The organism is Rhodococcus sp. MTM3W5.2 (genome assembly GCF_001984015.1).
Taxonomy (GTDB): Bacteria; Actinomycetota; Actinomycetes; order Mycobacteriales; family Mycobacteriaceae; genus Rhodococcus_G; species Rhodococcus_G oryzae.
On the sequence record NZ_CP019572.1, the window covers coordinates 4943358 to 5001028 of the forward strand.

The following is a 57671-nucleotide window of genomic DNA, read 5'->3' on the forward strand; positions in this document are numbered from 1 at the left end:
TCCTGGGTCAGCGCCACCAGCGGCGCGTCGGATGGCGTCAGGACGCCGGGCCCGTCGTGGCGCGAGGCGGTCTCGACGAGCTCGCGCACCGCCTGGGCCCAGCCCTGACTCAGCGCCTCACCGTCGGATTCGGTCAGCCCCAGGTCGGAGCGGCCGAACACCGCGGTCAGTACGGGGCCCTCGGCGGTGTCCTCGCAGATCGCGTTGACGATCAGCTGGTAGGGGCCGCCCATGTCGGCATCGGGATCGGTTGACAGCGCATCGGTCTCGGGCGCCGGGGCCCACGGGACCGCGATGCCGAGATCGGCCGACGGCATCCGGCCCAGGTAGTTGAACAGGACCTGCGACTCCGCGCGGGCGGCGAGCAGGCCGGCGGTGCGGGCGTTCGAGTACCGCAGCATGCCGAAGCCGATGCCGCCGTCGGGCGCGTCCCGCAGCCGCTCCTTCACGTCCTTGAGCACGTCCAGCGGTCGCTCGCCCGCCCGCAGTCGGACCGGACTGATGCTGGTGAACCAGCCGACGGTACGGGACAGGTCAACACCCGACGTCAGCTCCTCGCGGCCGTGTCGCTCCAGGTCGACCAGCAGGTCCGAGGCGGCGCGGCCGGTGTCACGGTGCCAGCGGCTCACGGCGATCCGCAGCGCGCTGAGCAGCACGTCGGTCACGTCGGCATTCGCCAGCGCGGGCACTGTCGTCAGCGCGGCAGCGGTCTCGTCCACGGACAGCGAAACCCGGTGCTGGGAGCCGGTTCCGATGGTCGCGTGACCGCTGACCTCCGGCACCAGCGCCGCTCCTGGTGCCGTGACGGCGGTCCAGTGGGACAGCTCGGCGAGACGCTCGGCGCCCTGGGCCTGCTCGGCGACGATCCGGCCGAACCCACGCAACGAGGTGCCGACGGGGTCGAGCGCCGCATCCTGACCGGATGCCGACGCCACGTTCGCCATCGCGAGGTCCTCGAGCAGGATCCGCCAGGACACCCCGTCCACCACGAGGTGGTGCGCGACCATCAACAGGCGGCCGATGGTCTCCGGTCCTGCGTCGAACCACACCGCCTGCACCATCACGCCCGACTCGGGGTCGAGACGCTCGGTCGCCGCCTCGGAGTGCTCGGTGACGATGTCGCGCAGGGACTCCGGATCCCGGACGTCGACGGTGGTGAAGAGGGCCTCGGCGCTCACCGAACCGGGTTCGGTGGTCACCGTCGACCACACGCCTGGCGCGTGCCGGGTCAGGCGGGCACGCAGGCCGTCGTGGTGATCGAGCAGTGCCTGCAGCGCCGCCATCAGGCCGCGCGCGTCGGCGCCCGCCGGGGTGTGCAGCAGCACGGCCTGGTTGAAACGGTCGGTGCCGCCGGACCATTCGGAGAGCCGGTGCACGACCGGCAGCGGGATGACCTCGCCGATGCCGTCGGCCACGGGTGCGTCGGGCGTGGCGGCCTCAGCGACCGGGTCCGCCTCGCCGACCAACCGCGCGATCGCGGCCGGGGTGCGCTGCTCGAAGATCTGGCGAGGGGTGAGCGTGACACCGTCGCGGCGGGCCAGGTTCACCAGCCGGATCGCCAGGATGCTGTCGCCGCCGAGGGTGAAGAAGTCGTCGCCCGGTCCCACCCGGTCCAGGCCGAGCACCTCGGCGAACTGGGCGGCGATGCGCCCCTCGGTGCCCGTGCTCGAGGCGGGTGCCGACACCGCGGCGGAGAAGTCCGGCGCGGGCAGTGCCTTGCGGTCCAGCTTGCCGCTCGGGCTCAGCGGCAAGGCATCGAGCTCCACGAAGGCGCTGGGCACCATATGCGCTGGCAAAAAGACCGCCAGCGCCTGTGCGTACTTCTGGTCCCCCTGGACACCGGAAGTACGCACGGGCCCGGAGGGCACCACGTAGGCGACCAGACGCTGCTGGCCGGGGCGGTCCTCGCGCACCAGGACGGCGGCCTGGGCCACCGACGGATCGGCCAGCAGCGCGGCCTCGACCTCGCCGAGCTCGATCCGGAAGCCGCGCAGCTTCACCTGGTCGTCGGCGCGGCCGACGTAGTCCAGTTCGCCGTCGACTGACCGCACCAGGTCACCGGTCCGGTACATCCGGGTGCCTGCGACGAACGGGTCGGCCACGAACCGGTCCGCGGTCAGCGCGGCGCGGCCCAGGTAGCCGCGGGCCAGCTGCGGCCCGGACAGGTACAGCTCACCCTCGGTGCCCGGCGGCACCGGGTTCAGGTACTGATCGAGCACGTACAGGCGGGTGTTCGCGACCGGCGCGCCGATCGGCACGCTGAGCGCCGCCGACGAAACCTCCTGCGCCCCGAAGAAGTAGCTCACCTCGACCGCGGCCTCGGTGGGTCCGTAGAGGTTGTCCAGCCGCACACCCGGCAGCACCTCGGCGAAGCGCCGGGCCGACGCGGCGGACAGCGCCTCACCCGAGCAGCCGACCACCCGCAGCTCGGTGCAGGCGGTGGCGCCCGGCTCGGCCAGGAACAGGTCCAGCATGGACGGCACGAAATGCGCACGGCTGATGCCGCGTTCGGCGATCAGGCCGGCGAGGTACGCCGGATCCTTGTGCCCTCCGGGACGGGCCAACACCACGGTGGCCCCGGCGATCAACGGCCCGAAGAACTCCGGCACCGAGACGTCGAAGCTCGACGGCGTCTTCTGCAGCACCCGCTCCCCGACCGCAAGCGGGTGCTCGGACTGCATCCAGAGCAGCCGGTTGACGATGGCCTCGTGCGGCACCAGCACGCCCTTGGGCCTGCCGGTCGAACCCGAGGTGTAGATGACGTACGCGGGATTGCCTGCCGTGGCCCTGGCGACCGTCGGCAACACACCCGAATCCCCCAGCGGCTCGGACAGATCCACCGTCAGCACCGGCAGCACGGTGTCGAACGGTCCGCCGTCGGTGAGCACGCACACGGGCTCGGCGTCGGCCAGCATGTACGACAACCGGTCGGCCGGGTAGTCGAGGTCGAGCGGCAGGTACGCGCCGCCCGCCTTGCCGATCGCCAGCAGCGCGACCACCAGTTCGAGCGAACGTCCGAGCGCGACGCCGACGAGCGACTCCGGTCCCACCCCGCGGTCGACGAGGTCTCGCGCCAGCCGGTTCGCCCGCGCATGCAGTTCGGCATAGGTCAGCGACCGTCCCTCGAACTCGACGGCGACCGCCTCCGGGGTCCGGGCGGCCTGCTCGTCGAGCAGGTCGGTGAGGGTGCGGTCCTCGGCGGATCCGAGGGACGCGGCCCAGCTCGCCTCCAGCTCGTCCCGCTCGGCCGCGGTCACCAGCGCCAGTGCGGAAATCGGCTGGTCGCCGTCGCGCACCAGCTCGCCGAGGAAGGACACCATGCCATCGGCCAACCGGTTCGCCGTTGCCGAGTCGACCACCGCGGCCTGGTATTTGACCTCGAGCCGCAGCTCGTCGCCGGGCGCGACGATCAGCGTCACCGGGTACGGCGGGTTCTCCTCGAAGGTGATGCCGGTGATCTCCAGCCGACCGGTGGGGTCGGCGACGGCGCCCTCGCCGATCGGGTAGTTCTCGAACACCACCAAGGTGTCGAAGAGCTCCTGCAGACCGGTCAGCCTGCGCAGCTCGCTCAGGCCGATGTACTGGTGCTCGAGCAGCCTCGACTGCTCGTCCTGCCAACGCGTCAGCGCCTCCGCGGCGAATTCCTCGGCGCGGTACCGCAATCGAGCGGGCACCGTGTTGATGAACAACCCGACCATCGTCTCGATACCGCGCAGGTCGCCGCCGCGTCCGGACACCGTCGAGCCGAACAGCACGTCGCGGCGCTTGGTGAGCCGGCCCAGCAGCAGGCCCCATGCGCCGTGCACCAGGGTGCTCAGCGTCAATCCGCGGGCGCGACCGAACGCGATGAGGTCCGCCGTCTGCGCCGCCGACAGGTTGACCTTGACCTCGCGGACGCCGACCTCGGTGCCGCGTTCGGCCTTGCTGAGCCCGGTCGGCTCGTCGACACCGTCGAGCGCGGCGCGCCACACCTCGATCGATGCCTCCCGATCACGGGAGCCCAACCAGCCCAGGTAGTTCCGGTACGGCTCCGGGGCGGGCAGCGCCACCGGTGCCGAACCCGCGGGCGCGTACAGCGCCATCAGCTCGCGCAGCATCACCGGCACCGACCAGCCGTCGGCGACGATGTGGTGGATCGACTGCAGCAACAGGTGCTCATCCGGTCCGACGAGCACCAGCACGTACCGCAGCAGGGGCGCCTGCTCGAGGTCGAACCCGCGCACCCGCTCGTCGGCGAGGATCTGCCGGACCCGGGACGAGACCTCGTCGGCACCCAGCCCACGCAGGTCCACCGCATCCATCGGGACCCGGGCCTCGCCGGAGACCACCTGCACCACGCGGCCGTCGGACACCGCCCGCAGCCCGGTGCGCAGCGCCGCGTGCCGGTCCACGACCGTCTGCAGCGCGGTGTGCAGCGCCTGCGGGTCCACCGGACCGGTCAGCTCGATTATCTGCTGCACCACATAGGGATCGGAGTGCTCGGTCTCGAACGCGCTGTGGAAATAGATGCCCTCCTGCAGCGGGGTCATCGGCAGCACGTCGACCAGGTCGGCGGCCGCGACCTCGAGCTGGTCCACGTCCGCCTGGCCCAGCCGCGCGTGCGGGAAGTCCGAGGGGTGTGGCCGCCGAACGGGGCGCTCGCCGCGAGCACACGCAGCACCGCGGTCCAGGCCTCGGACAGGGCGGCGATCCGAGCCGCGGGGAACAACCCCGGCGCCCAGGTGATGGTGGTGCGCAGGGTCGGCCCATCGGGCCCGTCCTCCGCGATCGCGTTGAACTCGATGGCGTGGCCCATCGGCGCATCGGGGTCGTTGGCGCCGTCCATCGCGATCGGCAGCCAGTCCGCGCCCTGGGACGCGGAAACCCTGCCCAGGTAGTTGAACAGCACCTGCGGGGTGACGCCGCCTGCCAGCTCGGCGCCCGAGGGGCTCAGGTATCGCAGCGCGCCGTAGCCGATGCCGTTGCCGGGCACCGCCCGCAGCTGCTCCTTGACCGTCTTCACCGCCGCGCCGAGCACGGCCGGGTCGAGGCCGTCCGCGAGCGCACCCGCGTCGATCCGGACCGGGTACAGGCTGGTGAACCAGCCGACCGTGCAGCCCAGGTCGACCGGCCTGCCCGCGGCGTCCTCCTCGCGGCCGTGGCCCTCGAGGTCGATGACCACCTGGCTGTCATATGAACCAGCGCCGGAACCGGCCCCACCGCGCCAGTTCGCCAGCACGGCGGCGAGTCCGGTGAGCAGCACGTCGCCGACCTGACCGCCGAACGCGGCGGGCACGGCCCCGAGCAGCGGCCCTGTGAACTCGGGCGCCAGACTCACGGTGATCGACTCGGCTGCGCCGCAACGGTCGAGCGCCGGGTCGAGCGCGCGGGAGCCGAGCGTGGGGTCCGGCGTCCGCGACACCGAGAGCCAGTGGTCGAGTTCGCCGTCGAACGCACCGGATTCGGCCCGCTCCGACAGCAGCTGGGACCACCGGCGCAGCGAGGTGCCCACCGGGGCCAGGTCGACGGGAATGCCCGCCGTCGCCGCCGATCCCGCCCTGGCCAGGTCCTCGAGCAGGATCCGCCAGGACACGCCGTCCACCACCAGGTGGTGCACCACCAGCAACAGCCGGCCCGGGCGGTCCGCCCCGCCGTCGAACCAGACCGCCGCCACCATCACGCCCGCGTCGGGGTCGAGTCGCGCTGCGGCGTCGATTGTTTCGCGTGAAACCACGGCGTCCAGCTCGGCCGCGGACAGGCGCTCCGCGTCGACCACGCGCAGGTCCGTCGCGGCCGCGGCCTCGGGCACCGACAGCGCCCAGCGCTCACCGCGGACCAGCGCGGCGCGCAGCGCATCGTGGCGCTCGATCACCGCGGCCAGCGCCGCGCGCGCCGCGTCCGCGTGGAACCCGATCGGCGTCTGCACGAGCACCGACTGGTGGAACCGGGCGATGGCCTCGCCGGATTCGCTGGTGTGCGCGATGATCGGCGTCGCGGGGACCTCGCCGAGGGGCTCGTCGAGCCGGTCAACCAACGCCTCCGCGCGGCCCTCGATCTCGCGGGCGAGGGCCTCCGCGGTGCGCAACTGGAAGACCTCGCGGGCACTGAAGCTCATGCCGGCACCGCGAGCGTGGTTCACCAGCTGGATGGCGACGATGCTGTCACCGCCGAGCGCGAAGAAGTCGTCGGTGACGCCGACACTGTCGACGCCGAGCACCCCGGCGATGATGGCGCACAGCTGCCGCTCGCGCTCGGTGCGCGGAGCCAGCCCTGGCAGCGCGGCGCGCAGGTCCGGTTCCGGTAGCGCCCGCCGGTCCAGCTTGCCGTTCGCGGTCAACGGGAACTGGTCGAGGACCAGCACGGCGGTGGGCACCATGTACTCGGGCAGCTTGGCCGCCGCCCAGGCCCGCACCTCGTCGGACGTCAGCGCCGGGTGGTCCGCATGCGAGACCACGTAGCCCGCAAGGTACTTGGATCCGTTGTTCTCGCGCACCAGCACCGCGCAGTCACGAACGCCCGGGTGCGACGCGAGGGCGGCCTCGACGTCCTCGAGCTCGAGGCGCATGCCGCGGATCTTGACCTGGTTGTCGGCGCGACCGATGAAGTCGAGGCTGCCGTCCTCCGCCCACCGCGCGAGGTCGCCGGTGCGGTAGAGCCGGGACCCGTCCTCGGCGAAGGGATTGGCGATGAACCGGGAGGCCGTCAGGGCGGCGGCGCCGACGTAGCCGCGGCCGAGCAGGTAGCCGCCTGCATACAGTTCGCCGCCGACTCCTGGCGGCACCGGCCGCAGCTGCGAATCCAGCACGTACAGCTGGGTGTTGGGGTTCGGCCTTCCGATCGAGGACGCGATCCGCTCGGCCCGGTCGCGGTAGATCACATGGGAGACACCGATGGTCGCCTCGGCGGGGCCGTAGCCGTGGTAGAGGGTGGTGCTGAGCCTGCGCCGGAAGCGGTCGAACAGTTCCGGGGTGAGCACCTCGCCGCCGCACCAGACGTGCCGGAGGCCGTCGAGCGAACGACCGCCCTCGGCCAGGTCCAGCAGCACGCTGAGCATCGAGGAGACCAGGTACACGAAGGTGACCCGCTCGCGTTCGATGAGATCGAGCAGGTAATGCGGGTCGCGCTCGCCGCCCGCCTCGGCGACCACCAGCCGGCCACCTGAGACCAGCGGCAGCAGGATCTCGTTGACCGAGATGTCAAAGGAGAGCGGCGCCTTGAACAGTGAGGCATCGTCGACACCGAACCCGAGCACCTCCTCGACCTGCCACTGCAACCGGGCACAGATCGCCTCGTGGCGGATCATCGCGCCCTTGGGCCTGCCGGTGGAACCGGAGGTGAAGATGACGTAGGCCAGCGACCTGCCCTCGATCTCGGTGCCGAGAGGATCCGCAGACTGCCCCGCGTGCGCCCAGTCGGCCAGGTCCACTGCGACCGCGGCGTCCGGTGAGGCCTGCACCCCGCCCGGTCCGGTGAGCACCAGTCGAGCGCCCGCGTCGGCGAGCACCTGGTCGCGGCGGTCCTGCGGCCAGGCCGGGTCGAGGGGCACGAAGGCGCCGCCCGCGGCCATCACCGCGAGCAGTCCCACGACCATCTCGGCCGAGCGCGGAACACCGACCGCGACAACTTCTTCCGGCGCAAGTCCACGCTCGGCCAGGTGTCGGGCGAGCTGGTTCACCCGCGCCCCGAGGTCCCGGTAGCTGAGCCGGACGTCGCCCGCGATCAGCGCTTCCCGGTCGGGGGTCGCCGCGACCTGAGCGGCGAACAGTTCGGGCACGGTGTGGCTGGGCTGCGGCCGGGCGGTGTCGTTGAAGTCCACCAGCACCTGGCGCCGCTGCGCATCCGACAGCACGTCGAACCGCGAGACCGGGGCCTCGGGCGCGGCCGCGAGCTGGCCGAGGAATTCGGTGAACTGCACACGGTGCCGCTCGAGTTCGTCCTCGAGGCCCGCACCGACGCGCAGGTCGATCCTGATCGACTGGCCCTCCTGGCCGCCCTGCACGGTGAAGTCCAACTCGCCGATCGCGCCGGTGACCATGTTCTGCGCGGACGCCGGGCTGCCGCCGAAGGTCATGGGATGCTCGAACATCACGATGTTCACGCCGGGGCCGAACACGCGCCGGGACGGGTCGAGCGCACGCATCTCCCTGGCGAGGTCCTCACCGCGGTAGCGGCCGTGCCGGAGCAGCCCGACCAGCCCCTTGTCGATGTGTGCCGCCAGTGCCGCCAGCGTGCTGTCGCCGTCCACCCGCAGTCGCATCGGCAGGATGGTCGAGGCCATCGACGGCAGGCTCCGCAGCGCCCGCCCGGTGCGGCCGGTTAGCGGCACCGACAGCATCAGGTCGGTCTGCCCGCTGACTCGGTGCAGATAGGCGGCGATCATCGCGAACGGGATCCGGGTGCGCCGGATGTCCTGGGCGTCGGCGAACCGGAACAGCCCGGCAACGGTCTCCGGGTCGAGTTCGACGGTCGCCTTGATCGGCGGCGCGGTGGGGTCCGGCGAAGGCGGCAGCAGCACAGGGGGTTCGGGGGCGTCGGCCAGCGACTCGAGCCAGTGTTCACGATCCGCCGCGTACCGCCCTGACTCGCGGTACTCGACATCCGCGTCGATCGCGGTCTGCAGCGACCAGTCCTGCTCGTCGAACAGCAGCTCCGGGTGTTCCTGCCTGCCGACGACCTCGGCGACCAGCAGCACGATGCCGTACCCGTCGATGATGCTGTGGTGGTACCGCTGGTGCCACCAGGTGAGCTCGTCGTCGATCCGCAGGATCGCCTGGGTGAACAGCGGCTCGTCGCTCTCGAGCTCGGCGACGGTCTGCATGTCGTTCTCGACCCACGCGCGCGCGGCGGCGAGGGGATCCGGCCGGCCGCGCAGATCGACGATCCGCAGGGTCCACCCCTCCGGATCGAGCCGCTGCTGCCGCAGCACCTCGTCCGCCCCGACCGCGAACCGCACGTGCAGCGCCTCGGCGCGCCGGATGGTCATGTACACGGACTCGACCGCGCGGGCGATGTCGAGCGGTCCGTTCACCTCGACGGTGAGGGCGATGTTGTAGGCCGGGCTGGCTGGGGTGAGCTGCTGCGCGACCCACACCTCGGACTGGGCGGCGGTGACGGGAAGCCACTGGCCGGTGGCGTGCGGGAGAGCCGTCGAGTCCGAGGGAGAAGACATACAGGTCCGATCTTCGTCGCGCGGCGCCGGTCGTCGCCGTGATTTCGGACCTTAGGATAGGCTATCTACCCTTAGGGTAGACAAACTACCCGGTCCTCGCAGGGTTTCTCGGTTCGGGGCTTGACCTTGCCCCTGGGGCAAGGTCAGACGATGAATCCATGACCAACACCGCACTGCACACCGTCGAAGCCCGGATCCGCGAGCAGGCCGCCGCCTACTGCGAGTCGAACAACGTCCCCGGTTTCGTCGCCGGTGTCTACCACGCCGGCGAGCAGATCGTCGTCGCACACGGCACCGCGAACATCGCCACCGGCGCACTGATGCTCGAGGACACCGGATTCCTCTTCGGCTCCGTCACCAAGGTCCTGACCACCACGCTGGTCCTCCAACAGGTCGAGCGAGGACTCCTCGAACTGGACCTGCCGGTGGTGACCTACCTGCCCGACTTCGCCCTGACCGCACCGGGCGAGGCGGACAAGATCCTGGTCCGGCACCTGATCTCGCACACCAACGGCATCGACGCGGACCTGTTCTTCCCCGACGCCAAGGGGCGCGACGCCCTGAAGACCTACGCCGACGGCCTCGCGAGCAGCTGCGGCACCCTGTTCGAACCCGGCGAGCAGCTCAGCTACTCCAACGGCGGCATGATCGTTGCGGGGCGCCTACTGGAAGTGGTGACCGGCCGGACCTTCCCCGACCTGCTCGAGCGCGATATCTACGCACCGGTCGGCATGCAGTACTCCAGCACCTCGGCCGAGCAGGCCATCCTGCGCAGCACCGCGGTCGGCCACTTCAATGACCTCGAGACGATGGCGGCCGAGCCCACCGCCATGTTCACACTGCCCGACACCTGGGGGCCTGCAGGCGGCACGCCGATCGGGACCATCGCCGACCTGCTCGCCTTCGGACGCACCCACCTCGCGGGTGGGGTGTCCCCCACCGGCACACGGGTTCTCGGGCGGAGTCGACCGCGCTGATGCAGCAGGTCGCCCACGACATGGCCAGCCCGAACGTCCCGCCGATCGGCCTGGGTTGGGTGCTGTACCCGTTCGGCGACACGACCGTCCTCGCCATGTCGGGCGCGTCGCCGGGCGGCGTGTCCATCCTGTGCGTCGTGCCCGAACGCGACCTGGTCTTCACCGCTTTCGGCAACACGCCTGGGGCGATCATGCTGCAGGACCAGATCCTGCAGTGGCTCCTGAGCGAGCATCTCGGCGTCCAGATCCCCACGCTGATCACCGAATTGGAGCAGGACGTCGACCTCACCCCGTACGTGGGGACCTATCGCTCCGATCAGCTCCGCGTCGACGTCAGCATCGTCGACGGCCAGCTGGAGGAGCGGGTGACCTACGAACCGGCGGACGAGTCGCAGGAGCGGATCTTCACCGAGTTCGCCGGCGGCATGACCTCCGCCCCGCCGCAGCGCTACGTGCCGATCCGGCCCGGCCTTTTCGCACCCGCCGGATACCCACTCGAGGCGTTCGACGGATACCTGCGACTGCTGCTCGTCTCCTACCACGACGTCCGCAACGGCCAGGCGCGCTTCCGCAACGGCGGCGGCCGCCTGACCCGACGGGCCTGACCGTCCGCAACCGACGAACCGAAGGCCCAATGTCACATTCCTGCCGCCCCGTCTGTCAGTGATGTGTAGACGCCAACCGAAAGAGAGCAGCAACCATGACGAACACCACCTCCATCTCGCGGATGCCCAACCCCGGCGAGTTCGTGCCGGAGCTGAAGGACATCAGCGCCGCCCTGTTCCGTGCCACGGGCAACCAGTCGGTCCCCCGCGCCACGATGAGCCTGGTCCACCTGCGCGCCGGACAGATCGTCGGCAACACCTACCTGACCATCCTGAACACCGGTTTCCTCCGTAAGGCCGGCGAGTCCGAGGAGCGCATCACGGCCGTGTCGTCCTGGCAGGACGCCCCGTACTTCACCGAGGCCGAGCGAGCAGCGCTTGCCCTGGTGGAGGCGGTCCTCCAGCCCGCCCCGAACGGCAAGGAGCGCGTCAGTGACGAGCTGTACACGGAGGCGGCCCGGCACTACGACGAGAAGGCGCTGGCCACCCTCACCATCGCGATCGGCCAGATCAACTTCTTCATCGCCCTTGCCCTGATCGGCAAGCCCCAGCCGGTCGCCTCGCTGGCGGACGAGCAGTGGGACTGACCGTTCCCGCGTCGTGAGCACCGAGTGGAAGGATGACCGGCATGATCACGATCGGCCAGCTCGCGGACTACGCCGGGGTGACCACCAAAGCCATTCGCCACTATCACGAGCGGGGTCTGATCGCAGAGCCCGATCGCGACTCGTCCGGCTACCGGCGCTACACCGCCCAAGACGCCATCGACCTCGTCAAGATCAGGACGCTGGCCGATGCGGGCGTGCCACTGGCCCGCATCAAGGATCTCCTCGACGGCGGCTCGGATGCGCTCACCGCAGCCATTGCCGAGGTCGATCGCAACCTCCGAGACCGCATCGCGCAGCTGCGGCGAACCCGCGATCAACTCGCCCAGTTGCGCGGCGGCGACCGGCTTTTCGTCTCTCCTGAAGTCGCCGACTATCTCGGCGATCTGCGTGAACTCGGCGTCAGCGAACGCCAGTTGCGCCTGGAACGCGACGGCTGGATCCTCATGCAGACAGCCTCACCCGAGGACGCCGCCGTGTGGCTCGCCGAAAAGCGCGAGCTCATCACCGATCCCGCTTTCCGCGTCGTCTACCTCGAACACGACGCCGCGTACGACTGGTCGCCGAACGATCCCCGCCTGCCCGCCCTCGCGGACCGTACCCGGGACTGGTTCGCCAACCACGACAGCCGATCCGAGACCCGCCCCGTCCACAACCCGACCATCGCCCGGTTGGCGGCACTGTCCCAGCCAGGAGCCTCGTCCCCAGCGTGGGATCGCCTGGCCCAACTCGTGAGAGCTAGCCGGTGAGGAAGTCCAGGATCGCGGAGTTCACCGCGTCCGGGCGCTCGAGATAGCCGTAGTGGCCGCAGTCGGGCAGCTCCACGTAGTTCGCCCCCGGGATGGCCTTGGCCACCTCGGCGGCCAGGTGCGGCGGCACCAACCGGTCGTCGGCGAACCCGATCGCAAGGCAGGGCCGGGTGATCCGGCGGTAGGCCGCGAGGCGGTCGCCGAAGTCGTCCAGGTTCTGCTGGGCGCGCACGCCGCGGCTGGTCTCGGCCTTGGAGAAGGCGAAGATGTCCAGCCAGTCCTGGGCCGCCATCTGATCCACAAGCGAGGCGGGCGAGAGGTTGAGCACCGCGGTGATCGCGGCCCGGTAGCTCGCAGGCAACGTGATGCCCTGCGCGTCGAGTTCCCGCTCTCCCTCGGACAACGCCTTCTGCAGCGCGACCCGGCGACCGTGCGCGGCGAGGAAGACGGCCTTGCGCACCAGCTCGGGGCGAGAGAGGGCGAGCTCCTGCGCGACACGGGCGCCGAGCGAGGTACCGATCACGTGGGCCGGGCCCCCGAGGTGCTCGATCAGCGCCGCGGTGTCCGCGACCATGTCCTCGATGGCGATGCCGTCCGCGCACTCGTCGGTCGGGGCGATGCCGCGGTTGTCGAAGGTGCACACGCGATATCCCGCGGCCAGCAGCGCGGGGACCTGATGCAGGTCCCACACCCGACCGGGGCTGCCGGTCCCCATGATCAGGACGACCAGGTCTCCTGAGCCTTTGACCTGGTAATTCAGCTGAATCCCATTGATCGTGGCGAGGGGCATCGACGAGCCTTTCTGGCGAGAACCGGGACACGGCCCGGTGCCGGCGCTATGGATAGCCTAAGCTAGCCCCGCGTCGATTACATCGACGGCAATTGTCGCGCTCGTCCAGGAGGAACCCGTTGAGAGTCGCCACGCTCGGATACCAGACCTGGGGTCACCGTACCCTGCAGGCGCTGCTGGATTCCAAACATGAGGTGGTGCTTGCGATCACCCACCCCAAGAGCGACCACGCGTACGAGCGGATGTGGGCCGATTCGGTCGCCGATCTCGCCGCCGAGCACGGGGTGCCGGTGCACATCGCTAACAAGCCCGACGAGGATTTCAAGGCCGCACTGAAGCAGGCCGACCCCGACATCATCGTGGCGAACAACTGGCGCACCTGGCTGCCGCAGGACGTCTTCGATGCCCCCCGCTACGGCACCCTCAACATCCACGACTCGCTGCTGCCGAAGTACACCGGGTTCTCCCCGCTGATCTGGGCCCTGATCAACGGCGAACCCGAGGTCGGCCTCACCGCACACCTGATGGACGAGGAACTCGACGCGGGCGACATCATCCTGCAGCGCAGCACCCCCGTCGGCCCGAAGGACACGGTCACCGACCTGTTCCACCGGACCGTCGACATGATCGGCCCGATCACCGTCGACGCCCTCGACCTCATCGAGTCCGGCCGCACGGACTGGACGCCCCAGGACCGGTCGCAGGCCACCTTCTTCCACAAGCGCGCCGCGGAGGACAGCCGGATCGACTGGACCTGGCCCGCCGAGGTCATCGAGCGACTCGTCCGCGCGCAGTCCGACCCGTACCCGAACGCGTTCACCCACTTCAAGGGCCAGCGCATCCGCGTCATCGAGTCCTCGGTGTCCAAGGGCTGTTACGGCGGCACCCCAGGCCGGGTCTTCATCCACGAGGGCGACGGCATGGTCATCGTCGCCGGGCCCGACGCGTGGAGCGGCCGCAACCGGGGCCTGTCGATCGAGCGCGTGCGCCTCGAAGACGGCACCGAGATGACCGGCAAGGAGTTCTTCCCGCACGGCGGCGGCTACCTGAGCTGACGGCCCCGCTCGGTGACCCCCGTCACCGAGCGGCATCGAGTGTGGGCAACCACACCAATTTTGCAGACCTCTGCAACCTTGCAGAGGTCTGCAAAGTCCGTACCGTCGATGGAGTGATCCACGAACTGCCCCTGCGCGACCGCAAAAAGGCCGCCACCCGACGGGCACTGAGCGACGCCGCGGTCCGGCTCGCCAGGACCCTCGGCATCGACTGCGTGACGGCGGACGCCATCGCGTCCGACGCGGGCGTCTCCACGCGCACCTTTCACAACTACTTCCCGTCCAAGGAAGAGGCCATCCTCTACCGCTTCGAGACCGAAGTGACCGAGTGGGTGCAGCAACTCCGCGAACGCCCGGCCGAGGAACCCATCTGGGACTCGCTCGAGACACTGGTCGTCGGCATCGTGATGGATCCCGAGCGCGATCTCACCGACACCTTCGCCGTGATGGCCCTCGTCGAGGACAGCCCCGCGCTGCTCGCCCGCAGGCTCGAGCTGCACGGGCGCGTATCCCGCATCTTCGGCGAGGCGATCGCCGAACGCACCGGCACCGACATCGAGCGCGACCTGTACCCGAACCTGCTGCAGATGGCCTCGGGGGCCGCTTGTAAGGCGGCGATCGACCTCTGGATACAGGGCACCTCCGACTACGCGAACCCTGGCGAGCTCGTCACCGAGGCGTTCCGCCAACTCCGCGCAGGCATCCCGCAGCCACCCCTCCCCACGCAGCACTGACCGACCCGTACCACCTCGAACGAAGGGTCCTCCATGGCCACCTATCTCTATCGGATCGGCAAGTTCGCCTATCGGCGAAAGGGCACGGTCCTGTCCATCTGGCTCACCCTTCTCGTCCTGATGGGCGTCGGCGCCGCAACCCTCTCCGGGCCGACCAACGACTCGTTCTCGATCCCAGGGACGCCCGCGCAGCAGGCGCAGGACCTGATGGCCGAGCGCTTCCCTGAGGCCGCGGGCAGCGACCCCTTCAACTCGCTCAGCGCACGCTTCGTCTTCGCCGCGCCGAACGGCCAGACGCTGACGGACCCGGCGAACGAGGCCGCGATGGACGCCGTGCTGGACAAGGTGCGCGGCATCGAGCAGGTCGAGCCCGCCGCGAAGGCCGACCCCGCCACCCCGCCCGCCGCAGGGGAACGCAGCGCGGCCCTGGTCAACCCCGTCGTCGCCCATGACGGCCTGATCGAGATGGTCACCGAGCAGGCGCAGGAGTCCGGCAAGCCGCTCAACCGCGCGCTCGCCGACGCGCAGGCGCTGTCCTCGCTCAGCGCGGACGCGACCGTCGGCTATGTCGACGTGCCGTTCAGCGGCGAGGTCACCGACGTCACCGACGACCTGATCGCGGAGATCGACGCCGCCGCCAAGGTCGGCCGCGACGCCGGGCTGAACGTTCAGCTCAGCGGCAGCGCCGCGCAGGTCCAGGAGGCTCCAGGGGGCACCACCGAGCTGATCGGCATGGCCGTGGCCGCGGTCGTCCTGATGATCACCTTCGGTTCGCTCGTCGCCGCCGGTCTGCCGCTGATCTCCGCGATAATCGGCGTCGGCATCGGCAGCCTCGGCATCACCATCGCGACCGGATTCACCGAACTCGGATCGATGACGCCGACCCTGGCGATCATGATCGGCCTGGCCGTCGCGATCGACTACTCGCTGTTCATCGTCTCGCGCTTCCGGCACGAACTGACCGTCACCGACAACCGCGAGGAAGCGGCAGGACGCGCCGTGGGCACCGCCGGATCGGCCGTGGTCTTCGCGGGGCTGACCGTGATCATCGCGCTCGTCGCGCTGCGGGTGGTCGGCATCAAGTTCCTCACCGACATGGGCATGGCCGCCGGCTTCTCCGTGTTCATCGCGGTGCTGATCGCGCTGACCTTCCTGCCCGCGATGCTCGGGCTGTTCGGCAGCAAGGTGTTCGCGGGCCGGATCCCGTTCGTCAAGGCCAAGGATCCCGAGTCCGGCTCGATGCAGCCGGGGTCGGCCATGCGCTACGCCCGCTGGGTCGCGCGCGTCCCGCTGATCCCCTCATCGGCGGTGTGCTGCTGCTCGCCGTGCTCGCGGTGCCCGCGACCGGCCTCAAGCTGGCGCTGCCCAGCCAGGCCACCGGCGACCCCGCCACCAGCGCCCGTCAGGCCTACGACCTGATCGACGAGGGCTTCGGCCCCGGCCGCAACGGCCCGCTGCTGGTGGTCGTCGATGCCCGCGACGCCACCGTCCCGGCGATGCAGGCGTTCGGCGATGTCGCCGCGACGATCTCCGAGCAGACCGATGTCGCCAACGCGCAGGTGATCGGCGTCAACCAGGCGGGCGATACCGCGCAGATCCTGGTCACCCCTGCCAGTGGACCGACCGACCCGAAGACCGTCGACCTGATGCAGTCCATCCGGGACAGCGAGACCGGGATGCACGAGCAGATCGGCGTCAACTACGGCGTCACCGGTCAGACCGCGCTCGAGACCGACATCTCCGACCGCCTGCAGGACGCCCTGATCCCCTACCTGCTGGTGGTGGTCGGGCTGGCATTCATCCTGCTGACGCTGGTGTTCCGGTCGCTGCTCGTGCCGCTGACCGCCACCCTTGGCTTCCTGCTCAGCGTCGCGGCCACCTTCGGTGCCACGGTCGCGATCTTCCAGAACGGCTGGGGCGGTCTGGTCGGGAACCCGCAGCCGCTGGTCAGCTTCATGCCGATCTTCCTGATCGGCGTGGTCTTCGGCCTGGCGATGGACTACCAGGTATTCCTGGTGACCCGGATGCGTGAGGAATACGTGCACGGCGCCTCCGCCAAGGACGCGATGACGATCGGGTTCACCCACGGGTCGCGGGTGGTCACCGCCGCCGCGCTGATCATGATGTCGGTGTTCGCGGCCTTCATCGCGGAGCCGAACTCGTTCATCAAGTCGATCGGCTTCGCCCTGGCGGCGGCGGTCTTCTTCGACGCCTTCGTGGTCCGCATGGTGATCATCCCCGCGGTTATGGCCCTGCTCGGCGACAAGGCGTGGTGGCTCCCGGCGTGGCTGGACCGGATCCTGCCGAACGTCGACATCGAGGGCGAGAAGCTGCAGCGCGAGCTGCCGGCTCACGCGCTCGAGGGCGAGGAGACGGTGGCCGCCCGCTAGCGGCGGCGGCCCTGGATCGAATCGAGGAGGCCGGCAGCGCGATGCGCTGCCGGCCTCCGTCGTCGCTGCTAGTTTCGAGCGGATCCTGCCGGCAACATGAGCACCCGACTGTTGCCGAGGTCGGCGACATACACGTCCCCATCGCCGTTGACGGCAAGCCCGACGGGTCCGTCGAGGCCGGTGAACGGCAGGACCGTCTGCTCGTCGGATCCGGCGGGCAACGCCAGAACCCGGTTGTGGAGGCCGTCCGCGACGAATACATCCCCAGATTCGCTCACCGCGACGGCGTCGGCGCCGCTGACGTCCTTGAACGGGAGCACCGTCATGGTGCCCGACATGGCGCTCAGGTTCAGAACAGCGTTGTTGGCGGTCGAGACATACACGTCGCCGCGATCGTTCACGGCGACGCCGTACGGACCGATGAGCCCGGGGAACGGGAGCACCGTAGCCGTGCTCGACGCAGCGGGGAGCACGAGAACCCGGTTGTTCATCGTGTCCGCTACGTAGACGTCGCCGAAACCACCCACGGCCACCGCGAGGGGCGCTTTCAGGTCAGTGAACGGCAGCACGGTCTGCGAGTCGGAACCGGGTCTGAGCATCACGACTCTGTTGTTTGCCGAGTCGGCTACATAGACATCGCCGCGGTCGCTGACCGCAATGCCCGATGGGAGGGACAATCCAGTGAACGGAAGGACGGTTTGGCTGTCGACGCCGGTCCTTTTCATGATCACCCGATTGTTGTTCTGATCGGTGACGTATACATCGCCGTCGCCGCTGGTCGCCACGCCGAAGGGCTCGCCGAGGCCTTCCAGGGGCAGTACGACCTGCTCCGACGCGGGCCGCGATTCGGGCCAGACGATGAACACTGCGGCCGCACCAACGATCAGCGCGACGAGCGCGGCGACGCCGATTGCTAATCGTCTTCGCCACCAAGGCATTTGGGGAAATGATGCGGGAGGTGGCGCCTTCGCGAATTCGGTTCGATCCGGCATTGGCGACGGCGCGGTCGGACCGGCGAATTGGTCTGGGCGCACCGTTTCGGGAGCATGCTCGATTGTCTCGGTTGCCGACGGAGCGACGACATGCGGCGACGGTCGAGTCGCCGATTCATGTGCGCTCAGCAACGCGGCACGGGCGGCGTCGACGAGCTCTCGGCACGTGGAGAAGCGGTCGTCGCGGTTCTTGGCCATCGCTCGCGCGATGGCGATGTCGAATCCTCCTGGCAATTCCGGGCGTAGCACGCTCGGTCTCGGGATCGGCGCGTTCAGATGGGCGTTCATGACAGCGGCGGCCGAGCTGCCCGCAAAGGGTGGCTGACCGGTGATCAGGTGAAAGAACGTGCAACCCAACGCATAGATGTCGACGCGGTGGTCGAGATCGCCGCCCTGGATCTGCTCGGGTGCGGCGTAGAGGAGAGTCGCGACCAGCATTCCGGTCTGGGTCAGGTGAAGCGTCTCACGCGTCGCGGTACCCAAATCGGTGAGCAGCACGCGTTCGGGTTCACCGGGTGCGAGCAGAATGTTCGCGGGTTTCACATCGCGGTGCAGCACCCCGGCGCCGTGCGCGTAGTCGAGGGCCTTGGCGGTTTCCGAGATGATGTGCACAGCGCGCTCGACGTCCAGCGGGCCTGACTCGAGCGCCTGCTTGGCGTCGACTCCGGGAACGTACTGCATCGCAATCCACAACAGATCGCCCTCCCTGCCGCGGTCGTGGACGGTGACGATGTTGGGGTGCTCGAGCCGAGCGGCGTGATCGGCCTCCGATTCGAAGCGCGAACGGACGTAGTCGTCGCGGGTCCACGACGCATGCAACACCTTGAGGGCAACCTGGCGGGGCAGATTCGGATGATCGGCCAGGTACACATCGCCCATCCCGCCTCGACCCAACACCCGTTCGATCCGGTAGCCCGCGAGAATCGTGCCGGGCTCGAATTCCCCGCCCACATCGACCACCGCCTTCGATTCCCCCATTGAACCGGCAGAGCGACCCTGCCCGGAATTCTATGACGATCGGGTTCACCCACGGCAGTGCGATGCGCTGCCGGCCTCCGTCGTTGCTGCGACAATCGGCACACGGATATCCGCGGACGAGGGGTTACCACTGTGACATCGCTGAGGCGAGGTTCGACCGACCGTCCGACGCACGTGGTGCGCACGCCCCGATTCTGGTTGGCGCCGCTCGTCGTGGTGTCCCTGCTGATGTCCCTGCTCGCGGCGCTGTACCTGGGCGGGATCCTCGACGCGAAGGGCAACCTGCACGACTTCCCCCTCGCGATCGTCAACCAGGACGAGGGCGACACGGTGTCCACCCCGAGGGCGACAAGCCGGAGAACTTCGGCAACCAGATCACCGAGGGACTGGTGGCGAACGTCCCCGCGGACAAGGTCGACCTGCAGCAGATCGGGATCGCGCAGGCCCAGTCCCGGCTGGACACCGGCGAGATCTACGGCGCGATCGTCATCCCGAGCGATTTCACCAAGCGACTGCTGATCCTGGCCAAGGCGGGTGTCATCCCCGGGGACGTCGAGAAGCCGATCATCACCGTCTACACCAATCCCCGCGCCGGGACGTTCGGCGTCGGGCTGGTCACGGGCATCGCCTGGCCCGCCCTCAACGCGGTCAACGACAAGGTCGGCGCGCAGCTGACCGAGCAGGTCAACGCCCAGCTCGCCGCGATCGCGGACGCCCCGGCGCTCTCGGGCGCCGCGCGGCTGAGCCTGGCCGAACCGATCAAGGTGCTCACCACCGCACACAATCCACTGCCCGACGGGACCGGCAACGGCCTGTCCGCGTTCTACTACGCGCTCCTGCTGGTGCTCGCCGGGTTCACCGGCGGCATGATCGTGAACTCGCTGGCCGACGGGATGCTGGGTTTCGCGCCCACCGAGTTCGGTCCGCGGTACGTGCACAACCCAGCGGTCGAGATCTCACGGTTCCGGACACTGCTGTCGAAGTGGGCCGTGATGGTGGTGCTCGCCCCGGTCGTCTCGGGGCTGTACGTGGCCGTCGGCCGCGCCCTCGGCATGCCGATCCCCAACCAGCTCGCGTTGTGGATGTACGGCACCTTCGCCATCGCCGCGGTCGGCATCACCGCGCTGTCGGTGCTCGCGGTGTTCGGCACCGTCGGACTGCTGGTCAACCTCATCCTGTTCGTCGTCCTCGGATTGCCGTCCTCGGGCGGCACCATCCCGATCGAGGCGACCCCACCGATCTACGGCTGGCTGGCGAACTTCGAGCCCATGCACCAGGTATTCCTCGGCGCCCGCGCCCTGCTCTATTTCTCCAGCGGCGGTGCGGGCGACCTCACGCACGCCGTGATGATGACGCTGATAGGCCTGCTGGTCGGGCTGGCGCTCGGCGCCAGCGTGACCCTGCTCTACGACCGGAAGGGCTTCCACCGCGGCGCGGCCCGCCCGCGCACGATCAGCCGTTGTGACGCTGGTGGTAGCGGGCGACCCGAACGCGGTTGCCACACAGCGCGGGTGAGCACCAGCGTCGGCGTGGGTGTGCAGGCAGGAAGAGCTGGGTGCAGTGCGGGCCCTCACACCCACGCACCTTGACGACGTCGGGGTCGGTCAGCAACTCAACGGCAGCCTCGGCCAGCCCGGCGAGCAACCGGTCCCGTTCGTCGCCGTCTCGGCGCACCTCGGCGACAAGCCTCTCGCCGTCCCATGTCGCGACCGTGTACCGCGGCGCCGACCGGACGGACAGATTCAGTGCCTCCACCGTTTCCGGCGAGGGCCGAGCGCCCTGCCGCGCCTGCTCGACCGCTTCGGCCACGTACTCACGCAGCTGACGGACCGCGGCGCGGTCGGCATCGGATGGCACCGCCGACAGTGGGGTGAGCCGGTCGGCCTGTGCCTCGAGCCAGAACTGGAAGTCCTCGCCCGTGTCCAGTGCGTCGATCTCACCGTTCGGGGTGTGTGCGCGCGTGTTGAGCAGATCCAGCGCCAGCGGCTCGCCCGTCAAGAACCTCATGCAAGTAATGCTACATGAAGCGCTTGACACATTAGATGGGCGATACTATAACTAATGCAACATCAACCGAAAGAGGCATGTGGCATGACGATCCAGATCCCCCGCATCAGCCACGGATATGTCGACGCCGACGGCGTCCGGGTCTTCTACCGGGAGACCGGGCCCGAGGATGGAATCCCGCTCCTTCTGCTACACGGCTTCCCGACGGCCTCGCACCAGTTCAGTCGACTCATGGACGCGCTCGGCTCGCGCTACCGGCTGATCGCGCCCGACTACCCGGGGTTCGGCCACACCGAGACGCCCGACGACTTCGTCTATTCCTTCGACCGGTTGGCGGACGTGATGGAGGGCTTCGTCACCGCGAAGGGGCTGAAACGCTTCGCCATGTACCTCTTCGACTTCGGCGGCCCGGTCGGCCTTCGGTTGGCGACCCGGCATCCGGAGTGGATCTCCGGCCTGATCGTGCAGAACGCCAACGCATACGAAGAAGGACTGTCCGGCCTGGCACTGGACACCATCGCCGCGCCCGCCGACGCGCTCGACGGCCTGTTCACCCTGCCCGTGACCCGCAGCCAGTACGAGGGCGGCACCACAAGGCCCGAGCTGATCGCCCCCGACGGATGGACCCTCGACCAGCATTTCCTCGACCTGCCCGGACGCAAGGACGCCCAGCGCGCGCTGGCCTTGGACTACACGAGCAACGTCGCCCTCTACCCGCAGTGGCAGGCGTGGCTCCGAGAGCACCGGCCGCCCACGCTGATCCTGTGGGGTCGCGGCGACGCCTTCTTCACCGAGCCGGGGGCACACGCATACCTGCGCGACCTGCCGGACGCCGAGCTGCACGTCTTCGACACCGGCCACTTCGCGCTGGAAGAGAACCTCCCCGAGATCGCGCCCCTCATCGGACAATTCCTCGAAAGGCAGGCACACATGAAGGTCGCAATCATCGGCGCCACCGGCAACCTCGGCGGCGCCGTGGCACGGGAGGCCACCGCCCGCGGCCATCACGTCACCTCGCTTGGCAGCAGCGATGTCGACGTCACCGATCTGGCCTCCATCGCGGCCGCCGTCGCGGGCCACGATGCCGTGGTCGTGTCGGTGAAGGGCCCCGAGCGGCTGGTGCCGCGCGGCGCGCGGGCCCTCCTCGAGGCTCTCCCGGTGGCAGGCGTGAACCGCCTGGTCTTCCTCGGTGGTGGCGGCAGCCTGGAATCCGAGCCGGGCAAGCGCTTCGTCGACTCCCCCGACTTCCCCGCGCAGTACCTGGAGACCGCGCTCGACCAGACCGAGGCCCTGCAGATCTTCCGCGGCTCGGCCAGCCCGGTCGAGTGGTCCTACGCCAGCCCTCCCCTGTCCACCTGGTCCCGGGCGACAAGACGGGGTCGTACCTGGCAGAGGCCCGCGACACCCCGCTCACCGACGAGGCCGGGAACAGCCGCATCACCACCGGCGATTACGCCTCCGCAATCGTCGACACCCTCGAAACCGGGTCCTTCATCCGCGAACGGTTCACCGCCGCCGCGAAGGGCTGAACTCGCGCGGCGGTCGTGGGCGGCCCGGTCCTATCTACCGGACCAGGCCGTCCACAGCTGCGCGTACCGTCCGCCCGCGGCGACCAGCTCGTCGTGTGTCCCCTCCTCGACGACCTCGCCGTGCTCGAGCACCAGCACCCGATCCGCGGTGGCCGCCTGCGTGAGCCGGTGGGCCACCACCAGCGTGGTGCGCCCCCTGGTCGCCGCCTCCGCCGCCACCTCGAGGTCGCGTGCGCCCGCACTGCCCGCCTCGGCGGTGGCCTCGTCGAGCACCGCCACCGCAGGATCGGCCAACACCAGGCGAGCCAGCGCCAGCTGCTGCGCCTGGGCCGCGGTCAGGGTGTGTCCGCCCTCGCCGACCTCGGTGTCGAGCCCGTCCTCGAGGACGTCCGCCCAACCGAGCGCGCCGACGGTGTGCAGCGCCGCCCGCGCCTGCTCCACGGTCGCGTCCGGCCGGGCCAGGCGCAGGTCCTCGATCAGCGGGCCTGCGAAGACATGCACCTCCTGGCTCACGATCACCACCTGCTCACGAAGGCTCTCGCCGAGCTCCGCCAGCGGGACCCCGCCGATGGACACCTCGCCGGCGGTTGGCGTGACCGAGCCCGACGCGATCGCCGCGACGGTCGTCTTCCCGGCACCCGTCGAGCCGACCAGCGCCACCCGCGTCCCCGGCTCGACGCGCAGGTCGATGCCGCGCACCACCTCCCGGGATCCGTCGTAGCTGTGCCGGACCCCGGTCAGGCGCAGTTCCGCCGACGCGGGCACCGCCCCCGACGGGGGCGCGTTCTCCGCCGGGATGTTCACCACGCCGACCAGACGCGCCAGGCTGGCGCCCGCCGACTGGATCTCGCCGAAGGTGTACATCAGCATGCCGATCGGGTTGAACAGCCGGTGGAACAGCAGAGCGGCGGCCGTCGTCTCGCCGACGGTCACCATGTCGCCCTTCACCAGCGCGAAGCCGACCACCAGGATCACCGAGAGCCCGACGAACTCGGCGCGGTTGCCGCGGCCTGCGAACCGGGTGAAGAGGGTGAACACCCCGGTCGCGATGTCCCTGGCCTTTCCGGATGCCCGGTCGATCTCCGCCAGGTGCACCTTCTCGAGGCCGTACGCGCGGACCGTGCGCGCGCCCTGCATGCTGCTGATCAGCGCCTGGGACCGCTCCCCCATCGCGACCCGCTCCGCGGCGAACATCGGGCCCGACCGCGGCAGGTACCAGCGCAGCGCGAGCGCGTACATCGGCAGCGCCACCGCGCCCGCCAGCCCGAGCCGCCAGTCGATGCCGAGCATCGCGATCATGCTCAGTGCCACCAGCAACACCGCCGAGACCAGGTTCGGCACCACGTCGGAGACGGCCTTGCCGATCACCGAGATGTCGTCGCCGACGCGGGAGAGCAAGTCCCCTTGCCCACCCGCTCGACCGTCGCGATCGGCAGGGTCAGCGCCCGCTCGACCGTCCGCTCCCGCAGCCGCGCGAGCATGCCCTCGCCGAGACGGCTGATCAGCACCGAGCCCCAGCCGGCGAACAGCCCGCCGAGCAATGCGGCGACGGCGATGACCGCGACCACCCCGACGATGATCTCGGTCGGCGCCTTCGCCTGGACCCGGTCGACCAGGATCCCGAACACGTAGATCGGCACTAGGGACACGGCCGCACCGACTGTCCCGACGGCGAGCGTGAGCCCTGTCAGGCGGCGGACGCGCGCGAACTCGGCTCGCAGCCAGGCCCAGCTCTCCCCCGCCGTCGCGATCGGGAGCAGGGGCCGGTGCTCTGCGGTGAGGCTCATCGCAGCACCACCTTTCGGTAGTTCTCGTCGGCCGTGGCGAGGTCGGCGTGGGTGCCCTCGCGGACCACCCGGCCCTCGTCGAGGACCAGCACCCGGTCCGCGACCGCCAGCAGCGCGGGGCTGCTGGTGATCAACACGGTGGTGTGTGCCCGCTCGGGGGCGACGTGCCCGTTCGCCCCATGTCGCAACCGCGAGATGCCCTCCGCGATGGCCTGTTCGGTCACCGCGTCGACGGCGGTGGTCGGATCGTGCAGCACCAGCACCGGCGCCCGCGAGAGCAGCGCCCTCGCCAGTGCCACCCGCTGTCGCTGTCCGCCGGACAGGCTCGCGCCGCGGTCGGTCACCGGCAGGTCGAGTCCGTCGGGGTGCGCATCGACGACATCCACCGCCGCGGAGGCCGTCAGCGCCCGACGCACCTCGGCGTGGTCGGCGTCGGGACTGCTTGCCAGCACGTTCGACCGGACGGTTCCAGCGAACAGGTCGGTGTTGTGCGGCTCCACGACAACGGCGCCGCGCGCCTGCGCCAGATCGATCTCGGCCAGGTGCACCCCGCCGACGGCCACGGTGCCGCCGTGGTCGCCGGGCGCGACGTGCCCGGACAGCAGGTGTGCCAGCGCCTCCGCGTCCTGCGGTCGGTGCGCCAGGACGCCCACCAGCTCGCCGGGGTGCGCGTGGAGGTCGAGGCCGCTCAGCGACCGGTAGCTGACATCGGCCAGCTCCAGCGTCACCCGGGGCGGCAGCGACTGCGACCCTGCCGGGACCATCGGATCGGCGTCGAGCACCAGCGCGAGCCGGTCGGCGGAGGCCCGTGCGGTGGCGAGGAAGCCCGGCATCCTCGCGAGGGTGCCGAGGGGCTCGATGATGAACTGGGACAGCCCGACCACGGTGATCAGTTCACCGATCGAGATCCTGCCCTGCAGCGCGAACCAGCCGGCCACACCCGCGACCCCAACGGCCAGCAGCGCGCTGACCGTCACCGAGGTGCCCACGAAGACGCCGGTCGCCTTGGCCGCGTGCAGGGTCGACCGCAGCGCGTCGGCGCTGGCCCCCGATAGCGCGCCGCCGCGGCCCGCTCGGCGCCGAGCCCGCGCAGCGGACGCAGCCCACTCACGAGGTCGGTGGCCGAGCCCGACGCGCGGGCGGTCGCCGCCTGCGCCGCGGTGGCGCGACGGGTGATCAGCGGCGCCGCCAGCTGCATCAGGCCGAGGATCACCGGCGTGCCGATCAGGACGGCGAGCCCGAGCGGGACGTCGATCACCAGCAGGGTCACCGCGGAGGCCACTGCCGCGACGAGCGCTGCCACGATGCGCGGGATCACGTCGAGGATCCAGGCCTCGCGGTCCGCGTCGGAGGTGGAGACGGTGAGCAGTTCACCCGAGCGCAGGTCCGTCCGCACACCCCTTGGGTGCAGGATCCGGCCCGCCACCTCCACCCGGAGCAGGTGCGCCTCGTTCTGCATCGCGAACACGATGAATCGGGCGCCCATCCGCCAGGCCGCCGTCAGCACCAGGAACAGCGCCGCCAGCCCCAGCACGGAGATGACGAGCGCATCGGTGTCACCGGTCGAGATCGCGCGGCCGACGATGATGCCGATGGCGACGGGAACCATCGTCTCGGCGATCTGGTGCACTGCGAGCAGCGCCGTACCGATCGTCAGACGTCCCCGGTTCCTGGCGACGGTCCGCCGGAGAATCCCGGCACCCCCGCCCTGCCCATTGGCGGCACCGCCGCCGCGCCCATTGGCGGCACCGCCGTCGCGCGCAGATGTGCGCCCCATCAAGCCTCCCGATAGTGTGCGGCGACCAGATGCCGCTGAAGTTAGTACACCCTAACTGACGTGGAAGTAGCGCCGGACCGCCCGGTTCTCATAGAGTCGCGGACACGTACGAACCTGCCGCAGCAGGCGTACTCCGCCCGAGAGGAACAAGCGACATGGCCGCGAAGACGACCACCGAGAACGACATCGCCGACGAGGAGCTCGAGCCGGTAGCGGACGAGACCGCCCGCCAGGCACAGCGAGTTGTCGCGGCATATGCGACAGATGCCGACGAATGCCGGATGTTGCTGTCTATGCTCGGCATCGGCCCTCGGCCAAGATCGACTAGTCAGCCGGCGCCGGCCGCGGTCGCGGCGGCATCCGAACAAAGGAAGATTGTGGGCTCCGCCTCGGAATTTGTTGTCGTTGCCAACCGGTTGCCCGTCGATCTCGAGACCCTGCCCGACGGCAGCACCAGGTGGAAGCGCAGTCCGGGTGGCCTCGTCACCGCGCTCGAACCGATCCTGCGCGGCAAGAAGGGCGCCTGGGTCGGCTGGCCGGGCGTGCCGGACACCGATCTTGGCCCCATCGTCGAGGATGGCATCGAGCTGTACCCCGTGCGCCTGAGCGCGCAGGAGGTCGCCGACTACTACGAGGGCTTCTCCAACGCCACCCTGTGGCCGCTGTACCACGACGTGATCGTCAAGCCGGTCTACGACCGTTCGTGGTGGAACGCGTACGTCGAGGTCAACCGCCGGTTCGCCGAGTCCACCTCGGCGGCCGCCGCGCACGGCGCGACGGTGTGGATTCAGGACTACCAGCTCCAGCTGGTGCCGAAGATGCTGCGGATGCTGCGCCCGGACCTGACCATCGGGTTCTTCCTGCACATCCCGTTCCCGCCGGTCGAGCTGTTCATGCAGATGCCATGGCGGCGGGAGATCGTCGAGGGCCTGCTGGGCGCCGACCTGATCGGCTTCCACCTGCCCGGCGGCGCACAGAACTTCCTGTACCTGGCGAGGCGGCTGGCGGGCCAGCCGACGTCGCGGGGCAATGTCGGGGTCCGGTCCAAGCTCGGCGTCGTCCAGGTGGGCTTCCGCAACGTGCGGGTCGGCGCGTTCCCGATCTCCATCGACTCGGGCCAGCTCGACGAGCTCTCCCGCAAGAAGTCGATAAGGGATCGCGCCAAGCAGATCCGCAAGGAGCTCGGCAATCCGGACAAGGTCATGCTCGGTGTGGACCGGCTGGACTACACCAAGGGAATCGACGTCCGCCTCAACGCCATTCGCGAGCTGCTCGAGGAGGGCCGGATGGATCCGGCCCAGAACATCATGGTCCAGCTCGCCACCCCAGCAGGGAGCGGGTCGAGAGCTACATCCAGATGCGCGGCGACATCGAGAAGCAGGTCGGCCGGATCAACGGCGAGTTCGGCCAGGTCGGCAGGCCGGTGGTGCACTACCTGCACCGGCCGATCCCCGCGAGGAGCTTATCGCCTTCTTCGTGGCCGCCGACGTCATGCTGGTGACCCCGCTCCGGGACGGCATGAACCTCGTCGCCAAGGAGTACGTGGCCTGCCGCAGCGACCTCGGTGGGGCCCTGCTGCTGAGCGAGTTCACCGGCGCCGCAGCCGAATTGCGCCAGGCCTACCAGGCCAACCCGCACGATCTCGACGGCGTCAAGGACGAGATGGTCGCGGCGCTCACCCAGGACCGCGAGGCGGGCAGGCGCCGGATGCGCGCGATGCGCCGTCAGGTGCTCGCGCACGACGTGGACCGCTGGGCCAAGTCGTTCCTCAACGCGCTGGCGCGGGATTCGGTCGCGGGCGGCGCGCTGCTCGGCGACGAACTCAAGGCCTGAGCCGACCGACATGCAAAAGGGCGCCGGCCCCGGGTGTGAACCCGGGGCCGGCACCCTTGTCTGCGCTCGGTTAGACCGGCGTGAGCCGGCCGGTCAGCCAGCGGTCGCCGTCCTTGTGCATCTCCATCCGCACCCGGCTACCGGTGGTGGCCGCGTCGGGGGCGTCGGCACTGGTGGTGATCTGGTTCAGGAACAGCAGCACGACGGCGTCGTCGGGGTCGGCCGAGACGACGGAGCCGCCCTGCACCGTGACCTGCACGGTGAGTTTCTTCTCCTTCGCACCGGGCGCGATCACCTCCGCCACCAGCGTGTTGTAGTCGTCCTTGAACGACCCGGTCAGGCCGTTCGCGGCCTCGGCGAGATCGGTGTCGACAGTGTTGTAGTTGTAGGACAGCATCGCGACGGCCTGGTCACCCGCCGCCGCCACCGCGTCGGTGCGCGCCTGCTCGGTCTTGTTGTCCTGGAGGTGCTGGTAGAACAGCACCCCGACACCCGCGGCAAGGGCGATGACCAGGGCCGCGGCGACCGCCGCGAGCACCGTGCGCCGCACACTGCGCGGCGTCACCTCCGTGGTGCCAGGCTCGGCCGACGGCTCGGTGACCGCCTCGGCCGACTTGTCCTCGGTGACCTGCTCGGTCGACTTGTCCTCGCTCATGGCACAAACTCCACCTTCGACGCCGTCATGGTCCCGCCGTCGTCCGTCACCGTCACGCGCATCCGGAAGTCGCGCGGTCCCGACTGGGACTGATCCGGTGTGGTCACGTTGGCCCGCGCGGCGACCAGCACCTGCGCTTTGTTGCCGTCCTCGCGCTCGAGTCCGGCCTCGATGATCTGGCCCTCGGTGGTGACCGAGGCCTCCTTCACGACGCTGACAAAGGGGTCCTGGCGGCCGTCGAACTCGGCCTTGAAGTCGCCGCTCGCGCCCGCAAGGATGCGCTCGACGTCTTCCTTGGCGGTTTCAGGCTTGATCGTGGTCAGGTTCAGCACGGTCTGCCGGGCGGTCTGCACGTAGGCGTTCCGCTTGGCATCCCGCTCGTTCGCCGCGTTCCTGTCGAACAGCAGCACGATCCCGGCCGCGATCAGCGCCAGCACCAGCACACCCGCCACGACCATGAGGACCGACGGCCGGCGACGGGGCGCCTTCGCGGCCGGCTCTGCGTCCACCGGCTCGGCATCCGCTGAAGAATCGGCTTCCACAGCCGACTCGGGCTCGGCCGCCTTGGGCGTGGCCGTGTCCGCGTCGGTCTGCGGCGCGCTCTGCTCGGGGGCGGCCTCGGCCGTCTCCGTCGTCGTCACGACCGTCGCCTCGGCCCGGTCTTCCACCGGGGGCCCCGCGCTACGGCTCGCGCGCCTGCGGGGAGCCGGCTTGTTCGCGTTGGTCAGCTCTGCTGACCGGTCATCATCGTCTGCCACGTCGACTCCTTTCCGGACGAGCCCCCCGACGCCAATGCCGGTTGGGTGTACAGCCGGCCATCGGGGCCGGTGTACTTGCCCGTCTTCGGGTCGTAGGGCCGCGCCGTCACCGGCGCCTCCACCGACTCGTCATAGGAGCTGGGAACTGTCGTGTACGAGGGTACATTCGGCGGCATGATCGGCCCGTTGGGCGGGTTGTTGCCCAGCGGGACATACCCGGTGCGGCACTCCTCCGGAGTCGGCGCCCGGCGGCCGGGGAACTCCATACAGGGGCTGTTCCTGGCGCCGCGCACGGTGCTGGGATCGTTTGGCGCCACCTTGCAGAACAGGTCCGGCGGGGTGTCCGGCGTGGACACCTCGGCGCCCGATCGCCACTGGTCGGGAGGGAGGAAGCCCGTGGTGCACGGCGGAGGGTCGTTGACCTCCAGCGCGAAGTTCACGATCGCGCCCTCCTCGATGGGCCCCTGGAACGCGGCGGTCGCCAGCCCCGCGGTGATCGGCGGGTACAGCACCAGGATCTGCTCGAGACTCTTGTTGTAGATCACCCCGACCTCGCCGACGCTCACCAGGTTCGCCAGCAGCAGTGGCAGCGTCGGCTTCAGGTCCTGGAACAGCGCGTTGGCCTCCGCGGCGGTGCCGGGGCCCTTCTCCAGAATGGCCCGCAGGTCCGGGTCGCTGGCGCGCAGCTGATCGGAGAACGTCACCAGGTTCTTGGTCCAGGACCGGATCGCGTCGCTGCTGACCACCTGGGTGTCGAGCAGCGGGCCGATCTGATCGATCAGCTGCAGGGTCGCGTCGGAGTTCGCGTTCGCCTCCTGGACGAACAGCCGCGCCGAGTCGATGAGCTGCTGCAGCTCGGGGCCGGTGCCGTTGAATGCCTTGAAGGCCTCGTCGACGACCAGCTTCAGCTGGGTGTTGGAGACGCTCTCGACCAGGGTGTTGGCCTGATCGAGCAGCGCACCGACCTCCTGTGGCACCGAGGACCGGTCCTCGGGGATGACATCCCCGTCCGACAGGTACGGCTCGGAATCCTCGCGCGGGATCAGGTCCACGTACTGCTCGCCGACCGCGGACACGCTCTTGACCGCCGCGTCCACGTCGGCCGGGATCTTGTACTTGCTGGCGATGGACAGCTTCGCGTCCACCCCGGACTCGGTGAGCACCACCTCGTCGACGGTGCCCACATTGGTCCCGCGGTAGGCCACGTTGGCGTGCGGGTACAGGCCGCCGGTGGACGCCAGCTCGACGGTGACGTCGTACCGACCGATCCCGAACATGGCGGGGAGTTGGACGTACTGCGTCGCCATCACGGACAACCCGATCACCGTGAGGATCGAGAAGATGACCAACTGAACGCGGACGAACTTCGACAGCATCATGGCTTGGGCGCTCCTAGCTGCGGAAGGCCGGGGATCTGGGGGAGCTGGATCTGCGGTAGGCCGGGGATCGACGGGGCCGGTGCGGGCGCCGCGGCAGGCTTGGCCGGGGGCTTCGGTGCGGGGCTCTGCAGCGGGTTCGTCGACTGCCCGGCGACGCCTGCCGCCTTACCGAGCGCGCCCTCGATGCCGCCGAGCGTGCCGCCGAGGCCGGTACCGGTCAGGAAGTTGGTGTCCAACCGCTTGCCGGTCAGGTCGATTGTCATCATCAGGTTCGCGTAGTCCCCCGGAACACCTGGTCCAGGTTCTTGAGCGCGAACGGGTAGCTGAGCAGGAGCGAGAGCACCTCCGTGAGCGAGTTCCCGGTGTTGGCGAGCGTATTGAGCACCGGCACCAGCGCGTGCAGATTGGCCTTGAGGTCGTCGCCGCTCTCGTTGATCACCCGCGTGGCCGTGGCGCTGAGGTTGCCCAGTGCAATCAGGGCATCGGTCAGGTTCTGCCGCTGGCCCACGAGCACCTCGAGCGCGGGCGGGATACCGTCGAGCGCGGCGGTCAGCGTCGCGGTCTGCTGATTCACGTTGGTGGACAGTCGATCCAGGCCCTCCATCGCCGTGACGATATCGCCGCGCTGACGGTCCAGGCTGCCGACCAGCTGGTCGAGCTGCGGCAGCAGATCGCGGATCGAGTCCTCGCGGCCGACCAGGCCCGCGTTGAGTTCCCTTGTGATGTCGTTGATCTGCGCCAGCCCGCCGCCGTTGAGCACGACGGAGAGCGAGGACAGCGTCTGCTCGGTGGTCGGGTAGGCGCCCGCGCGCGCCTCCGGGATGACGTCGCCGTCGGAAAGCGTTCCCTCAGGAGCGATCCCGACGGGCGGCGCCAGCTCCAGGTGCTGCGAGCCGAGGAGGCTGGTCTGGCCGATCTTCGCGGTCGCGTTCGCGGGGAGCACGACGTCCTCGTTCAGCGAGACGGTGACGACCGCGTGCCAGTTCTGCACCTCGATGGAATCGACCGTGCCGACCGTGACGTCGTTCACCCGCACCGGCGAGTTCTCCGACAGGGTGGTCACGTTCGGCATCTCGATCTTCACCGAGTACGCGCCGTCCCCGCTGCCCTCGGTGCCGGGCATGGGCACCGAGTTCAGGCCGGTCCATTCGCATCCGGTGAGGGCGATCGTCAGCCCGAACGCGATCGATCCGATCGCGACCCGGCGGTGGGTGCTGGTGCGTGTCATCGGCCACCTCCCGGCTTGAGCAAGGACTCGAGATCCTTGGGCACGTTGATCGTCGGCAGGCCGGCGAGCGGCCCGGCGATGGGCTTGATCGTCGACTTGGCGGCCCGCGCCGGGATCTGGTTCTCCAGGCTCGGAGGACTGAAGGTCAACTGGTCCGGCATGGCCTGGACGCCCGTGGTCGGGTTCGTCAGGATCCCCGGGTAGTTCATCTTCACCGAGTTCAGCACCGGCCCCAGGAACTGCGCGCACAGGTCGGCGCTCTTGGCGGAGTCGTTGGTCTCGAGGGCCTCGACCATGCCGCAGATCATGTTGATGGGGTTGTTCGCGTTGCTCGCCGCGATCACGCCGGTCAGCGAGCCCGCCGCGGGCTGATAGATGTTGTTGAAGTTCGCGAGCGCGTTCGGCGCGATGTGCAGGACCCGCTCGATCTCCGGCCGCTTCTGCGCCAGCACCTGGGTGGCATCGGCGAGCCGTTCCACCGATTCGGTGAGGCCGGCGCGGTTGTCGCTGACGAACCGCTGCACATCGCCCATCGCCACGTTGAGGTCGCTCAGCGCCACGCCGAGCTCGTCGGTGTTGTCCGCGAGCACGGAGGACACCGATGCGAGGTGGCCGCTGAACTGCACGATCTGCTGGTTGCTCGCGGACAGCGCGTTCACGAAGGCCTGCAGGTTCCGGATGGTGGAGAACAGGTCCGTTCGGCCCTGCGAGAGGGTGTGCATGGTGTCCGAGAGCTCGCGCAGGGTCTTGTTGATGCTCTCGCCGTTGCCCTCGAGGTTGTCGGCCGCGGTGTCGATGAACCGGCCGAGCGAGCCCTGGTCGGCGCCGCCCTCCGGGCCGAGCGCGGTGGAGAGCTTGGCGAGTTCCGCCTTGATCTCGTCCCACTCGACCGGAACGGCGGTGCGCTCCACCGGGATCTCGGCGTCGTCGCCCATCGTCTCGCCGCCGGTGTACACCGGCGTCAGCTGGATGAAGCGCGCCGCCACCAGGCTGGGCGCCACGATGATCGCCTTGGCGTCCGCGGGATGTCCACGCCCGAATCGACGTCCATCTCCACCCTGGCGTTGTCGCCCTCTGGATCGATGCTGGCGATCTTGCCCACCGTCACGCCGAGCACCCGCACGTCGTCGCCCGGGTAGATGCCGGTCGTCGTGGGGAAGTACGCGGTGATCCGGTTCTTCCCGAGCCCCGGGAACAGGAACAGGGTGCCCGCCACCAGCGCTGCTATCACCACAGCGGCGGAAACACCGCGCAGGATCCACTTCTTGCGGTCCGTCATCGGGGCGCTCACCGGTTCGGATCCACGGGAGTGACGGACAGCGGCGGGAACTGCTGCAGGTCCTTGGGCACGTGCTCGGGCCAGACCAGCGAGTCGGTCAGGGTCTGCGTCATGGCGCCGATTTGGAAGTTCGCCACGTACGCCATGAAGAACGGTCCGCTGCCGACGGATTCGCCGAGCGCGGTCGCGTAGGGACCGAGCCCGTCGAGGGCCTTCCCGATGTTGTCCTTGTTCTCCTGCAGCACCGCCACCACCGAGTTCAGCTTCTCCAGAGTCGGTTTGATCTGTTCCTGGTTGTCCTGCACCACACCGGACAGCTGCCGGGACACCGCGGAGATGTTCACGATCAGCTCACTGATCGCGTTCCGTCGGCGGTCGAGCTCGCCGAGCAGTTGGTTGCCGTCCACCAGCAGGGCGTTGATCTGGTCGCTCCTGGTCGCCAGGATCCCCGTCACGCCTTCAGCTCGATGGAGCAGCTCGCGCAGGCTCTCGTCGCGCGAGTTGATGCTCGCCGAGAGCCGAGTGACCCCGTCCAAGGCGGTCCGCAGCTCGGGCGGGGTGTCCTGGAGCGTGTCGGACATCGCGTTCAGCGAGTTGTTGAGCTGATCGGTGTCGAGGTCGGAGACGGTGTTGGACAGGTCGCCGAGCGCGTCGTTGAGCGAGTACGGGGAGTTGGTGCGCTCCAACGGAATCGTCTCGGACTTGCGCAGCGTCCCGCCGCCCGCGGGGTCACCTTGAGCGACTTGCGACCGAGGATGGTGTTGGTCTTGACCGCGGCGCTCGTCTCGTCGCCGAGCGCGATCCCGTCCTGGACGGTGAAGGTGACCAGCACCTGCGGGCCGTCCAGGTCGACCTTGTCGACGGTGCCGACGTTGACGCCCGAGACGGTGACATCGTCCCCGGTCATCAGTCCGCCCGCGTCGGCGAAATGCGCGGTGTACTGGCCGCCGCCGGAGATGAACGGCAGCTGGTCGTACTGCATGCCTGCAATCACCAAGGAGCCGGCGACTACGAGGCCAATGATCCCGATCTGAACGGGGTCTCTTTCGCGTGGCTTCGTCACTTGAACGCACACCTCCCTGTCGTCTGCGTCGGGGTCGTGGGGAGGTCCACCATCAGGTCCTTGCCATCCGGGCCGTCGAACTTGAACCTCACGCTGCAGGTATAGAACTGGAAGAACCCGCCGTACGCACCCACCCGGATCAGCTTCTTGTATGCCTCGGGCAACGCCCCGAGCACCCAGTTGATGTCGTCCTGGCCCAGATCGAGCTGGGTCGCGACACGGCCCGTCTCGGTGATGGTGGACTGCAGATCCGGCCGCGCACCCTGCAACAGTTCGGCGAGATCTCCCGTGGCGGTGGCAATCTGCGGGATCGCGTTACCGATCGGATCACTGTCCTTCGCGAGCCCGCTGACCAGCTGCTGGAGCTGATCGATCGTCGTGGAGAACTGTTCGCCCTTGTTGTTGATCGTGCCGAGCGTGGTGTTCAGGTTGGTGATCACCTCGCCGATCAGCTCGTCCCGGTCGGCCAGGGTCTTGGTGAAGGAGCTGGTGCTGCCGAGTAGCGAGACCAGCGTGCCGCCCTGCCCCTGGAACACCTGCAACAGCGCACCGGAGAGGTCGTTGACCTGTTCAGCGTCCAGGCCCTTGAGCAGCGGCTTGAACCCGCCGAGCAGCAGATCGAGGTCGAGCGCGGGCGAGGTCTGATCGTCCGGGATGGTCCCGCCGTCGTCGAGCTGCTCCATCGAGCCGGCGCCCTCGAGCAGCTCGAGGTACCGGTCACCCACCAGGTTCTCGTAGCGCACGGTGGCCCTGGTGCTCTTGAAGAGCTCGTACTGGCTGTCGACGTTGAAGTCGACCTCGGCGAGGTTGTCGCTGTCGATGCTCACGCCCTTCACCGAACCAACCGGCACGCCTGCGATGCGCACCTTGTCACCCGGCTTCACTCCGGACGAATCGGTGAACTGCGCGGTGAAGGAGTTCGAGCTGCTGAAGCGGTACTGGCTGAACACGATCGCCAGGCCGGCGAAGATCAGCGCCATCACCGTGGTGAAGACGAGCAGTTTGACAGTGGTCGGCCGCATCAGTTTCCCCCCTCCGGGTAGACGCCCGCGTACAGCAGCTGGAAGACCTTGGGCATGTTCGTGCCCACCTTCGTGGCCGGTACGTACGGCACCGTCCCGGTGTCGGCGACGAGGAAGTTCGCGTTACCGTCACGCCGCACATCGAAGTCGGGCAGGCCCATGCAGTTCGGTCCGCCGGTGGCGTTCACCTTCGGCAGGTCCTTCGGGTAGGTGTACGGCTCGATGCCGTACTGGAAATTCGTGCTCAGCGCGAAGCCCGGCTGCAGACCACCCTCGAGTTGCTCCGCGGCAGGACGGAGCTTGTTCAGCCCGGTGATCAGGCACCCGATCACGGGCGAGTACTCGGACAGCAGCTCGGTCGTGGGCCGCAGGTCCGCCAGCGCCTTCGTCAGGTTGGCCTCGTTCTCGGTGAGCACGCCGTTCGCGTTGTTCGCCAGCCCGGTCACGTTCATCAGCAGCAGGTCGAGGTTCGCCTGCTCGTCGACGATGGTGCCGCTGGTCGCGGTCGCGTTGTCGAGCAACCGCATCAGGTTCGGCGTGACGTCGGCGTAGACGTTGGTGACCGTCGAGGCGGCCTGGAGGTCGCGCTGCAACTGCGGCAGTGCGGGATTCACCTTCTTCAGGTACTGGTCGGTCTCCTCCAGCAGCTGGCCGAGCTGATCCCCGCGGCCGTTGAGCGCCTCTGAGATCGCGCCGAGAGTGGCGTTGAGCTTCTCCGGCTCGATCTGCTGCAGCAGCGTCGACAGGTTCTCGAACAGCGTGTTGAACTCGACGGTCACCGAGTCGGCCTCGATGGTGGTGCCGGGCGACAGCGAGCTCGACGACGGGTTCTCCGGCACAACGAAGTTCACGTACTTGGCGCCGAACACGGTGGTGGACTTGATCTCCACCTGTGCGTTCGACGGGATCAGGTGCATGGAGGCCGGATCCATCGCCAACTCGAGCTTGGCCTGGTCGCCCTCCTGACCGATGGAGGCGACGCGGCCGACCTGCACGCCGCGCATCTTCACCTTGGCGTCGGGGTCCATCACCAGACCCGCGCGGTCGGCGGTCACCGTCACCGGCTCACTGTCGGTGAAGCCACCGGAGAACATGGTCAGCGCGACGGTCGCGACGCCGACCAGGCTGCCCACGAGCACCAGCGCGGCGACCTTCTTCTTCCATTTGGGTTCAGGTTCAGACATGCGCGCTATCCCGAGAGGTTGAAGTTGCCGGACCCACCGTAGATGGCGAGCGAGATGAGCAGCGTGACCGTGACCACCGCGATCAGCGAGGTACGCACCGCATTACCGACCGCCACGCCCACGCCGACCGGGCCTCCACTGGCGTTGTACCCGTAGTAGGTGTGGATGAGCATGACGGCCAGCGCCATCACGATCGCCTGGGCGAAGGACCAGAGGATGTCCGTCGGTATCAGGAAAGTCGAGAAGTAGTGGTCGTAGACGCCAGGCGACTGCCCGTAGATCACGACCGTCGCGAATCGGCTGGCGATGAACGAGGCGGTCACGGCCAGCGCGTAGAGCGGCACGATCGCGATCATCCCCGCCATCACACGGGTGCTCACCAGGTACGGAATCGACGGGATCGCCATCACCTCGAGCGCGTCGATCTCCTCGGTGACCCGCATCGCGCCCAGCTGTGCTGTGGAGCCGGCGCCGATGGTGGCCGCGAGCCCGATGCCCGCGATGACCGGCGCGACGATGCGCACGTTGATGAAGGCGGCGAAGAAGCCGGTCAGAGCCTCGACGCCGATGTTGCCGAGGGAACTGAAGCCCTGCACGGCAATGGTGCCGCCTGCGAAGAGGGTCAGGAAGCCGACGATCACGACGGTGCCACCGATCACGGCGAGCGCGCCGGTGCCCATGCTGATCTCGGCGATCAGCCGGATCGTCTCTTTCCGGTAGTGGATGAACGCGCGCGGGGCCGAGGCGACTGCCCGCCAATAGAACAGCGCCTGATCACCGATGCCGTCGATCGAACCGGAGAACTTGCTGATCCGCTTCCTGGTCCCACGGAAACGCCCTGTCAGTGCGAATGCCATCCCGTCACCCCGCCGTCAGCTTGACACCGACGGCGGTGACGAGAACGTTCACCACGAACAGCGCCATGAACGCGAAGACGACCGTCTGGTTCACCGCGTCACCCACACTCTTTGCGCCACCCTTTACGTTGAGCCCCAGGAAGCAGGCGACAAGGCCCGCGATCATGCCGAACAAACCGGCCTTGAGCTGCGAGAGCATCAGCTCACCGAAACCGGTCAGCAGGGTGATCCCGTTGATGAAGGCGCCGGGGTTCACGTCCTGCAGAAAGACAGAGAATACGAAGCCGCCGACGATGCCGATGGTGGACACCAGCCCGTTGAGGAGCAGGGCGACCACCGTCGAGGCGAGCACCCGAGGCACCACCAGTCGGTGGATCGGGTTGATGCCGAGCACCTTCATCGCATCGATCTCTTCGCGGATGGTTCGCGCGGCGAGGTCGGCGCAGATCGCGGTGGCGCCCGCACCGGCGACGATCAGCACGGTGACCATCGGCCCCACCTGGGTGACCGCGCCGAGCGCGGTTCCCGCGCCGCTGAGGTCGGCGGCGCCGATCTCGCGCAGCAGGACGTTGATCGTGAAGACCACGAGCACGGTGAACGGGATGGCGACGAGCACAGTCGGCACCATTGACACCCGGGCCACGAACCAGGCCTGGTCTACGAATTCACGGCGCTGGAAAGGCCGCTTGCCCATCGCCTTGAAGGTCTCCCCCGCCATCGCGAAGAAGCCGCCCACGGCGCGCAGCGGCACCAGAAGGAGGTCATCCATCGTGCCTCCTCGTCAGTGTTCTCGCGCAGGGCACCGCGGAGGAGATGCGAGATCCCCCGGATGCCTGTGATCCAGGTCATACTAACTAGAACGTGTTCACCTGTCAAAGGTGTTCCCCTCCGGACGCATCGGTGCTGGTCAACTCGTACCACCGGGAGGGCGGACCCGGCGGCTGGGCACCCGCGTTCAGCGGGGCCCGGCCGGCGGGTTCGGTGGCCGGTGCCGCATGCCAGGAGCGGGGCTCCGAGCATGCGACCTCCGGCCACGTTGACTCCCTTTGTCTTTCATCGATCACGTGCCTGGTGAGTCCCGATGGCCACCGACCACGACACCGAGTATCCACACAAGTGCGAAGGCTTTCCCCCACGCTCGTTCGGCCACTCGGGCTCGTGCCGCGACCACTCCGGGATTCGTCCCCACCCCACCCGGACGTGCGGAAATCTAGAACACGTACTCATTGCCGTCGGGGCAGCTCAAACCCACCCCGGCCATCATCTTCACCCAGCCGGCCTACCCGCGTGCCGAAATTCGCACGTTTCTCAGGTAGGGCCGAACGTGCAGGTCAGCCGAGCGACTTGACCGCTTCGGTCGCCGCGAACATCCGAGCCGGATCGCGCCCGTCGAAGTAGCCGCCGAGCGAATCCGCGAGACCCTCGGGAGTCCACACAGCATCGGGCGAATCGAATCGCTGCTCGACGACCGGCGCGGCCATGAGCGCGACCATCGGCCCGTAGACGATGAAGACCTGACCGTTGATGGCGTCGGCCGCGGGCGAAGCCAGGTACGACACCAGGTTCACGACGTGCTCCGGCGAGAGCGGATCGGTTCCGTCCTCGGGGGCGTCACCGAAGACGTTCTCGGTCATCGCCGTGCGTGCGCGCGGGCAGATCGCGTTGGCGCGAACGCCGTAGCGCTCGAGGCCGCGCGCCGCGGACAGGGTGAGGGCGGTGATGCCCGCCTTGGCCGCACCGTAGTTCGGCTGTCCGGCCGGGCCGAGCAGGCCGGCCTCGGACGACGTGTTGATCAGACGGCCGTAGACCGGTGCGCCCGCCGCCTTCGACTCGGCGCGCCAGTGCACCGCCGCGTTGCGGCACAGCAGGAAGTGGCCGCGCAGGTGGACCTTGAGAACGAGATCCCAGTCCTCGTCGGACATGCTGAACAGCATCTTGTCCCGCACGATGCCCGCGTTGTTGACGACGATGTCGACGCCGCCGGCCTGCTGGGCAGCCTCCATCAACGCGTCGGCGGTGGCGCGCTCGCCGATGTCGCCGGGGATGAACACCGCCTTGCCGCCGAGGGTCTGGATCTCGTCGAGGACCGCATCGGCGTTCTCGTTGGCCACCAGATCGTTGATGACGACGTTCGCGCCCGCCTTGGCGAGGCCGATCGCCTCGGCCTTGCCGAGACCCGACGCTCCACCGGTCACGATTGCGACCTTGCCGTCCAGACTTACCTCGCGACTAGTCAAACTCACCACTGCCTTCGTGATTTCGATGCGGCCCCCGGAGCGGGTTCCGCCGTCACATCCGTGACGGCGCTCACTCTAGAACGTGTTCTTATTCCCGGCAAGAACAGTTAGCGCTCGAGGGTCAGCGCAGCGCGCGGGCACTGGGCGACGGACTCCTCCAACTTGGCCACCGAATCGGCGTCGTCACCGGGCTGGGTGATCACCAGTTCGTCATCGTCCGTCAGATCGAAGATGTCCGGCGCGATGCCGACGCAGACACCGTTCGCCTCACAGCGATCCCTATCGACCTTGACCTCCATGAATGAACCTCACTTCTCGTTCGAATCGACGTCTGCGGCACGCGTGTCTATGGGCTGGACCCGCGGGCAGATCCAGCATAAGACTAGAACCCGTTCCACTCCTGTGCAATGATGCGAAAAACCCATAGTGACGGGCCGAAAGTGCGTCTCGCCAGCTCGGCCGATCGCAACCAGATAACGGCACCAAAACAGACTAGAACCTGTGTCAGAGACCGGAGAGGTACCGATGCAAATCACCTACAGCGCCGAGCAGCAGAAGCTGCGGGAGGAGCTGCGCGCCTATTTCGCGAAGCTCATCACTCCCGAGCGTCGCGAAGCGCTCAACGCCCAGACCGGCGAGTACGGCTCGGGCACCGTCTACCGCGACGTCGTGCGCGAGATGGGCAAGGACGGCTGGCTCACGCTCGGCTGGCCCAAGGAGTACGGCGGACAGGAGCGGTCGCCGATCGACCAGCTGATCTTCACCGACGAGGCCGCGATCGCAGGCGCCCCGGTGCCGTTCCTCACGATCAACTCCGTCGCGCCGACCATCATGCATTACGGCTCGGAGGAGCAGAAGAAGTTCTTCCTGCCCAAGATCTCCTCGGGTGAGGTGCACTTCTCCATCGGGTACTCCGAGCCCGGCGCGGGCACCGACCTGGCCAGCCTGCGGACCACCGCGGTCAAGGACGGCGACGACTACGTCATCAACGGCCAGAAGATGTGGACGAGCCTGATCGCGTACGCGGACTACGTGTGGCTCGCCGTCCGCACCGACCCGAATGTCAAGAAGCACAAGGGCATCAGCATGCTGATCGTCCCGACGACCGCCGAGGGCTTCTCCTACACCCCGGTGCACACCATGGCCGGTCCGGACACCAGCGCCACGTACTACCAGGACGTGCGTGTCCCGTCGTCCGCACTGGTCGGCGAGGAGAACGGTGGCTGGGGGCTGATGACCAATCAGCTCAACCACGAACGGGTCGCGCTGGTCTCCGCCGCGCAGATCCAGGGCGCGCTGCGCGACACCATCGAGTGGGCGCAGAACACCAAGCTGGCCGACGGCCGTCGCGTGATCGACCAGGAATGGGTGCAGATCAACCTCGCCCGGGTGCACGCCAAGGTCGAGTACCTCAAGCTGCTGAACTGGGAGGTGTCCTCCGCGGAGGCCCCGAGCAAGGGCGACGCGTCGGCATGCAAGGTCTTCGGCACCGAGTTCGCCACCGAGGCGTACCGACTGCTCATGGAGGTCCTCGGCCCCCTGGCATACCTGCGGCAGGACTCGAAGGGCGTCGCCGTGCGCGGCCGCCTCGAGCGTTGGCACCGTTCCGCCCTGATCCTGACCTTCGGCGGCGGCACCAACGAGGTGCAGCGCGACATCCTCGCCATGACGGCGCTGGGCCAGCCGCCCGCCAAGCGGTGACTACCACCGCCCACCAGGCGCTGACCCCGGCCCCATCCTGCGCTGACCGCGCGAGTCAAAGGAACATCATGGATTTCAGCCACACAGAGGCCCAGCAGGACCTCGAACAACTCACCCGGAGCATCGCCGAGAAGCTCACCACCAACGACCGCCTGCGCGAACTGGACGCCGCCGAGGACCGCTTCGACGACAAGCTCTGGCAGGCCCTCGCCGATGCGGGCGTGCTCGCGGCTGCGCTGCCCGAGTCGGTCGGCGGCGGCGGCTTCGGCATCCTCGAACAGTGCAGCGTGCTGCGCGAACTGGGCCGGCCGCTCGCGGCGGTGCCGTACCTGTCCTCGATCGTCCTCGCCGCGTCGGCACTCGCCGAGTTCGGTGACGACGCCCAGCGCCAGTGGGCGCAGCGCGCCGGAGCGGGCGAGGTCGTCCTGACCGTCGCCCTCGCCGAGGAGCTCAACGACAACCCGGCCAAGCCGGTGACCACGGCGGTCCGCAGCGGCGACGAGTGGCTGCTGACCGGCACCAAGATCACCGTGCCCGCGGCCGCTTTCGCGGACCTGATCCTGGTTCCCGCCACCACCCCGAGGGTGTCGCGGTGTTCCTGGTGCAGCCGTCCGATGCCGGGGTCACCATCGACCGCCAGCGTGTCACCGACTTCAGCGCCGAGTCGATCGTCGAGCTGGCAGGCACCAAGGTCGGAGCGGACCGGCTGCTCGGCAGCACCGAGAACGGCGCCGAGATCGTGGACTGGATCCTGGCCCGCGCCGCGGTCGCGCTGAGCGCGACCCAGCTCGGCACCCTGGAGCGGGCCCTGGAACTGGTCGCGGAGTACGCGCGCGAGCGGGTCCAGTTCGACCGTCCGATCGGCAGCTTCCAGGCCGTGGCCCAGCGCCTCGCCGACGCCTTTATCGACGTCAAGGGTGTCCGGTCCACGCTGTGGCAGGCCGCCTGGCGGCTCAGCGAGAACCTGCCTGCAGAGGAAGAGGTCCGGACCGCGAAGTTCTGGGCGGCCGATGCGGGCCACCGCGTCGCACACACCGTGATCCACATCCACGGCGGCGTCGGCCTCGACCGCGACCACCCGGTGCACCGGTACTTCCTGGCTGCCAAGCACAACGAGTTCGCGCTGGGCTCGGCCACCGAGCAGTTGCGCAGGCTGGGACAGATCCTCGCCGACGTGCCTGCCTGAACCTAGGCTGCACACATGACGACCGCGATGCCCACCGTCACCGATCTGTTGCTCCGGCTTCGAGACGACGACGACCACGGAATTCTGTTCGAGGACAAGAGAATTCCTTGGTCCGAACACCTCGCACTCAGCGCCGGTCTGGCGGCGGGCCTTGCGGCCCTGTTCGATCCGGCAGCACCCCGACACGTCGGGGTGCTGCTGGACAACGTTCCCGAGTTCTCCCTCCTGCTCGGAGCCGCGGCGTTGGGCGGTTCGGTCGTGGTGGGTCTGAACACCACCCGGCGCGGCGAGGCGCTCGCGGGCGACATCGCGCGCGCCGACTGCCAAGTTGTGGTCACCGACACCGAGCGTCGCGCCCTGCTCGACGGCCTCGACCTGGGCGGCGTTCGCGTAATCACGATCGACGGCCCCGACTGGCCGGAACTGCTTGCCGCGCACCGCGACAGCGCCCTGCCGACGCCGGCTCCCGCGGGCGACGACCTGTTCATGCTGATCTTCACCTCCGGCACCAGTGGGAATCCGAAGGCGGTCCAGGTGACCCACCGCATGGTGGCCGGGCCCGGTATCATGCTCGCCGATCGGTTCGGGCTGTCGGCCGCCGACACCGCCTACATCTCGATGCCGATGTTCCACTCGGGCGCGGTGATGGCCTGTTGGGCGGTCGCCGTCGCCGTCGGCGCGGATCTCGCATTGCGCCGCAAGTTCTCCGCGTCCCAGTTCATCCCGGACGTCCGGCGGTTCGGCGCCACCTATGCGCACTACGTCGGCAAACCCCTTGCCTACGTGCTGGCCACCCCGAGGCGGCCGACGACGCGGACAACCCACTGAAGGTGCTCTACGGCAACGAGGGATCCCCGTCCTCGATCGCCGAGTTCGGGCGCCGGTTCGATGTCCGGGTGGTCGACGGGTTCGGTTCCACCGAGGGCGGCGTGCTGATCCCGCGGAGCCCCGGCACCCCCGTCGGCGCCCTCGGACTGCTCCCCGCCGGCATCGAGGTGCTCGACCCGGACACCGGGGTCCCGTGCCCCGCCGCGGAGTTCGACGCCGCCGGGCGGATCGTCAACGCGGATGTCGCGACCGGCGAGCTGGTGAACACCGCGGGCACAGGGAGTTTCGCGGGGTACTACAAGAATCCTGAGGCCGAGGCCGAGCGGGTCCGGAACGGCCAGTACTGGAGCGGCGATCTGGGCTACCGGGACGCGGAGGGCTTCGTGTACTTCGCAGGCCGCAGCTCCGGCTGGATGCGGGTCGACGGCGAGAACCTCGGCACCGCGCCCATCGAGCAGATCCTCGGCAGGCATCCTCACGTCGGCGAGGTCGCCGCGTACGGGGTTCCCGACCCCGAGGTCGGCGACCGGGTTGCCGTCGCACTGGTGGCGACGAGCGACTTCGACATCGCCGACTTCTCCCACTTCCTCGGCGCCCAGCCGGATCTCGGACCGAAGCAGGTGCCGAGCTTCGTCCGGGTCTGCGCGGACCTGCCCCGCACGGCCACCTACAAGGTCCTCGGACGCACCCTCAGCGCCGAGCGCTGGCACTGCGCCGACCCGGTCTGGTACCGCGCGCCCGGTGGCATCGACTTCGAACCCGTGACCCCGGAGCTGCGGGCGAAGCTCGACGCCGAGCTGAACACCTAGACGTCGTTCACTGGTCCCCCAGAGCTCCTCGGGCGGTTCCGGAGACAGCACGGAGGCCGGGTACGAATTCGTACCCGGCCTCCGTGTGTGGCCTAGCTGTCCGACGCCCGCGGGCGCCGCACCTATGTGAGCTTGCTCAGTCGCGCGACGGTGGTGTCGAACTCGGCGACCAGCTCTGTGATCGACTCGGCGACCGGCCGGATCTCGTTCATCCGTCCGACGATCTGGCCTGCGGGCATCGCGACCACCTCGGGATCCTCCGAGGCGACGATCCGCTGGTGCGCCTCGGCGACCAGCAGGTTCTGCAGCGGCATCGGCAGCGCGTCCGGAGCGCCGGGCTTGGACCAGGCCTCTGTCCACTTGGTCTTGAGCAGGCGGGCAGGCTTACCCGAGTAGATCCGCGAGCGGACGGTGTCGCTCGAGGTCGCCGCGAGCAGCGCACGCTGCGTTGCGGACGTGCCATCTGCCGCACTGCCCAGCTTGTACTCCGCGGCGGTCAGCCAGTACGAACCCATCCACACGCCGGAGGCGCCGAGGCTCATCGCCGCAGCGATCTGCCGACCGCTGCCGATGCCGCCCGCGGCAAGCACGGTGGCGGAATCGCCCACCGCGTCGACGATCTCGGGCACCAGGACCATCGAGGCGATCTCGCCGGTGTGGCCACCCGCCTCGTAGCCCTGGGCGATGACGATGTCGACGCCGTTGGCCACGTGACTCAGTGCGTGACCGACCGCGCCCGCCAGTGCCGCGACCGGCACGCCGTGCTCGTGCGCCTCGTCGATGACGTCCTTCGGCGGCGACCCGAGCGCGTTGGCGATCAGAGCCGGACGGTGCCGGAGCGCGACGTCGACCTGCGCGCGGGCCACCGAGTGCAGCCAGCCCAGGGTGCCCGTCGCACGCTCGACATCGTCGGACAGCGGCGGCACGCCGAGCTCCTCGAGCGTGCGGTTGACGAACGCGCGGTGCTCGGCCGGGATCAGCTTGTCCAGATCGACGGCCTTGCCCTCGGTCGGGATCTTGGCAGGCATGACGATGTCGACGCCGTACGGCTTGCCGTCGGTGTTCTCGTCCATCCAGGTGAGGACGGCCTCGAGCTCCTCCGGGTCGTTGAACCGCACACAGCCCAGCACGCCGAGTCCGCCTGCCCGCGACACCGCAGCCGCCACGTGCTCGGACGGGGTGAACGCGAAGATCGGGTACTGGATGCCGAACTTGTCGGCGAGCGCGTTACGCATCAGGAGTTTCCGTTGCTGTAGTTCTCGTCGGCCTCGCGCGCTTCGGTCTGCTCCTTGGCCCACCGGTAGTCGGGCTTGCCCGCAGGCGAACGCTTGATCTCGTCGACGAACCAGATGCTGCGCGGCACCTTGTAGCCGGCGATCTCCTTGCGGGACGCCGCCACCACGTCGGCGAGGCTCGGGCGGGCGCCGTCACGAGTGGCGACGACCGCCGCCACTCGCTGACCGAAACGCTCGTCCGGGACACCGACGACGAGGACGTCGAAGACGTCGGGATGCGTCTTGATCGCGCCCTCGACCTCCTCCGGGTAGATCTTCTCGCCGCCGCTGTTGATGGAGACGGAGCCGCGGCCGAGCATCGTGACCGTGCCGTCCTCCTCGACGGTGGCGTAGTCGCCGGGGATCGAGTACCGGACGCCGTTGTACGTCTTGAAGGTCGCGGCGGTCTTGACCTCGTCCTTGTAGTAGCCGAGCGGGATGTGGCCGTGGCGGGCCAGCAGGCCGACCTTGCCCGAGCCGGCCTCGACCACGTTGCCGTCGTCGTCGAGCACGACGGTCGCGGCGTCGATCTTCACCCGGGGGCCGCCGGTGTGGGTGGCGCCCTTGGTGACGGCGGACAGGCCACCGAAACCGGTCTCGGAGGAACCGATCGAGTCGGTGATGTAGCGGTTCGGGAGCAGGTCGAGGAACTCGTCCTTGAGTGCAGGCGAGAACAGCGCCGCGCTGGAGGCCATCACGTACAGGCTCGACAGGTCGTAGGGCTCACCGGTCTTCGGGTTGCCTGCCTTCAGCGCGTCGAGCATCGGTCGGGCCATCGCGTCGCCCGTGATGAAGATGAGGTTGACCTTGTGCTGGTCGATGACCTGCCACACCTCGTGGCCGTCGAACTCGGGGTGCATCACCAGGGTGCCGCCGCCGAAGAGGCTGTGGAACACCGCGGACTGCGAGCCGCCGTGGATCATCGGCGGGATCGGGAACCGCACCATCGCCGGGTTCGCCGCGCCGACCTTGGCCAGCTCCCACTCGTCCTCGACGCGCTCACCGGTGACGAAGTTGACGCCGCCGCCGAGCACACGCCACCAGTCCTCGTGACGCCACATGACGCCCTTCGGCAATCCGGTGGTGCCGCCGGTGTACAGCATGAAGATGTCGTCGGGGCTGCGCTCGCCGAAGTCGCGCTCGGGCGAGCTCTCCGCGAGGGCCTTCTCGTACTCGACGCCGAACTCGGCGTAGTCGAGATCGGTGCCGTCCTCGACGACGATCACAGACTTGACCAGCGGCGTGTTCGGCAGCACGTTGGCCACCTTGTCCACGTACCGGCGCTCGACGATGAGCGCGGCCATGTCCGAGTTCTCGAAGATGTACTGCAACTCGTTCTCGACGTAGCGGTAGTTCACGTTGACCATCACCGCACGGGCCTTGAACACCGCGACCATGGCCTCGATGGCCTCGATGGTGTTGCGGCTGTAGATGCCCACCTTGTCACCCGGCTTGACACCGCGATCCTGCAGGTAATGCGCGAGGCGGTTGGTCCGCTCCTCCAGCTGCGCATAGGTGATCTCGCGGTCGCTGTCCAGCAGCGCCACCCGCTCTGGATTCAGGTCAATGGAGTGCTCGACGAAGTCTGCGATATTTAGGGCCACGCCCATAAAGTAGAACGTGTTACCGTTTCTGGCAAGAGCCAATGTGAGACTCAACTCACACGATATCGGGAGCCGAGAGTGTCCTCCACCACAGCCGAGATTTCCGACATTTCGGAACAGTCCGCTCACTGCCTCGTCGAGAAGCGCGGTCACGTCCTCATCGTGACCATGAACCGCCCCGAGGCGCGCAACGCCCTGTCGGGCGAGATGATGGCGATCATGACCCAGGCCTGGGACCAGGTCGACGCCGATCCCGACATCCGGGTCGCGATCCTCACCGGCGCAGGGGGCACGTTCTGCGCAGGCATGGACCTCAAGGCGATGAACAAGAACGCCCCCGGCGACAAGTTCGTCAAGGGCGGCATGGACCTGACCAAGCTGCCTGCGCTGCTCAAGGGCCGCAGGCTGACCAAGCCGCTGATCGCCGCGGTCGAGGGCGCGGCCATCGCCGGTGGCACCGAGATCCTGCAGGGCACCGACATCCGGGTCGCGGGTGAGAGCGCCAAGTTCGGCGTCTCCGAGGCCCGGTTGGGCCTGTTCCCGCTCGGTGGCTCCGCGGTCCGCCTCGTCCGCCAGATCCCGTACACCGTCGCCGCCGAGATCCTGCTGACCGGCCGCAACGTCCCGGCACCCGAGGCCAAGGAACTCGGCCTGATCGGCCACGTCGTCCCGGACGGACAGGCGCTCACCAAGGCGCTCGAGATCGCCGACGCGATCGCGGCCAACGGCCCGATCGCCGTCCAGGCGATCCTCAAGACCATCCGCGTCACCGAGGGCATGCACGAGGAGGACGCCTTCAAGCTCGAGGCCGAGATCGGCGCCGAGGTGTTCCGGAGCGACGACGCCAAGGAGGGTCCGCGCTCGTTCGCCGAGAAGCGCGCCCCGAAGTTCCAGGGCAAATAGCGGCAACCATCCCCGGCAACGACATGCAGACCCCGACGACACAGCACCGAGTCGTCGGGGTTTTGCTTGCCGCGGGCCAGGGCAGCCGGTACGGCATGCCGAAGGTCCTGGCGGATCGGGGCGCCTGGCTGGAATCCGCGGTGGCGGCGCTGTGGGGCGGGGGCTGCTCCCGGGTCATCGTGGTGCTGGGCGCGGCGGACACCGCGGTGCCGGACGGCGCGGAGGCCGTCTACGCACCCGACTGGCGCGAGGGGGTCGGCGCCTCGCTGCGGGCAGGCCTCGCGGCCGCCTCAGGAGATCCGGATGCCGACTACGCCGCCGTACACCTGGTCGACCTGCCGGACGTCCACGCCGATGCCGTCGCCCGGGTCATCGCCGCCGCGGCCGCCACCGAGAGCGGGCTCGCCCGGGCCTTCTACGGGGCCGACCCGGGCCACCCAGTCGTGATGGCCCGCGGGCACTGGGCTGCGGTGTCGAGGACGGCGACGGGCGATCTGGGCGCCCTCCCGTACCTACGTGAGCACGCAGGCCTCGTGCGGCGGGTCGACTGCGACGACCTGGCGACCGGGGCGGACCGAGACACCCGCTGACCCGTCCGACGAATCGGGCCCCGGATCGGCGATCCGGGGCCCGATTCTGGAACGTGTTCCGCTCACATCAGGCGGGGTTGACCGCCTCAACGAGCTGGCGCATGTGCTCGACGCTCCGACAGGTCACCAGCAGCATGGTGACGCCCGCTTCCTCCCACTGCTTGACCTGGGTGCGCACCTCGTCGACATTGCCGATGATCATCGTGTCGGTGACCATCTGGTCCGGGACGATCGCGGCCGCCTCCTCCTTGCGGCCCGACAGGAAGAGATTCTGGATCTCCTTGACCTCCTCGCCGTAGCCCATCCGGGTGTAGACCTGAGCGTGGAAGTTCAACTCGGCCGCACCCATCCCGCCGACGTACAGCGCGGTGATCGGCTTGAGCTTCGCGATCTCCGCCGCGCGGTCGTCGGTGATGACGACCTGGCAGGTGGCCGCGATCTCGAAGTCCTCGCGGCTGCGCCGGGCGCCCGGACGCGCGAAGCCCTCGTCGAGCCATTCGTTGTACATCGGGGCCAGGCGCGGGGTGTAGTAGATCGCCAGCCAGCCGTCGGCGATCTCGGCGGTCAGCGCGACGTTCTTCGGCCCCTCCGCACCGAGCCAGATCGGCAGGTCAGCGCGCAGCGGATGGGTGATCGGCTTGAGCGGCTTGCCGAGCCCCATGCCACCCTCGCCGCGGAACGGCAGCGGGTAGTGCGGGCCGTCGTTGGTCACCGGGGCCTCCCGCGCGAGCACCTGCCGGACGATCGACACGTACTCCCGCGTCCGTGCCAGCGGCTTCGGGAAGGGCTGGCCGTACCAGCCCTCGACGACCTGCGGACCGGAGACGCCGAGGCCGAGGATCGCGCGGCCGCCGGAGAGGTGGTCGAGGGTCAGAGCGTGCATGGCGGCGCCGGTGGGCGTACGTGCGGACAGCTGCGCCACCGAGGTACCGAGCCGGATCCGCTCGGTGCTCGAGCCCCACCAGGCCAGCGGGGTGAACGCGTCGTTGCCCCAGGACTCGGCCGAGAAGACCGCGTCGAATCCCGCCGTGTCGGCCTCGGTCACCAACTCCTGAGCGTTGGCGGGGGCTGCGCGCCCCAGTACCCAAGTTGCAACCCGAGCTTCATCGACTGCCTCCATATCCGTGGTGATCAGAACTCACTATTGCTAGTGGAATAAGAACCTGTTCTACTCGACTTTGTGACCATGAGGAAGAGTTCACTGGAACTAGAACCAGATTCGGCGGGCCAGGAGCGGCCGCTGAGCGCCCCGCTGCGCATGGCGTTCGACTACACGCGCTCGGTCGGACCGACCATCGGTGCCTTCGTGAACGGGCTGCGTGAGCGTCGCGTCGTCGGCGTTCGCGGGTCGGACGGCCGGGTGCACGTGCCGCCCGCCGAGTACGACCCGGTGACCGCCGAGCCGCTCACCGACTTCGTCGAGGTGTCGCCGGTCGGCACGGTCCAGTCGTGGACGTGGATGCCCGAGCCCATCGAGGGCCAGCCCCTCGACCGCCCGTTCGCGTGGGCGCTGATCAAGCTGGACGGCGCCGACACCTCGCTCCTGCACGCCGTCGACGTCTCCTCCCCCGACGAGATGAGCACGGGCATGCGCGTGCACATCCGCTGGGCCGACGAGACCGTCGGGAACATCAAGGACATCGCTTCCTTCGCACCGGGCGAGGGCGACGGAACCACCACCGCCGCAACACCTTCCGACGCCGAACCGGTCACCATCATCACCACGCCGGTCGACATGATGTACACCCACACCGCCTCCGCCGAGGAGAGCTACTACCTCCGCGGACTGGTCGAGGGCAAGATCCTCGGCGGGCGGACCGACGCCAACGGCAAGGTCTACGTGCCCCCGCGCGGCGCCAACCCCACCGACGGCATCCCGACCAAGGAACAGGTCGTACTCTCCGACCGCGGCACCGTCACCACGTTCTGCATCGTCAACGTGCCGTTCCTCGGTCAGCGCATCAAGCCGCCGTACGTCGCGGCGTACATCCTGCTCGACGGCGCCGACATCGCGATCCAGCACCTGATCCTCGACATCGACGCCGCGGACGTCCGCATGGGCCTGCGCGTCGAGGCCGTCTGGCGTCCCCGCGAGGAGCGCGGCTACACGCTCGAATCGATCTCCCATTTCCGTCCTACCGGCGAGCCCGACGCCGAGTACGACACCTACAAGCAGCACCTGTAGAGAGGCCACCCCCGTGACAGAGATTGCAGTGGTCGGCTTCGCGCAGGCCCCCATCGTCGAGAGACCACAGGCACCACCAACGGTGTCGAGATGCTGGTCCCCATCTTCCAAGAGCTCTACTCCACCCTCGGAATCACCAAGTCCGACATCGGTTTCTGGTGCTCGGGTTCGTCCGACTACCTCGCCGGACGCGCCTTCTCGTTCATCTCCGCGGTCGACTCGATCGGCGCCGTGCCGCCGATCAACGAGTCGCACGTCGAGATGGACGCGGCCTGGGCCCTGTACGAGGCCTGGATCAAGATCATGACCGGCGAGGTCGACACGGCCCTTGTCTACGGCTTCGGCAAGTCCTCCGCAGGCAACCTGCGCCAGGTCCTCGCCATGCAGCTCGACCCGTACCTGGTCGCCCCGCTGTGGCCCGACTCGGTCTCGGTCGCGGGACTGCAGGCCCGCGCCGGCCTCGACGCGGGCAAGTGGACGCCCGAGCAGATGGCAGAGGTCGTGGTGCGCAGCCGCAGGGCGGCCAAGGACAACCCGCTCAGCCAGCTCTCCGGCGACTACGACATCGAATCGCTGCTCGCGCAGCCGTTCATCGCCGACCCGCTCCGCGCGCACGACTGCGCGCCGATCACGGACGGCGCCTCGGCGATCGTGCTGGCCCGAGGCGATCGCGCCCGCGAGATGTGCGAGAACCCCGCCTGGATCACCGGTTTCGACCACATCATCGACTCCCCCGCCCTCGGCGGGCGTGACCTCACCACCTCCCCGTCCACCGCGGCCGCGGCACGCGCCGCCACCGGCGGCGACCTCGGCGGCATCGAGGTCGCCGAGCTGCACGGACCGTTCAGCCACCAGGAGCTCATCCTGGCCGAGGCGATCGGGCTCTCGGAGTCCGTCACCGTCAACCCGTCCGGCGGCCCGCTCTCGGGCAACCCGCTCTTCTCGGCGGGCCTCGAGCGGATCGGTCACGCCGCCCGCAAGATCCACACCGGCGAGGCCGGCCGCACCCTGGCACACGCCACCAGCGGTCCCGCGCTGCAGCAGAACCTGGTCGCGGTCATGGAAGGACGTAACTGATCATGGGTGGTAAGCACAAGGCCGCGGTACTCGGCACCGGCCAGACCCACTACGTCGCCAAGCGGACCGACGTCACGATGTCCGGCCTGGTCCGCGAGGCCATCGACCGCGCCATGACCGACGCCGAGGTCAGCTGGGACGACATCGACGCGGTCGTCGTCGGCAAGGCCCCGACATGTTCGAGGGCTCGATGATGCCGGAGCTGGCGATGGCGAATGCGCTCGGCGCCGTCGGCAAGCCGCTGCTGCGCGTGCACACCGCGGGCTCCGTCGGCGGGTCCACGGGCGTCGTTGCGGCCTCCCTGGTCAAGTCAGGCGTGCACAAGCGCGTGCTGGCGGTGTCCTGGGAGAAGCAGTCCGAGTCGAACGCCATGTGGGCGCTGTCGATCCCGGTGCCCTTCACGATGCCGGTCGGCGCGGGAGCGGGCGGCTACTTCGCGCCGCACGTGCGTTCGTACATCCGCCGTTCGGGCGCGCCCAGCCACATCGGCGCGATGGTCGCGGTCAAGGACCGGCTCAACGGCAGCATCAACCCGTACGCCCACCTCAAGCAGCCCGACATCACGCTCGAGTCGGTGCAGGCTTCTCAGATGCTGTGGGACCCCATCCGTTTCGACGAGACCTGCCCGTCTTCGGACGGCGCCTGCGCCATCGTGATCGGCGACGAGGACTCGGCGAAGTCGATGATCTCCCGGGGCCGTCAGGTGGCGTGGGTGCACGCGACCGCGATGCGCACCGAGCCCACCACGTTCTCCGGGCGCGACCAGGTCAACCCGCAGGCCGGACGCGACGCCGCTGCCGCCCTGTGGAAGGACGCGGGCATCACCGACCCGTTCAAGGAGATCGACGCGGCCGAGATCTACGTCCCGTTCTCCTGGTTCGAGCCGATGTGGCTGGAGAACCTCGGATTCGCGGCGGAGGGCACCGGCTGGAAGCTCACCGAGGCAGGCGAGACCGCCCGCGACGGGAACCTCCCGGTCAACGCCTCCGGCGGCGTGCTCTCGTCCAACCCGATCGGCGCCTCCGGCATGATCCGCTTCGCGGAGGCCGCGATGCAGGTGATGAACCGCGCCGGTGACCACCAGATCCAGGATGCCCGCAAGGCCTTCGGACATGCCTACGGCGGCGGCTCACAATACTTCTCGATGTGGGTCGTCGGTGCTGACGCGCCCGAGTAGCCCGACGAATCCGACGAGCTCGAGTAGGAGATCAGCATGAAGTTCACCGTAGGCATCGCGATGAGTCCGCTCGACCAACTCATCCCGCTCGCGCAGACCGCAGAGGAGTGCGGGTTCGCCAACATCGCCCTGCCGGACTCGCTGTTCTACATGGAGACGGCGGCGGCGGACTACCCGTACACCCCCGACGGCTCCCGGATGTGGAACGCCGAGACACCGTGGGTGGATCCACTGATCGCGGCCGCGGCTCTCGGCGCGGCCACCTCCACCATCGGCTTCTACACGAACGTGCTCAAGCTGGGGTCCAGGAACCCGCTGCTGCTCGCGCGGCAGGTCGGGTCCGTTGCGAACCTGACCGGGAACCGGTTCGGATTCGGTGTCGGGATCGGTTGGGCTCCTGAGGAGTTCGAGTGGTGCGGCGTGCCGTTCAAGAAGCGCGGCGCCCGCGTCGACGAGATGATCGAGATCATCAAGCTGACCCTCGCGGGCGGCATGGTCGAGTTCCACGGAGAGTTCTACGATTTCGACCGGCTGCAGATCAGCCCCGCGCCGAGCAAGCCGGTGCCGTTCTACGTCGGCGGTCACACCGACGTGGCGCTGCGCCGGGCGGCCCGGGTTGGCGACGGCTGGACCTCGGCGATGATGAAGTTCAAGGACCTGGTCGAGACCAAGCGCAAGCTCGATGATCTGCGGGCCGAATACGACCGCGCGGATCAGCCTTTCGAGTTGCAGGCCGTGTGCATCGACCGCTTCGGCAAGGACGGCTACGCCGAACTGGCAGGCGCGGGCATCACCGATTCCATCGTGGTGCCGTGGATCTTCGACGGCATTCCGTTCGACGGCCCGCTCGAGGCCAAGCAGGATTCGCTGCGCAAGTTCGCGGCCGACCACATCACGGGAGGAGCGTCATGACCGACACCACGACGGAGCACCCCGTCCGGATCGCGTCGCGCGCGTCCCAGTCCGCCGCGAGCGGCAGGCGCAAGGAGGAGTGGCTGGCGCTGTTCGCGGAGGACGGTTGGGTCGAGGACCCGGTCGGCCCTTCGGGTTTCGACCCCGAGGGCAAGGGCCACCACGGCCGCGAGGCCATCGCCCGCTTCTACGACATGACCATCGCGAACACCGAGTCGCTCGTCTTCGACATCAGGGACACCCTGCAGTGCGGTGACGAGATGGTCTACATCGGCAGCATCCGGTCCGTCGTGGCTGGCAACCAGATCGATGCCGAAGGAGTGTTCATCTACCGGGTGAACGACGAGGGCAAGCTGCAGTCGATTCGGGCCTTCTGGGAGGTCGACCGGGCGATGAAGACGCTCGTCAAGCTGTAGTACGCACGAACGCCGGAAGGACCGCACCTCGTAAATCGAGGTGCGGTCCTTTGCGTTTCACGGCAGGGTGAGTCCGACCGCAGGCGATCGGAAGGACGACATTCAGTGCAGAGGCAATCGGAGGATCTCCGGATCTGTTTCATCGGCGACTCCTTCGTCGCGGGTGTCGGCGACGAGACCGCGCTCGGCTGGACCGGCCGACTGCTGGCCCGCAGCGCGCAGGCGGGACGACCGGCCACCGGATACAACCTGGGGATCCGACGCAACACCTCGACCGACATCCGGGCGCGGCTTCGCGACGAGATCGAGCGCCGCAGGCCCGCGGACACGGAGCTGCGGCTGGTGTTCTCGTTCGGGGTCAACGACGCGACCGCCACGGACGACGGCCGTCGGGTCCCGGCCGCGACCTCTCGGGAGAACCTGACCGACTGCCTGGACGCCGCCGCGGGTGCACCGGTCCTCTTCGTCGGGCCGCCGCCCGTGCACGACGAGGAGCACAACAGCCGGATCCTATTGCTCAACAATGATTTTCGCGACATCTGCGATGCGCGGGGCTGCACTTTTGTCGACGTGTTCACCACACTGGAGAAGCACGACGTCTGGCGCAGACAGGTGCGCGACGGCGACGGCGCCCACCCGCGATCAGAGGGCTACACGGCCCTGTTCGAACTGGTGGCACCCGCATGGGACGGCTGGCTGCGCCGCTGAGGTCGCCGCGAACGAAAAAGGCAGCGCCGGCGCGGGGTGACCGCGCCGGCGCTGCCGGATGATGCTTGTGGATCGAGCGCCCTAGTGGGCGACCGGGCAACCGCCGGTCTTGTAGTCGACCTGGTACTCCTTGATGCCGTTGAGCCAGCCGGAGCGCAGGCGGCGGGTCGCGCCGACCTCGGTGATGTCCGGGAGGAAGTCGGCGATCGCGTTGAAGATCAGGTCGATCTCCATGCGGGCCAGGTTGGCGCCGAGGCAGTAGTGGGCGCCGGTACCGCCGAAGGACAGGTGCGGGTTCGGGTCGCGGAGGATGTCGAACTTCTCCGGGTTCTCGAACACCTCCTCGTCGAAGTTCGCCGACACGTAGTTCATCACCACGCGCTGGCCCTTCTTGATCGCCACGCCGCCGATCTCGGTGTCCTCGAGGGCGGTGCGCTGGAAGGCGGCGACCGGGGTGGCCCAGCGGATGATCTCGTCGGCCGTGGTCTTCGGACGCTCCTTCTTGTACAGCTCCCACTGCTCGGGGTTGTCCATGAAGGCCTTCATGCCGTGCGTGGTGGCGTTGCGGGTGGTCTCGTTGCCTGCCACCGCGAGCACGATCACGAAGAAGCCGAACTCCTCCGGGCTGAGCTCGTCGCCGTCGACGTCCGCCTCGATGAGCGTGGTGACGAGGTCGTCGCCCGGGTTCGCCTTGCGCGCCTCGGCCAGCTGGTACGCGTAGCCGAGGATCTCCATCGACGCGGCAGCCGGATCGATGTCGGCGAACTCGGGATCGTCGTACGAGGTCATCTGGTTGGACCACTCGAAGACCTTGCCGCGGTCCTCCTGCGGCACGCCGATGAGTTCGGCGATGGCCTGCAGCGGCAGCTCCGCCGCGACCTGGGTGACGAAGTCGCCGCTACCCTCCGCAGCGGCAGCCTTGACGATGGACTCGGCGCGGTCGCGCAGCTCTTCCTTGATCCCGTTGATCGCGCGGGGGGTGAAGCCGCGGGAGACCAGCTTGCGCAGCTTGGTGTGCTCCGGCGCGTCCTTGTTCAGGAGCACGAAGCGCTGCAGTTCGATCTGCTCGCGCTTCATGTCGTCGGCGAAGCGCGGGATGGCGGTGTTCTCCCAGGTGGAGAACACGTCGCGCATCGACACGTCGCGGATGTCCTCGTGACGGGTGACCAACCAGTAGCCACCGTCGTTGAATCCGCCGACACCGTCGGGCTGCTCGACCCAGTACACCGGCTCGGCCTTGCGGACCTCGGCGAGTTCTTCCACCGGCAGCCGGTGCGCGTAGATATCGGGGTCCGTAAAGTCGAATCCCGCGGGAATGTTGGGCTGTGCCACTGTTGTCTCCTGCCATCGCGATCGGCGCCGCGCGTGATGTGGAACACGTTCTACAAAGATTGAAGCATAGAGCTTCGATGGGGGAAAGACTAGGCAAAGAACTGGGCCCATTCTCCTTGCTCAAAGGGGAGAACCTGTTCTACTTTTTGTAGACACGTGGAAAGGAGCCCGCCGTGGGCACACCAGTAATCGTCGAGGCAGTCCGTACCCCGATCGGCAAGCGAGGGGGTTGGCTGTCCGGCCTGCACGCGGCGGAGACCCTTGGCGCGGTTCAGGTCGGACTGCTCGAGCGGGCGGGCATCGATCCCCTCCTCGTCGAGCAGGCCATCGGCGGCTGCGTCACCCAGGCCGGTGCACAGTCCAACAACGTCACCCGGGTGGCCTGGCTGGCGGCGGGCCTGCCGTGGCAGACCGGCGCCACCACCATCGACTGCCAGTGCGGCTCCGCGCAGCAGGCCAACCACCTGATCGCCGGGCTGATCGCCACCGGCGCCATCGAGATCGGCGTCGCCTGCGGCGTCGAGCAGATGAGCCAGGTCCCGCTCGGCGCCAACGTCGGCACCGAGGCAGGCCCGCGCCGCCCGGCGTCGTGGGACATCGACATGCCCAACCAGTTCGAGGCCGCCGAGCGGATCGCAAAGCGCCGCGGAATCACCCGCGACGACATCGAGGCGCTCGGCGTCCGCTCGCAGGCGCTGGCCAAGCAGGCCTGGGCAGAAGGCCGGTTCGACCGCGAGGTGCTGCCCGTGACGGCCCCCGTCATCGGCGAGGACAAGCTGCCGACCTCGGAGACCACAGTGGTCTCCCGGGACCAGGGCCTGCGCGACACCACGCTCGAGTCGCTGGCCAAGCTCAAGCCGGTCATCGAGGGCGGCATCCACACCGCGGGCACCGCCTCGCAGATCTCCGACGGCGCCGCCGCGGTCCTGCTCATGGACTCCGACCGCGCCCTCGCCCTCGGCCTCAAGCCCCGCGCCCGGATCGTCTCCCAGGTGCTCGTCGGCGCCGAGCCCGAGTTCCACCTCGACGGCCCCGTCCAGGCCACCGCCAAGGTGCTCGAGAAGGCAGGCATGAAGATCGGCGACCTCGACCTGTTCGAGGTCAACGAGGCCTTCGCCTCCGTCGCACTGTCCTGGGCTCGGGTGCACGGTCCTGACATGGACAAGGTCAACGTCAACGGCGGCGCCCTGGCCCTCGGCCACCCCGTGGGCAGCACCGGATCCCGGCTGATCACCACCGCACTGCACGAGCTCGAGCGGACGGACAAGTCCACCGCGCTGATCACCATGTGCGCCGGCGGCGCACTCGCCACCGGCACCATCATCGAGCGGATCTGATCCGGCCATGAAGC

31 protein-coding genes and 15 pseudogenes (2 of these 46 cut by a window edge) are annotated in these 57671 nt (G+C 68.8%); 24 read left to right on the forward strand and 22 right to left on the reverse strand.

Annotated features, from left to right (window positions below):
- Positions 1-9148, reverse strand: a pseudogene (locus BTZ20_RS22525) (amino acid adenylation domain-containing protein); it reaches 7659 nt to the left of the window's first position.
- 158 nt (positions 9149-9306) lie between these two features.
- Between BTZ20_RS22525 and BTZ20_RS28630 the strand changes: the two are divergent.
- The 4 genes from BTZ20_RS28630 to BTZ20_RS22540 all read left to right on the forward strand — a co-directional run bounded on the left by BTZ20_RS28630 (position 9307) and on the right by BTZ20_RS22540 (position 12084).
- Positions 9307-10125: a serine hydrolase domain-containing protein gene (locus BTZ20_RS28630; protein ID WP_223263474.1), complete on the forward strand. Its 819-nt coding sequence runs from the start codon at positions 9307-9309 to the stop codon at positions 10123-10125.
- Positions 10125-10730: a hypothetical protein gene (locus BTZ20_RS28635; RefSeq protein WP_223263475.1), complete on the forward strand. Its 606-nt coding sequence runs from the start codon at positions 10125-10127 to the stop codon at positions 10728-10730. Before BTZ20_RS28630 ends, BTZ20_RS28635 begins: the two co-directional genes overlap by 1 nt.
- 95 nt (positions 10731-10825) lie before the next feature.
- Positions 10826-11317, forward strand: coding sequence for a carboxymuconolactone decarboxylase family protein (locus BTZ20_RS22535; protein ID WP_145982397.1), 492 nt, complete (start codon positions 10826-10828; stop codon positions 11315-11317).
- A 41-nt stretch (positions 11318-11358) separates the two neighbouring features.
- Positions 11359-12084 carry a MerR family transcriptional regulator gene (locus tag BTZ20_RS22540; protein WP_077043912.1) on the forward strand — a complete coding sequence of 242 codons (726 nt, stop codon included), beginning with the start codon at positions 11359-11361 and terminating at the stop codon, positions 12082-12084.
- Here BTZ20_RS22540 and BTZ20_RS22545 read toward each other — a convergent pair.
- Positions 12074-12874, reverse strand: coding sequence for an alpha/beta fold hydrolase (locus tag BTZ20_RS22545; RefSeq protein ID WP_077042883.1), 801 nt, complete (start codon positions 12872-12874; stop codon positions 12074-12076). The two genes, BTZ20_RS22540 and BTZ20_RS22545, sit on opposite strands and share 11 nt — an antisense overlap.
- Positions 12875-12993: 119 nt before the next feature.
- Here BTZ20_RS22545 and BTZ20_RS22550 point away from each other — a divergent pair, with 119 nt between their 5' ends.
- The 3 genes and pseudogenes from BTZ20_RS22550 to BTZ20_RS22560 all read left to right on the forward strand — a co-directional run bounded on the left by BTZ20_RS22550 (position 12994) and on the right by BTZ20_RS22560 (position 17053).
- Positions 12994-13929: a methionyl-tRNA formyltransferase gene (locus BTZ20_RS22550; protein WP_077042884.1), complete on the forward strand. Its 936-nt coding sequence runs from the start codon at positions 12994-12996 to the stop codon at positions 13927-13929.
- A gap of 113 nt (positions 13930-14042) precedes the next feature.
- Positions 14043-14663, forward strand: coding sequence for a TetR family transcriptional regulator (locus BTZ20_RS22555; RefSeq protein ID WP_077042885.1), 621 nt, complete (start codon positions 14043-14045; stop codon positions 14661-14663).
- A gap of 33 nt (positions 14664-14696) precedes the next feature.
- Positions 14697-17053, forward strand: a pseudogene (locus tag BTZ20_RS22560) (MMPL family transporter).
- A 68-nt stretch (positions 17054-17121) separates the two neighbouring features.
- On the opposite strand, the gene BTZ20_RS22565 reads toward BTZ20_RS22560, so the two are convergent.
- Positions 17122-18996 (reverse strand): serine/threonine-protein kinase PknD, encoded by a 1875-nt coding sequence (locus BTZ20_RS22565; protein WP_077043913.1) that lies wholly within the window; start codon positions 18994-18996, stop codon positions 17122-17124.
- Between the two features lie 89 nt (positions 18997-19085).
- Between BTZ20_RS22565 and BTZ20_RS22570 the strand changes: the two are divergent.
- A pseudogene (locus BTZ20_RS22570) lies at positions 19086-20345 on the forward strand (YhgE/Pip domain-containing protein); the annotation flags it as partial.
- A 130-nt stretch (positions 20346-20475) separates the two neighbouring features.
- On the opposite strand, the gene BTZ20_RS22575 reads toward BTZ20_RS22570, so the two are convergent.
- Positions 20476-21030, reverse strand: a complete 555-nt coding sequence (locus BTZ20_RS22575) for a CGNR zinc finger domain-containing protein (RefSeq protein WP_077042887.1) — start codon at positions 21028-21030, stop codon at positions 20476-20478.
- 231 nt (positions 21031-21261) lie between these two features.
- Between BTZ20_RS22575 and BTZ20_RS29970 the strand changes: the two are divergent.
- Together BTZ20_RS29970 and BTZ20_RS27420 are read left to right on the forward strand one after the other, a co-directional pair.
- Positions 21262-22341, forward strand: a pseudogene (locus BTZ20_RS29970) (alpha/beta fold hydrolase); the annotation flags it as partial.
- Positions 22342-22355: 14 nt separating this feature from the next.
- The gene (locus tag BTZ20_RS27420) at positions 22356-22559 is read left to right on the forward strand and encodes a hypothetical protein (protein WP_189636705.1); all 204 of its coding nucleotides are present in this window, start codon (positions 22356-22358) and stop codon (positions 22557-22559) included.
- Positions 22560-22589: 30 nt separating this feature from the next.
- On the opposite strand, the pseudogene BTZ20_RS22590 reads toward BTZ20_RS27420, so the two are convergent.
- Together BTZ20_RS22590 and BTZ20_RS22595 are read right to left on the reverse strand one after the other, a co-directional pair.
- Positions 22590-24346: pseudogene (locus BTZ20_RS22590) on the reverse strand (ABC transporter ATP-binding protein).
- Positions 24343-26123, reverse strand: a pseudogene (locus BTZ20_RS22595) (ABC transporter ATP-binding protein). Before BTZ20_RS22595 ends, BTZ20_RS22590 begins: the two co-directional pseudogenes overlap by 4 nt.
- A gap of 293 nt (positions 26124-26416) precedes the next feature.
- On the opposite strand from BTZ20_RS22595, the pseudogene BTZ20_RS22600 reads away from it, so the two are divergent.
- Positions 26417-27956, forward strand: a pseudogene (locus BTZ20_RS22600) (trehalose-6-phosphate synthase).
- A gap of 70 nt (positions 27957-28026) precedes the next feature.
- Here the strand turns inward: BTZ20_RS22600 and BTZ20_RS22605 are convergent.
- From BTZ20_RS22605 to BTZ20_RS22660, 12 genes and pseudogenes are all read right to left on the reverse strand, one after another.
- On the reverse strand, positions 28027-28611 hold the full coding sequence (locus tag BTZ20_RS22605; RefSeq protein ID WP_077042888.1) for a h domain protein: 585 nt from the start codon (positions 28609-28611) through the stop codon (positions 28027-28029).
- Positions 28608-29279 (reverse strand): hypothetical protein, encoded by a 672-nt coding sequence (locus BTZ20_RS27425; protein WP_223263476.1) that lies wholly within the window; start codon positions 29277-29279, stop codon positions 28608-28610. Before BTZ20_RS27425 ends, BTZ20_RS22605 begins: the two co-directional genes overlap by 4 nt.
- A gap of 56 nt (positions 29280-29335) precedes the next feature.
- Positions 29336-30748: an MCE family protein gene (locus BTZ20_RS22615; protein ID WP_077042889.1), complete on the reverse strand. Its 1413-nt coding sequence runs from the start codon at positions 30746-30748 to the stop codon at positions 29336-29338.
- A pseudogene (locus BTZ20_RS22620) lies at positions 30745-31976 on the reverse strand (MCE family protein). Before BTZ20_RS22620 ends, BTZ20_RS22615 begins: the two are co-directional and overlap by 4 nt.
- A pseudogene (locus tag BTZ20_RS22625) lies at positions 31973-33255 on the reverse strand (MCE family protein). Before BTZ20_RS22625 ends, BTZ20_RS22620 begins: the two co-directional pseudogenes overlap by 4 nt.
- A gap of 8 nt (positions 33256-33263) precedes the next feature.
- A pseudogene (locus tag BTZ20_RS22630) lies at positions 33264-34318 on the reverse strand (MCE family protein).
- Entirely contained in the window at positions 34315-35340 is a 1026-nt protein-coding gene (locus BTZ20_RS22635) for an MCE family protein (RefSeq protein ID WP_077042890.1), read from the reverse strand. The pseudogene BTZ20_RS22630 and the gene BTZ20_RS22635 overlap by 4 nt, the downstream one beginning before the upstream one ends.
- Complete coding sequence (locus BTZ20_RS22640; RefSeq protein ID WP_077042891.1) at positions 35340-36524, reverse strand: MCE family protein; 1185 nt, start codon at positions 36522-36524, stop codon at positions 35340-35342. Before BTZ20_RS22640 ends, BTZ20_RS22635 begins: the two co-directional genes overlap by 1 nt.
- A 5-nt stretch (positions 36525-36529) precedes the next feature.
- Positions 36530-37381: an MlaE family ABC transporter permease gene (locus BTZ20_RS22645; protein ID WP_077042892.1), complete on the reverse strand. Its 852-nt coding sequence runs from the start codon at positions 37379-37381 to the stop codon at positions 36530-36532.
- 4 nt (positions 37382-37385) lie between these two features.
- Positions 37386-38150: an MlaE family ABC transporter permease gene (locus BTZ20_RS22650; RefSeq protein ID WP_077042893.1), complete on the reverse strand. Its 765-nt coding sequence runs from the start codon at positions 38148-38150 to the stop codon at positions 37386-37388.
- Between the two features lie 562 nt (positions 38151-38712).
- Entirely contained in the window at positions 38713-39627 is a 915-nt protein-coding gene (locus BTZ20_RS22655) for a 3-oxoacyl-ACP reductase (RefSeq protein WP_077042894.1), read from the reverse strand.
- Positions 39628-39725: 98 nt separating this feature from the next.
- Positions 39726-39917: a ferredoxin gene (locus BTZ20_RS22660; RefSeq protein ID WP_077042895.1), complete on the reverse strand. Its 192-nt coding sequence runs from the start codon at positions 39915-39917 to the stop codon at positions 39726-39728.
- A 226-nt stretch (positions 39918-40143) separates the two neighbouring features.
- Here BTZ20_RS22660 and BTZ20_RS22665 point away from each other — a divergent pair, with 226 nt between their 5' ends.
- From BTZ20_RS22665 to BTZ20_RS22675, 3 genes and pseudogenes are all read left to right on the forward strand, one after another.
- Positions 40144-41319: an acyl-CoA dehydrogenase family protein gene (locus BTZ20_RS22665; protein WP_077043915.1), complete on the forward strand. Its 1176-nt coding sequence runs from the start codon at positions 40144-40146 to the stop codon at positions 41317-41319.
- Between the two features lie 68 nt (positions 41320-41387).
- Positions 41388-42505, forward strand: a pseudogene (locus BTZ20_RS22670) (acyl-CoA dehydrogenase family protein).
- A gap of 15 nt (positions 42506-42520) precedes the next feature.
- Positions 42521-44142: pseudogene (locus BTZ20_RS22675) on the forward strand (long-chain-fatty-acid--CoA ligase).
- 122 nt (positions 44143-44264) lie between these two features.
- On the opposite strand, the gene BTZ20_RS22680 reads toward BTZ20_RS22675, so the two are convergent.
- Entirely contained in the window at positions 44265-45377 is a 1113-nt protein-coding gene (locus tag BTZ20_RS22680; protein WP_077042896.1) for an NAD(P)H-dependent flavin oxidoreductase, read from the reverse strand.
- Positions 45377-47020 (reverse strand): acyl-CoA synthetase, encoded by a 1644-nt coding sequence (locus BTZ20_RS22685; RefSeq protein WP_077043916.1) that lies wholly within the window; start codon positions 47018-47020, stop codon positions 45377-45379. Before BTZ20_RS22685 ends, BTZ20_RS22680 begins: the two co-directional genes overlap by 1 nt.
- A gap of 78 nt (positions 47021-47098) precedes the next feature.
- Between BTZ20_RS22685 and BTZ20_RS22690 the strand changes: the two genes are divergently transcribed.
- The gene (locus tag BTZ20_RS22690) at positions 47099-47923 is read left to right on the forward strand and encodes a crotonase/enoyl-CoA hydratase family protein (protein ID WP_077042897.1); all 825 of its coding nucleotides are present in this window, start codon (positions 47099-47101) and stop codon (positions 47921-47923) included.
- A gap of 23 nt (positions 47924-47946) precedes the next feature.
- On the forward strand, positions 47947-48513 hold the full coding sequence (locus BTZ20_RS22695) for an NTP transferase domain-containing protein (protein ID WP_077042898.1): 567 nt from the start codon (positions 47947-47949) through the stop codon (positions 48511-48513).
- 67 nt (positions 48514-48580) lie between these two features.
- On the opposite strand, the pseudogene BTZ20_RS22700 reads toward BTZ20_RS22695, so the two are convergent.
- Positions 48581-49620: pseudogene (locus tag BTZ20_RS22700) on the reverse strand (LLM class F420-dependent oxidoreductase).
- 79 nt (positions 49621-49699) lie between these two features.
- On the opposite strand from BTZ20_RS22700, the gene BTZ20_RS22705 reads away from it, so the two are divergent.
- The 6 genes and pseudogenes from BTZ20_RS22705 to BTZ20_RS22730 all read left to right on the forward strand — a co-directional run bounded on the left by BTZ20_RS22705 (position 49700) and on the right by BTZ20_RS22730 (position 54988).
- A complete protein-coding gene (locus BTZ20_RS22705; protein ID WP_077043917.1) occupies positions 49700-50698 on the forward strand; it encodes a Zn-ribbon domain-containing OB-fold protein in 999 nt (332 codons plus the stop codon).
- A 13-nt stretch (positions 50699-50711) separates the two neighbouring features.
- Positions 50712-51775 (forward strand): annotated as a pseudogene (locus BTZ20_RS22710) (thiolase domain-containing protein).
- 2 nt (positions 51776-51777) lie between these two features.
- Positions 51778-52952 (forward strand): annotated as a pseudogene (locus tag BTZ20_RS22715) (thiolase domain-containing protein).
- Between the two features lie 36 nt (positions 52953-52988).
- The gene (locus tag BTZ20_RS22720) at positions 52989-53864 is read left to right on the forward strand and encodes a TIGR03619 family F420-dependent LLM class oxidoreductase (RefSeq protein WP_077042899.1); all 876 of its coding nucleotides are present in this window, start codon (positions 52989-52991) and stop codon (positions 53862-53864) included.
- Positions 53861-54280: a nuclear transport factor 2 family protein gene (locus tag BTZ20_RS22725; RefSeq protein ID WP_077042900.1), complete on the forward strand. Its 420-nt coding sequence runs from the start codon at positions 53861-53863 to the stop codon at positions 54278-54280. The genes BTZ20_RS22720 and BTZ20_RS22725 overlap by 4 nt, the downstream gene beginning before the upstream one ends.
- A 105-nt stretch (positions 54281-54385) precedes the next feature.
- A complete protein-coding gene (locus tag BTZ20_RS22730) occupies positions 54386-54988 on the forward strand; it encodes a GDSL-type esterase/lipase family protein (protein WP_077042901.1) in 603 nt (200 codons plus the stop codon).
- Between the two features lie 81 nt (positions 54989-55069).
- Here the strand turns inward: BTZ20_RS22730 and BTZ20_RS22735 are convergent, their stop codons facing one another.
- The gene (locus BTZ20_RS22735) at positions 55070-56320 is read right to left on the reverse strand and encodes a cytochrome P450 (RefSeq protein ID WP_077042902.1); all 1251 of its coding nucleotides are present in this window, start codon (positions 56318-56320) and stop codon (positions 55070-55072) included.
- A gap of 173 nt (positions 56321-56493) precedes the next feature.
- Here BTZ20_RS22735 and BTZ20_RS22740 point away from each other — a divergent pair, with 173 nt between their 5' ends.
- Positions 56494-57657, forward strand: a complete 1164-nt coding sequence (locus tag BTZ20_RS22740; RefSeq protein WP_077042903.1) for a steroid 3-ketoacyl-CoA thiolase — start codon at positions 56494-56496, stop codon at positions 57655-57657.
- A gap of 7 nt (positions 57658-57664) precedes the next feature.
- Positions 57665-57671: the 5' end (the start) of a nitroreductase family deazaflavin-dependent oxidoreductase gene (locus tag BTZ20_RS22745; RefSeq protein WP_077042904.1), read on the forward strand. 458 nt of this gene lie beyond the right edge of the window; only the first 7 of its 465 coding nucleotides appear in the window; it begins with the start codon at positions 57665-57667; its stop codon lies off the right edge, out of view.

Bases quoted from the DNA above. Each gene is read 5' to 3' on its own strand.
- BTZ20_RS28635 (WP_223263475.1), top strand. From the start codon at position 10,125: ATGCAGCAGGTCGCCCACGACATGGCCAGCCCGAACGTCCCGCCGATC.
- BTZ20_RS22680 (WP_077042896.1), bottom strand. From the start codon at position 45,377: ATGCGTAACGCGCTCGCCGACAAGTTCGGCATCCAGTACCCGATCTTC.
- BTZ20_RS22660 (WP_077042895.1), bottom strand. From the start codon at position 39,917: ATGGAGGTCAAGGTCGATAGGGATCGCTGTGAGGCGAACGGTGTCTGC.
- BTZ20_RS22640 (WP_077042891.1), bottom strand. From the start codon at position 36,524: ATGTCTGAACCTGAACCCAAATGGAAGAAGAAGGTCGCCGCGCTGGTG.
- BTZ20_RS22665 (WP_077043915.1), top strand. From the start codon at position 40,144: ATGCAAATCACCTACAGCGCCGAGCAGCAGAAGCTGCGGGAGGAGCTG.
- BTZ20_RS22615 (WP_077042889.1), bottom strand. From the start codon at position 30,748: ATGATGCTGTCGAAGTTCGTCCGCGTTCAGTTGGTCATCTTCTCGATC.
- BTZ20_RS22545 (WP_077042883.1), bottom strand. From the start codon at position 12,874: ATGCCCCTCGCCACGATCAATGGGATTCAGCTGAATTACCAGGTCAAA.
- BTZ20_RS22535 (WP_145982397.1), top strand. From the start codon at position 10,826: ATGACGAACACCACCTCCATCTCGCGGATGCCCAACCCCGGCGAGTTC.
- BTZ20_RS22695 (WP_077042898.1), top strand. From the start codon at position 47,947: ATGCAGACCCCGACGACACAGCACCGAGTCGTCGGGGTTTTGCTTGCC.
- BTZ20_RS28630 (WP_223263474.1), top strand. From the start codon at position 9,307: ATGACCAACACCGCACTGCACACCGTCGAAGCCCGGATCCGCGAGCAG.
- BTZ20_RS22725 (WP_077042900.1), top strand. From the start codon at position 53,861: ATGACCGACACCACGACGGAGCACCCCGTCCGGATCGCGTCGCGCGCG.
- BTZ20_RS22540 (WP_077043912.1), top strand. From the start codon at position 11,359: ATGATCACGATCGGCCAGCTCGCGGACTACGCCGGGGTGACCACCAAA.
- BTZ20_RS22720 (WP_077042899.1), top strand. From the start codon at position 52,989: ATGAAGTTCACCGTAGGCATCGCGATGAGTCCGCTCGACCAACTCATC.
- BTZ20_RS22645 (WP_077042892.1), bottom strand. From the start codon at position 37,381: ATGGCATTCGCACTGACAGGGCGTTTCCGTGGGACCAGGAAGCGGATC.
- BTZ20_RS22575 (WP_077042887.1), bottom strand. From the start codon at position 21,030: ATGAGGTTCTTGACGGGCGAGCCGCTGGCGCTGGATCTGCTCAACACG.
- BTZ20_RS22635 (WP_077042890.1), bottom strand. From the start codon at position 35,340: ATGCGGCCGACCACTGTCAAACTGCTCGTCTTCACCACGGTGATGGCG.
- BTZ20_RS22605 (WP_077042888.1), bottom strand. From the start codon at position 28,611: ATGAGCGAGGACAAGTCGACCGAGCAGGTCACCGAGGACAAGTCGGCC.
- BTZ20_RS22650 (WP_077042893.1), bottom strand. From the start codon at position 38,150: ATGGATGACCTCCTTCTGGTGCCGCTGCGCGCCGTGGGCGGCTTCTTC.
- BTZ20_RS22705 (WP_077043917.1), top strand. From the start codon at position 49,700: ATGAGGAAGAGTTCACTGGAACTAGAACCAGATTCGGCGGGCCAGGAG.